The sequence below is a fragment of the Pseudomonas sp. 67(2021) genome, assembly GCF_017491835.1.
Lineage (GTDB): Bacteria > Pseudomonadota > Gammaproteobacteria > Pseudomonadales > Pseudomonadaceae > Aquipseudomonas > Aquipseudomonas atacamensis.
In genome coordinates this window covers 1-57,671 of record NZ_JAFGYL010000018.1, presented here as the reverse complement: position 1 = coordinate 57,671, position 57,671 = coordinate 1, and the positions used below count along the sequence as shown (strand labels likewise).

General features: G+C 59.9%; 48 protein-coding genes and 1 pseudogene (1 of these 49 running past the window's edge). 36 read left to right on the top strand and 13 right to left on the bottom strand.

Annotated features, from left to right (window positions below):
- The 5 genes from J5M66_RS20535 to J5M66_RS20515 all read left to right on the top strand — a co-directional run.
- On the top strand, positions 1–948 hold the 3' portion of the coding sequence (locus J5M66_RS20535; RefSeq protein ID WP_024013893.1) for a PLP-dependent aminotransferase family protein. The gene continues 492 nt to the left of window position 1, outside the view; the window shows 948 of its 1,440 coding nt (coding positions 493–1,440); its start codon lies off the left edge, out of view; it ends in the stop codon at positions 946–948.
- A 78-nt stretch (positions 949–1,026) separates the two neighbouring features.
- Positions 1,027–1,500: a translation initiation factor 2 gene (locus tag J5M66_RS20530; RefSeq protein ID WP_123443583.1), complete on the top strand. Its 474-nt coding sequence runs from the start codon at positions 1,027–1,029 to the stop codon at positions 1,498–1,500.
- Positions 1,501–1,663: 163 nt separating this feature from the next.
- Positions 1,664–1,918: a YkgJ family cysteine cluster protein gene (locus tag J5M66_RS20525; protein WP_016770949.1), complete on the top strand. Its 255-nt coding sequence runs from the start codon at positions 1,664–1,666 to the stop codon at positions 1,916–1,918.
- A gap of 40 nt (positions 1,919–1,958) precedes the next feature.
- On the top strand, positions 1,959–2,564 hold the full coding sequence (locus J5M66_RS20520) for an START domain-containing protein (protein ID WP_207807787.1): 606 nt from the start codon (positions 1,959–1,961) through the stop codon (positions 2,562–2,564).
- 314 nt (positions 2,565–2,878) lie between these two features.
- On the top strand, positions 2,879–4,972 hold the full coding sequence (locus J5M66_RS20515; protein ID WP_056788312.1) for an LTA synthase family protein: 2,094 nt from the start codon (positions 2,879–2,881) through the stop codon (positions 4,970–4,972).
- A gap of 72 nt (positions 4,973–5,044) precedes the next feature.
- Here the strand turns inward: J5M66_RS20515 and J5M66_RS20510 are convergent, their stop codons facing one another.
- Positions 5,045–5,197: a DUF3309 family protein gene (locus J5M66_RS20510; protein ID WP_003183939.1), complete on the bottom strand. Its 153-nt coding sequence runs from the start codon at positions 5,195–5,197 to the stop codon at positions 5,045–5,047.
- 331 nt (positions 5,198–5,528) lie between these two features.
- Between J5M66_RS20510 and J5M66_RS20505 the strand changes: the two genes are divergently transcribed.
- The 3 genes from J5M66_RS20505 to csrA all read left to right on the top strand — a co-directional run bounded on the left by J5M66_RS20505 (position 5,529) and on the right by csrA (position 7,059).
- Positions 5,529–6,344 (top strand): SDR family oxidoreductase, encoded by an 816-nt coding sequence (locus J5M66_RS20505; protein ID WP_125926386.1) that lies wholly within the window; start codon positions 5,529–5,531, stop codon positions 6,342–6,344.
- Positions 6,345–6,407: 63 nt separating this feature from the next.
- Positions 6,408–6,740: a YnfA family protein gene (locus J5M66_RS20500; protein ID WP_016770946.1), complete on the top strand. Its 333-nt coding sequence runs from the start codon at positions 6,408–6,410 to the stop codon at positions 6,738–6,740.
- A 133-nt stretch (positions 6,741–6,873) separates the two neighbouring features.
- A complete protein-coding gene (gene csrA / locus J5M66_RS20495) occupies positions 6,874–7,059 on the top strand; it encodes a carbon storage regulator CsrA (protein WP_024013891.1) in 186 nt (61 codons plus the stop codon).
- Positions 7,060–7,064: 5 nt separating this feature from the next.
- On the opposite strand, the gene J5M66_RS20490 is transcribed toward csrA, so the two are convergent.
- The 4 genes from J5M66_RS20490 to J5M66_RS20475 all read right to left on the bottom strand — a co-directional run bounded on the left by J5M66_RS20490 (position 7,065) and on the right by J5M66_RS20475 (position 12,340).
- Positions 7,065–7,292, bottom strand: coding sequence for a YheU family protein (locus J5M66_RS20490; protein WP_003172962.1), 228 nt, complete (start codon positions 7,290–7,292; stop codon positions 7,065–7,067).
- Positions 7,293–7,458: 166 nt separating this feature from the next.
- Positions 7,459–8,649, bottom strand: a complete 1,191-nt coding sequence (locus tag J5M66_RS20485) for an osmoprotectant NAGGN system M42 family peptidase (protein ID WP_024013890.1) — start codon at positions 8,647–8,649, stop codon at positions 7,459–7,461.
- A gap of 166 nt (positions 8,650–8,815) precedes the next feature.
- The gene (gene ngg, locus J5M66_RS20480) at positions 8,816–10,564 is read right to left on the bottom strand and encodes an N-acetylglutaminylglutamine synthetase (RefSeq protein ID WP_207807786.1); all 1,749 of its coding nucleotides are present in this window, start codon (positions 10,562–10,564) and stop codon (positions 8,816–8,818) included.
- A 3-nt stretch (positions 10,565–10,567) separates the two neighbouring features.
- Positions 10,568–12,340: an N-acetylglutaminylglutamine amidotransferase gene (locus J5M66_RS20475; RefSeq protein ID WP_207807785.1), complete on the bottom strand. Its 1,773-nt coding sequence runs from the start codon at positions 12,338–12,340 to the stop codon at positions 10,568–10,570.
- Positions 12,341–12,658: 318 nt separating this feature from the next.
- Here J5M66_RS20475 and J5M66_RS20470 point away from each other — a divergent pair, with 318 nt between their 5' ends.
- Positions 12,659–17,482 (top strand): NEL-type E3 ubiquitin ligase domain-containing protein, encoded by a 4,824-nt coding sequence (locus J5M66_RS20470; protein ID WP_207807784.1) that lies wholly within the window; start codon positions 12,659–12,661, stop codon positions 17,480–17,482.
- 3 nt (positions 17,483–17,485) lie between these two features.
- Here the strand turns inward: J5M66_RS20470 and mnmC are convergent, their stop codons facing one another.
- Positions 17,486–19,465, bottom strand: coding sequence for a bifunctional tRNA (5-methylaminomethyl-2-thiouridine)(34)-methyltransferase MnmD/FAD-dependent 5-carboxymethylaminomethyl-2-thiouridine(34) oxidoreductase MnmC (gene mnmC, locus J5M66_RS20465; protein ID WP_207807783.1), 1,980 nt, complete (start codon positions 19,463–19,465; stop codon positions 17,486–17,488).
- 227 nt (positions 19,466–19,692) lie between these two features.
- Here mnmC and pap point away from each other — a divergent pair, with 227 nt between their 5' ends.
- Both pap and J5M66_RS20455 read left to right on the top strand, forming a co-directional pair.
- Positions 19,693–21,207, top strand: a complete 1,515-nt coding sequence (pap, locus tag J5M66_RS20460; RefSeq protein ID WP_122611468.1) for a polyphosphate:AMP phosphotransferase — start codon at positions 19,693–19,695, stop codon at positions 21,205–21,207.
- Between the two features lie 103 nt (positions 21,208–21,310).
- Positions 21,311–22,495, top strand: coding sequence for a thiolase family protein (locus tag J5M66_RS20455; protein WP_207807782.1), 1,185 nt, complete (start codon positions 21,311–21,313; stop codon positions 22,493–22,495).
- A 103-nt stretch (positions 22,496–22,598) separates the two neighbouring features.
- Here the strand turns inward: J5M66_RS20455 and J5M66_RS20450 are convergent, their stop codons facing one another.
- Positions 22,599–22,790 carry a DUF6316 family protein gene (locus tag J5M66_RS20450; RefSeq protein WP_207807781.1) on the bottom strand — a complete coding sequence of 64 codons (192 nt, stop codon included), beginning with the start codon at positions 22,788–22,790 and terminating at the stop codon, positions 22,599–22,601.
- A 208-nt stretch (positions 22,791–22,998) separates the two neighbouring features.
- Between J5M66_RS20450 and J5M66_RS20445 the strand changes: the two genes are divergently transcribed.
- Positions 22,999–23,952 carry a DMT family transporter gene (locus J5M66_RS20445; protein ID WP_122880395.1) on the top strand — a complete coding sequence of 318 codons (954 nt, stop codon included), beginning with the start codon at positions 22,999–23,001 and terminating at the stop codon, positions 23,950–23,952.
- 85 nt (positions 23,953–24,037) lie between these two features.
- Here the strand turns inward: J5M66_RS20445 and J5M66_RS20440 are convergent, their stop codons facing one another.
- Complete coding sequence (locus tag J5M66_RS20440; RefSeq protein ID WP_016770937.1) at positions 24,038–25,432, bottom strand: class II fumarate hydratase; 1,395 nt, start codon at positions 25,430–25,432, stop codon at positions 24,038–24,040.
- A 191-nt stretch (positions 25,433–25,623) separates the two neighbouring features.
- Here J5M66_RS20440 and J5M66_RS20435 point away from each other — a divergent pair, with 191 nt between their 5' ends.
- From J5M66_RS20435 to J5M66_RS20405, 7 genes are all read left to right on the top strand, one after another.
- Complete coding sequence (locus tag J5M66_RS20435) at positions 25,624–26,139, top strand: DUF2059 domain-containing protein (RefSeq protein WP_016770936.1); 516 nt, start codon at positions 25,624–25,626, stop codon at positions 26,137–26,139.
- Between the two features lie 12 nt (positions 26,140–26,151).
- Positions 26,152–26,451: a BolA family protein gene (locus tag J5M66_RS20430; RefSeq protein WP_122880394.1), complete on the top strand. Its 300-nt coding sequence runs from the start codon at positions 26,152–26,154 to the stop codon at positions 26,449–26,451.
- Between the two features lie 177 nt (positions 26,452–26,628).
- Complete coding sequence (locus J5M66_RS20425) at positions 26,629–27,570, top strand: rhodanese-related sulfurtransferase (RefSeq protein WP_160767726.1); 942 nt, start codon at positions 26,629–26,631, stop codon at positions 27,568–27,570.
- Between the two features lie 35 nt (positions 27,571–27,605).
- Entirely contained in the window at positions 27,606–28,208 is a 603-nt protein-coding gene (locus J5M66_RS20420; RefSeq protein ID WP_177433361.1) for a DsbA family protein, read from the top strand.
- The gene (locus J5M66_RS20415; protein ID WP_076563770.1) at positions 28,201–30,018 is read left to right on the top strand and encodes an ABC transporter ATP-binding protein; all 1,818 of its coding nucleotides are present in this window, start codon (positions 28,201–28,203) and stop codon (positions 30,016–30,018) included. Before J5M66_RS20420 ends, J5M66_RS20415 begins: the two co-directional genes overlap by 8 nt.
- Before the next feature lie 137 nt (positions 30,019–30,155).
- A complete protein-coding gene (locus J5M66_RS20410) occupies positions 30,156–32,615 on the top strand; it encodes an EAL domain-containing protein (RefSeq protein WP_024013879.1) in 2,460 nt (819 codons plus the stop codon).
- A 46-nt stretch (positions 32,616–32,661) separates the two neighbouring features.
- Positions 32,662–33,456 (top strand): iron-containing redox enzyme family protein, encoded by a 795-nt coding sequence (locus J5M66_RS20405; RefSeq protein WP_024013878.1) that lies wholly within the window; start codon positions 32,662–32,664, stop codon positions 33,454–33,456.
- A gap of 103 nt (positions 33,457–33,559) precedes the next feature.
- Here the strand turns inward: J5M66_RS20405 and J5M66_RS20400 are convergent, their stop codons facing one another.
- The 5 genes from J5M66_RS20400 to J5M66_RS20380 all read right to left on the bottom strand — a co-directional run bounded on the left by J5M66_RS20400 (position 33,560) and on the right by J5M66_RS20380 (position 38,540).
- Complete coding sequence (locus tag J5M66_RS20400; protein ID WP_123443575.1) at positions 33,560–34,486, bottom strand: GGDEF domain-containing protein; 927 nt, start codon at positions 34,484–34,486, stop codon at positions 33,560–33,562.
- Between the two features lie 362 nt (positions 34,487–34,848).
- Positions 34,849–35,589 (bottom strand): YciK family oxidoreductase, encoded by a 741-nt coding sequence (locus J5M66_RS20395; protein WP_110601613.1) that lies wholly within the window; start codon positions 35,587–35,589, stop codon positions 34,849–34,851.
- A gap of 183 nt (positions 35,590–35,772) precedes the next feature.
- Positions 35,773–36,444, bottom strand: coding sequence for an N-acetylmuramic acid 6-phosphate phosphatase MupP (mupP, locus tag J5M66_RS20390; RefSeq protein ID WP_016770929.1), 672 nt, complete (start codon positions 36,442–36,444; stop codon positions 35,773–35,775).
- Positions 36,445–36,448: 4 nt separating this feature from the next.
- Positions 36,449–37,147: a bifunctional 2-polyprenyl-6-hydroxyphenol methylase/3-demethylubiquinol 3-O-methyltransferase UbiG gene (gene ubiG, locus J5M66_RS20385; RefSeq protein ID WP_007908399.1), complete on the bottom strand. Its 699-nt coding sequence runs from the start codon at positions 37,145–37,147 to the stop codon at positions 36,449–36,451.
- A 58-nt stretch (positions 37,148–37,205) separates the two neighbouring features.
- Positions 37,206–38,540: a TRZ/ATZ family hydrolase gene (locus J5M66_RS20380; RefSeq protein WP_123443572.1), complete on the bottom strand. Its 1,335-nt coding sequence runs from the start codon at positions 38,538–38,540 to the stop codon at positions 37,206–37,208.
- Between the two features lie 108 nt (positions 38,541–38,648).
- Here J5M66_RS20380 and mtnA point away from each other — a divergent pair, with 108 nt between their 5' ends.
- From mtnA to J5M66_RS27020, 17 genes and pseudogenes are all read left to right on the top strand, one after another.
- Complete coding sequence (mtnA, locus tag J5M66_RS20375; protein WP_207807780.1) at positions 38,649–39,725, top strand: S-methyl-5-thioribose-1-phosphate isomerase; 1,077 nt, start codon at positions 38,649–38,651, stop codon at positions 39,723–39,725.
- 423 nt (positions 39,726–40,148) lie between these two features.
- Complete coding sequence (gene gyrA, locus J5M66_RS20370; protein ID WP_016770926.1) at positions 40,149–42,803, top strand: DNA gyrase subunit A; 2,655 nt, start codon at positions 40,149–40,151, stop codon at positions 42,801–42,803.
- A 231-nt stretch (positions 42,804–43,034) separates the two neighbouring features.
- Positions 43,035–44,120, top strand: a complete 1,086-nt coding sequence (gene serC, locus J5M66_RS20365) for a 3-phosphoserine/phosphohydroxythreonine transaminase (RefSeq protein ID WP_207807779.1) — start codon at positions 43,035–43,037, stop codon at positions 44,118–44,120.
- The gene (gene pheA, locus J5M66_RS20360; RefSeq protein WP_016770924.1) at positions 44,120–45,214 is read left to right on the top strand and encodes a prephenate dehydratase; all 1,095 of its coding nucleotides are present in this window, start codon (positions 44,120–44,122) and stop codon (positions 45,212–45,214) included. Before serC ends, pheA begins: the two co-directional genes overlap by 1 nt.
- Positions 45,215–45,227: 13 nt before the next feature.
- Positions 45,228–46,340: a histidinol-phosphate transaminase gene (hisC, locus tag J5M66_RS20355; RefSeq protein WP_207807778.1), complete on the top strand. Its 1,113-nt coding sequence runs from the start codon at positions 45,228–45,230 to the stop codon at positions 46,338–46,340.
- A 28-nt stretch (positions 46,341–46,368) separates the two neighbouring features.
- Positions 46,369–48,576 carry a bifunctional prephenate dehydrogenase/3-phosphoshikimate 1-carboxyvinyltransferase gene (locus J5M66_RS20350; protein WP_243432951.1) on the top strand — a complete coding sequence of 736 codons (2,208 nt, stop codon included), beginning with the start codon at positions 46,369–46,371 and terminating at the stop codon, positions 48,574–48,576.
- Entirely contained in the window at positions 48,573–49,262 is a 690-nt protein-coding gene (cmk, locus tag J5M66_RS20345; RefSeq protein ID WP_024013869.1) for a (d)CMP kinase, read from the top strand. Before J5M66_RS20350 ends, cmk begins: the two co-directional genes overlap by 4 nt.
- A gap of 119 nt (positions 49,263–49,381) precedes the next feature.
- Positions 49,382–51,067: a 30S ribosomal protein S1 gene (rpsA, locus tag J5M66_RS20340; protein ID WP_207817499.1), complete on the top strand. Its 1,686-nt coding sequence runs from the start codon at positions 49,382–49,384 to the stop codon at positions 51,065–51,067.
- A 192-nt stretch (positions 51,068–51,259) separates the two neighbouring features.
- Complete coding sequence (locus J5M66_RS20335; protein WP_123443569.1) at positions 51,260–51,538, top strand: hypothetical protein; 279 nt, start codon at positions 51,260–51,262, stop codon at positions 51,536–51,538.
- Between the two features lie 153 nt (positions 51,539–51,691).
- Complete coding sequence (gene ihfB / locus J5M66_RS20330; protein WP_007950920.1) at positions 51,692–51,988, top strand: integration host factor subunit beta; 297 nt, start codon at positions 51,692–51,694, stop codon at positions 51,986–51,988.
- A gap of 30 nt (positions 51,989–52,018) precedes the next feature.
- A complete protein-coding gene (locus tag J5M66_RS20325) occupies positions 52,019–52,258 on the top strand; it encodes a LapA family protein (RefSeq protein WP_123443568.1) in 240 nt (79 codons plus the stop codon).
- Positions 52,259–52,481: 223 nt separating this feature from the next.
- Positions 52,482–53,552 (top strand): dTDP-glucose 4,6-dehydratase, encoded by a 1,071-nt coding sequence (gene rfbB, locus J5M66_RS20320; protein WP_207807776.1) that lies wholly within the window; start codon positions 52,482–52,484, stop codon positions 53,550–53,552.
- Between the two features lie 2 nt (positions 53,553–53,554).
- Positions 53,555–54,448, top strand: a complete 894-nt coding sequence (gene rfbD, locus J5M66_RS20315) for a dTDP-4-dehydrorhamnose reductase (RefSeq protein WP_207807775.1) — start codon at positions 53,555–53,557, stop codon at positions 54,446–54,448.
- The gene (gene rfbA / locus J5M66_RS20310) at positions 54,445–55,335 is read left to right on the top strand and encodes a glucose-1-phosphate thymidylyltransferase RfbA (RefSeq protein WP_207807774.1); all 891 of its coding nucleotides are present in this window, start codon (positions 54,445–54,447) and stop codon (positions 55,333–55,335) included. The genes rfbD and rfbA overlap by 4 nt, the downstream gene beginning before the upstream one ends.
- Positions 55,336–55,387: 52 nt before the next feature.
- Positions 55,388–56,308 (top strand): glycosyltransferase, encoded by a 921-nt coding sequence (locus tag J5M66_RS20305; protein WP_207807773.1) that lies wholly within the window; start codon positions 55,388–55,390, stop codon positions 56,306–56,308.
- Positions 56,230–57,474: a glycosyltransferase family 2 protein gene (locus J5M66_RS20300; protein ID WP_280074247.1), complete on the top strand. Its 1,245-nt coding sequence runs from the start codon at positions 56,230–56,232 to the stop codon at positions 57,472–57,474. The genes J5M66_RS20305 and J5M66_RS20300 overlap by 79 nt, the downstream gene beginning before the upstream one ends.
- 54 nt (positions 57,475–57,528) lie before the next feature.
- A pseudogene (locus tag J5M66_RS27020) lies at positions 57,529–57,671 on the top strand (ABC transporter permease); the annotation flags it as partial.

Genomic DNA, 57,671 nt, shown 5'->3' with positions numbered 1-57,671 from the left:
GCTGGCGTGGTGGTCGATCCGTCGGAAGTGGTGATCACCCACGGCTGTGTCGACGCCTTGCAGATGTCGTTGCGCGTGCTGACCCGGCCGGGCGATCTGATCGCTGCCGAATCGCCGACCTATTACGGCCTGCTGCAACTGGCCGATCTGCTCGGCCTGAAAGTCATCGAAATCCCCAGCGATCCCGCCACCGGCATGAGCCTGGAGGCCTTGCAACTGGCCGCCAACCAATGGTCGATCAAGGCGCTGGTGCTGACCACGCGCCTGAGCAACCCCCTCGGCGGAACCATGCCGGAAGAGCGGCAGAAACAGTTGTTGCGTCTGGCCTCGGATTTCGACATTCAGATTGTCGAAGACGATATCTACGGCGAACTAATGTTCGAGCAGGGCCGCACCAAAGCGCTGAAAGCCTACGACCGCCTGGATCGGGTGATCTACTGCTCGAGCTTCTCCAAAACCCTATCACCGGGTGTGCGCATCGGCTGGATGATCGCCGGCAAATACCAACAGGAAATCCAGCGCCTGCAAACCTTCAGCACCCATTCGGCGTGCAGCGTCACGCAGATGGCGATTGCCGCGTATCTGGAAAACGGCGGTTATGACCGGCATTTACGCTACATCCGTCAGGAATACCGGAAGAACCTCAGCGCGTTCCAGCTGGCGGTGCAGCAGCACTTCCCCGAGGGCACGCAAATGTCCCGGCCCACGGGCGGTTTCATCCTCTGGGTGAGCTTGCCGGGGCGGGTCAACACTCAGGAATTGCATGTCCGCGCGCTGCAACAAGGCATCAGCATCGCGCCGGGGCTGATCTTCAGTAATACCGAGCAGTTCAACCACTGTATCCGCCTCAACTGCGGCATTCCGTGGAACCGCGAAGCGGAGCGGGCGCTGATGACGCTGGGTCTGTTGGCCACCCAACTATGTCAGGAAACCGCTGGCGGATTCTGAACGGGGAGGGCGCTGAGGCTTGTCATGTGACGCACAACAGGCGAGCATGTGGCCCTCTGCCGTTAGTTCGTTGGGTCCATGAAAGCGATTGTTCCTGCCGCGTGGGTACTGCTGGGTTTGCTGATGATCGGCCAGGCGCCGGGTGTCCTGGCGGCCGCAGCCCAGGAAAAACCGGCAGCGACCAGTACCACGAACAAAGCCACCAAAACCGCGGCTCCGGCAAAAAAAGCCCAGGCGAAAAAAAACGTCACGGTGAAGAAGCGCCGCCCGGTTGCTTCGAAATCGAAACCCGCCAGCGAAGTGGCCAAGACCAAATTGCCGCCGGCAAAACTCGATCTCAGCCTGCCCAAGGATATGGTTGAAGAGTTGAAGCCCCAGGGCACCGTTGAGCTGCCCAAACGCGAGGCCATCCTGCCGCAGATGTTTGGCGAGAAAGATAACGGCTTCCAGCTCAACGGCCGTTTGCTCAGCAACGAAATGCAGTTGCAACTGCGCAACGAAGCGCGACGCGATGTGGAAGGCGCAGCGCTGGATTTCGAATTCAAGCAATAGATGCAGCCCTCTGCAACGCGCAGACCAGACGCTTCGTCGGAGACCGCCCGGTCACTTTTACTTATCGTTGAAAAGCCGCTCGTAGCAATTTGAAACAGTCGTTTTAGCGGTTACTCTGTTTCCCGTCTCTTTACACATCGCCCGTCGCGAGGATCTGTTCGTCATGAAATGCCGTGAAGGCTGTGGCGCTTGCTGCATTGCCCCCTCCATCAGTTCGCCGATCCCCGGCATGCCCGATGGCAAGCCCGCCGGCGAACGTTGCGTGCAACTGTCGGTCGATAACCTGTGCAGCATTTTCGGCCGTCCGGAACGTCCGGCTGTCTGCTCGGGCTTCGCTGCGGATGTCGAGGTGTGCGGCAGCAGTTCGGAAGAAGCGATCAGATTGATCGGCTGGTGGGAGCAGATGACGGCGGCGTGATGTGTTCACGAACGGAACTTCAACAATAAGGAATAACACTATGGGTTCGCTGCACCGTATCGCTGTGTTGTGTGGTCTGACTGCCGTACTTGCCACTTCGCTCGCCCACGCGGAAGACTGGAAAGTGGCGAAGAACGAAGACGGCATCAAGGTTTCCCTGAGCGAGATACCCGGTTCGGACTACAAGTCCTACCAAGGCGTCGCGCTGATGAAAACCACCGTTGCCAAACTGCGCGCCTTGCAGGAAGACGTCTCCGGCGCGTGCGCGTGGATTCACGAGTGCAAGAGCCAGAAACTGCTCAAGCACGAAGGCGATCTGAGCTGGACCTATTCGCAATTCAACACGCCGTGGCCGGTGACCCCGCGTGATTCGGTGCTGAAGATCACCACCGTTGAAGGTGCCGATGGCAGCCTGACCCGGAACCTTGAAGGTGTACCGACCTATCTGCCGGAAGAAAAAGGTTTCGTGCGGGTTCAGCAGGTCAAAGGCTTCTGGAAGTTCGTGCCTAAGGGCGATCAGGTTGAAGTGACTTATCAGGTGCACACCGAGCCGGGCGGTAGCGTGCCGGCCATGGTCGCCAACAAGTTTGTGGTGGATGCGCCATTCAATACCCTGAAAGCGCTGAAAGAACGCGCCGAGAAATAATCAATTCGCTGTAAGCAAAACGCCCCGACCGGTTCGGGGCGTTTTGTTTTGTCTCTAAATTGTATTTCCAGATATGCGTTGCACGAAATTTTCACAAAGTCTCCAAGACAATTCGCCCGCACTTGTTGCCTGCCATAGCGCTGCCAACCCTTCGAATGAAAGTCTCGAAGAGCAGGGCAGTAATCAATGGCAATGGTGTGAACGATCGTGCAACATTTGCGCACCGCGCACGCCCCGGGGTCTGGACTGACCAATAGAGGGCCTGGCGCCGCTGTATTTTTGCAACTTCAACTTCCAATGGGTCCTAAAACGACATGGCAAACCCGGACGCCCTGAATCAGCAGCGATCTTCTGCTCGCCTGCTGCAACCGACCGTCAAATCGCATCTGGCCTACACGCTGCTGTGCGCACTGGTCATGATGGTCATGTTTTCCGCGCTGCGCCTCGCGCTGCTGGTCTACAACCGCGAGATGATCCTCGACACCCCGGCCGCGACCTTCCTTGAAGCGTTCGTCAACGGTCTGCGTTTCGACCTGCGCCTGGTGGTGTACCTGTGCATTCCGCTGGTGCTGGCGCTGTTCAGTGCCCGGGCCATGGCCGCGCGCGGTTTCTTCCGTCTGTGGCTGACGGTCGCCTCGAGCATCGCGCTGTTTCTCGGCCTGATGGAAATGGACTTCTACCGCGAATTTCACCAGCGCCTCAATGGTCTGGTGTTCCAGTACGTGAAGGAAGACCCGAAAACCGTAATGAGCATGCTCTGGTACGGTTTCCCGGTGGTGCGCTACGTGCTGGCATGGGTAATCGGCACGGTCATTCTGACCCTGGCGTTCAAAGGCGCCGACCGCGCCACCCGCCCGCGCGGACCGTTCAGCGGCGGCAGCGTCAGCTCCCGTCAGGTTGCGCCGTGGTACACCCGCCTGGCGGTGTTCGTAGTCTGCCTGCTGATCTGCGTCGTCGCCGCTCGCGGCACCCTGCGTCAAGGCCCGCCGATGCGTTGGGGTGACGTCTACACCACCGATTCCAACTTCGCCAACCAGCTCGGCCTCAATGGCACGCTGTCGCTGGTCGCCGCAGCCAAGGCGCGCATGGGCGAAGACCGCGACAACATCTGGAAAGCCACGCTGCCGCAGGAGCAGGCGCAGCAAGTGGTGCGCGACATGCTGCTGATGCCGGACGACAAACTGGTCGATGCCGACATCGCCGCTGTTCGCCGCGACTACATGCCGCCGGCCGACAAGACCCTGCCGATCAAGAACGTCGTGGTGATCCTGATGGAAAGCATGGCCGGTCACTCGGTCGGTGCTTTGGGCGCGCCGGGCAATATCACCCCGTACCTGGACAAGCTGTCGAAGGAAGGTCTGCTGTTCGACCGTTTCTTCTCCAACGGCACCCACACCCATCAGGGCATGTTCGCGACCATGGCCTGCTTCCCCAACCTGCCAGGTTTCGAATACCTGATGCAGACCCCGGAAGGCAGCCACAAACTGTCCGGTCTGCCGCAGCTGCTCAGCGCCCGCGACTATGACGATGTCTACGTCTACAACGGCGACTTCGCCTGGGATAACCAGTCGGGCTTCTTCAGCAACCAGGGCATGACCAACTTCGTTGGCCGCAACGACTTCGTCAATCCGGTGTTCTCCGATCCGACCTGGGGCGTGTCCGACCAGGACATGTTCGATCGTGGCCTGCAGGAACTGAAGGCGCGGGAAAACGGCAAGCCGTTTTACGCGCTGCTGCAAACCCTGTCCAACCACACGCCGTACGCCTTGCCGACGCCATTGCCGGTCGAGCGCGTCACTGACCGTGGCAGCCTCAACGAACACCTGACCGCCATGCGCTATTCCGATTGGGCGCTCGGCCAGTTCTTCGAGAAGGCGCGCAAAGAGAAGTACTTCAACGAAACCCTGTTCGTCATCGTCGGCGACCACGGCTTCGGCAACGAGCGCCAGATCACCGAAATGGACCTGGGTCGCTTCAACGTGCCGATGCTGATGATTGCCCCGGGCATCCAGCAGAAGTTCGGTACCCGCGACCACACCGTGGGTACGCAGATCGACATCGTGCCGACCATCATGGGCCGCCTCGGTGGCGAAGTGCGTCACCAGTGCTGGGGCCGTGACCTGCTCAACCTGCCGCAGGGCGACACCGGTTTTGGCGTGATCAAGCCTTCGGGCAGCGAGCAGACCACCGCCATCGTCACCGCCGATGAGATTCTGGTGCTGCCGCGTGACAAGGACATGGGCCCGAAAATCTGGAAATATCAGCTGGGCGCCAACCCGCACGCCGAAGTTGTACCGGACGCGCCGCGCACTGCCGAACTCAAACTCAAACTTGAAGCGTTCCTGCAAACCGCAACCAAGAGCTTGCTCGATAACACCGCCGGTGTCATTCACGGCAAGCCGGACTGATCACTCCTTAAAGTCCACGCAATAAAAAAGAGGCCCTTGCAAAAGGGCCTCTTTTTTTACAGCTTCAAATCGTCATATCTTGCCGAGTAACAACAGCACCAGCAGCACGACCAACACCACGCCGATAATACCCGACGGGCCATAACCCCAACTTCTGGAGTGCGGGAAGACCGGCAGACCACCGATCAGCAACAGGATCAGGATGATGATTAGAATTGTGCCCATGGGTGATTTCCTTGTTCAGAGTCTGGAAGAGTCTTGATGCTCAGTGGGCAGCTGGAGAGCAACTAAATTCCAGCCGGCTTACATGTTCCGACTTGCGCCGATGAAAAAAAATTCAATGTTTTTTTAATGTATTTGGATTGCTCGGTTATTTCCTTTCCAGCAAAAAGATCGCAGCCTCGTTGCACTCGTCAGCTCCTACATCAGACCATCCCGAAAACAATGACGGCTGGAATCTTTTGATCCTCCATTCAGCAACTGGATGGAGCGTGGGTGAACGAAGTTCCTTCGCTACACTCGGCACATCTTTCCCGGAACAACAAGGCTGTCCGCTATGCAAAATCGCATGATGATCACTGGTGCAGGCTCAGGCCTGGGTCGCGAAATCGCCCTGCGCTGGGCCCGTGAAGGCTGGCGGCTGGCCTTGTCCGATGTCAGTGAACCCGGCCTGCAGGAAACCCTGAAACTGGTGCGCGAGGCGGGCGGTGACGGCTTCATTCAGCGCTGTGACGTGCGCGATTACAGCCAGCTCACCGCCTTCGCCCAGGCGTGCGAGGAGAAGCTCGGCGGCATCGACATCATCGTCAACAATGCCGGCGTCGCCTCGGGCGGATTCTTCAGCGAGTTGTCGCTGGAAGACTGGGACTGGCAGATCGCGATCAACCTGATGGGTGTGGTCAAGGGCTGCAAGGCGTTCCTGCCGCTGCTGGAACAGAGCAAGGGGAAGATCATCAACATCGCCTCCATGGCCGCGTTGATGCAAGGCCCGGCAATGAGTAACTACAACGTGGCCAAGGCCGGCGTGGTGGCGTTGTCGGAAAGTCTGCTGATCGAACTGGCACAGCAGGAAGTGGCGGTGCATGTGGTTTGCCCATCGTTCTTCCAGACCAACTTGCTCGATTCTTTCCGTGGCCCGACCCCGGCCATGAAAGCCCAGGTCGGCAAGTTGCTGGAAAGTTCGCCGATCAGTGCCGCCGACATCGCTGACTACATCTACCAGCAAGTCGCCGCCGGCGAATTCCTGATTCTGCCTCACGAACAAGGGCGCATGGCCTGGGCGCTCAAACAGAAGAATCCGCAACTGCTCTACAACGAAATGACTTCCATGGCCGAGAAAATGCGCGCCAAGGCCAAACAAAACAACGCTTGATCTTGTTCGATTCCTGCCGCGTCGTTAGGGTGGCCGCCACGGTCACCCTGTCGAGACGCCTCCATGCTCAATTACTTGTGGTTCTTCCTTGCGGCGCTGTTTGAAATCGCCGGCTGTTTTGCCTTCTACATGTGGCTGCGTCAGGGCAAGAGTGCGTTGTGGGTGATTCCCGCGTTGCTCAGCCTGACCCTGTTCGCGCTGTTGCTGACCCGTGTTGAAGCGGCCTACGCCGGGCGCGCCTATGCCGCGTATGGCGGGATCTACATCGTTGCTTCGATTGGCTGGCTGGCGGTGGTCGAGCGGGTGCGCCCGCTGGGCTCGGACTGGATCGGCATGGCGCTGTGCGTGGTCGGTGCCAGCATCATTCTGTTCGGGCCGCGCTTTTCTGCCGCCTGAGGCTTTTGTGCGAAGCGTCTGACAGCTGTGGGCGTGGGCTACTGTAGGGCAAGACTAATTTGCTCGTCGTGGATTGTGAAGACGCTGTAAGCCGCGCATCTTCAGGGTTTGCCAGTCCTGAAGGATGAATCCCATGCTTGTACTCAGCCGTGTGGTCGGTGAGTTGATTTCAATTGGAGACGACATCACCCTGCGTGTTCTGTCGGTCAACGGTTCCAGCGTGCGCTTCGGCGTCGAGGCGCCGAAAAAGGTCCATGTACACCGCGCCGAGGTCTATGACCGGATCAAGCGCAAGGAGGCCGCAGCGAAGGCTGGCTGACGGCTTCAGTCGAACAAATGCTTGGGTACGTCGTGCTTGAGCATCAGCTGGCACTGTTCGCTTTCCGGGTCGAACACGATCAGGGCCTGGCCTTTGGTCAATGCCTGGCGTACGCGCAGGACGCGGGTTTCCAGCGGGGTGTCATCGCCGTTGTCGGTACCGTCGCGGGTGACGAAATCCTCGATCAGGCGGGTGAGGGTGTCGACTTCAAGCGCGTCGTGGGGAATGAGCATGGGCACCTCGGTCAAATCGATGTCGGGATGCTACGGGGATTGGGTTTCGTCTGCCAGTTCTGTATCGGTCTTGCCGGCCTATTTGCGAGCAGGCTCGCTCCCACCTTTGAAATGCGATCCCTGTGGGAGCGAGCCTGCTCGCGAAAGCGGTTATCTCACCGAAGGCTCAACTGTCAGAACGCTGCCCCACCAGACTGTCCACCGGCGGCACGCGGGTTTCGCTTTCCATCTGCGTGTCATGCTCAATCTGATGGCTGAAGCGATCCAGTGAAGCATTGGCCGGTGCCGCGTCGCTGGCAAAGACCGGCGGGCTGAGGATGTACGCACCGAGCAAACGGCTGAGCGCCGCCAGGCTGTCGATGTGCGTGCGTTCGTAGCCATGGGTGGCATCGCAGCCGAAAGCGAGCAGGGCAGTGCGGATGTCGTGGCCGGCGGTGACCGCCGAGTGCGCATCGCTGAAGTAATAGCGGAACATGTCACGGCGCACCGGCAATTCGTGTTCATCGGCCAGACGCAACAGATGCCGCGACAGGTGATAGTCATACGGCCCGCCGGAGTCCTGCATCGCCACGCTCACCGCGTGTTCGCTGGAATGCTGGCCGGGGGCGACCGGTGCAATGTCGATGCCGACAAACTCGCTGACGTCCCACGGCAATGCCGCCGCTGCACCGCTGCCGGTTTCCTCGGTGATGGTGAACAGCGGATGGCAATCGATGTTCAGTTCCTGGCCGCTGTCGACAATCGCCTTCAGAGCAGCGAGCAATGCGGCAACACCGGCCTTGTCGTCGAGGTGGCGGGCGCTGATATGGCCGCTTTCGGTGAACTCGGGCAGCGGATCGAAGGCCACCACGTCGCCGACATGAATGCCCAGCGACTCGCAATCGGCCTTGGTCGTGCAGTAGGCGTCCAGACGCAGCTCGACATGGTCCCAACTGATCGGCATTTCATCGACCTGGGTGTTGAACGCATGCCCGGACGCCATCAGCGGCAACACGCTGCCGCGAATCACCCCGGTGTCGGTAAACAGGCTGACCCGGCTGCCTTCGGCAAAGCGGCTCGACCAGCAACCGACCGGCGCGAGGGTCAGGCGACCGTTGTCTTTCACCGCACGCACAGCGGCGCCGATGGTGTCCAGGTGCGCCGACACTGCGCGATCAGGGCTGCTCTTTTTGCCCTTCAACGTCGCGCGGATGGTGCCGCGCCGGGTCATTTCAAACGGAATACCCAGCTCTTCGAGACGCTCGGCGACATAGCGCACGATGGTGTCTGTGAACCCGGTAGGGCTGGGAATGGCGAGCATTTCCAGCAGGACTTTTTGCAGGTAAGCCAGATCCGGTTCAGGGATTTGTGTGGTCATGGTCATGGAAACTCCTGATGGGTTGTGCACACCGATGGTTTCGATGAGGAAAATTGGTGGTGACGTTCAGGGCCTCTTCGCGAGCAGGCTCGCTCCCACATTTGGAATGCATTCCCCCTGTGGGAGCGAGCCTGCTCGCGAAGGCGTCAGCCGGAACAACGATGGTTCAAGAGACAGCCGGCTGACTATGCGGAAACAACAGATCGACAAAGCGCTCCGCCGTCGGCTGCGGTTCATGGTTGGCGAGGCCGGCGCGCTCATTGGCTTCGATGAACACGTACTCGGGCTGATCTGCCGCCGGCACCATCAGATCGAGCCCGACCATCGGAATATCCAGCGCCCGCGCCGCGCGCACGGCCGCGTCGACCAGGGTCGGATGAAGAATGTCGGTCACGTCTTCCAGTGTCCCGCCGGTGTGCAGGTTGGCGGTGCGCCGCACGAACAGATGCTCGCCGGCCGGCAGGATACTGCTGTAGTCGTAACCGGCCGCATGCAGCGTGCGTTGGGTTTCGTGGTCCAGCGGAATCTTGCTTTCGCCACTGGTGGCCGCTTGCCGGCGGCGGCTCTGCGCTTCGATCAGCGCACCGATCGAATGCTGACCATCGCCGACCACTTCGGCGGGCTTGCGAATCGCCGCCGCAACCACTTCAAAGCCGATCACCACGATGCGCAGATCAAGGCCTTCGTGGAAGCTTTCCAGCAGCACGCGACTGTCGAACTGCTTGGCGGTTTCGATAGCCTTCTGCACTTCTTCGATGGTGCGCAGATCCACCGCGACGCCGTGGCCCTGTTCGCCATCGAGAGGCTTGACCACCACCCGTTGGTGCTCATCGAGGAAGGCCAGGTTGTCGTCGGCATTGCCCGCCAGTTGCTGCGCCGGCAGTTTCAGGCCTGCGGCCTTGAGCACCTTGTGGGTCAGACTTTTGTCCTGGCACAGGGTCATGCTGATCGCACTGGTCAGATCGCTCAGCGACTCGCGGCAGCGCACGCGACGGCCGCCATGGCTGAGGGTGAACAGCCCGGCGTCGGCGTCATCGACTTGCACGTCGATACCGCGTCGATGCGCTTCTTCGACGATGATCCGCGCGTAAGGATTGAAATTCGCCTCCGGGCCCGGGCCGAGAAACAGCGGCTGGTTGATGCCGTTCTTGCGCTTGATGGCGAAGGTCGGCAGGTTGCGGAAACCCAGTTTGGCGTAAAGGTTTTTCGCCTGGCGGTTGTCGTGCAGCACCGACAGATCCAGATAAGCCAGGCCGCGACTCATGAAGTGCTCGACCAAATGTCGCACCAACACTTCGCCGACGCCGGGGCGCGAGCAATGCGGGTCGACCGCCAGGCACCAGAGGCTGCTGCCATGTTCCGGATCGTTGAAGGCTTTTTCATGATTGAGGCCCATGACACTGCCGATCACCGCGCCGCTGTCTTCGTCTTCCGCCAGCCAGTAGACCGGGCCGCCCTGATGATGCGGGGTGAGCAACTCCTGATCGATCGGCAACATGCCGCGCGCCTGGTACAAACGGTTGATGCCCTGCCAGTCGGTTTCGCTCTGCGCACGACGAATGCGGAAGCCGCGAAACACCCGCGTGGCCTGCCGGTAATCGCTGAACCACAAACGCAGGGTGTCGGATGGATCGAGAAACAGCTGCGTCGGCTCGAGGCCGAGAATCTGCTGCGGTGCGGCAACATACAGGGCGATATCGCGCTCGCCGGGCTGCTCGTTGAGCAGCTCCTGCGCCAGCGACGCCGGGTCGGGAAAGGTGTGACCGATCAGCAGCCGGCCCCAACCGCAATGCACAGCAATCGGGGCGCTGGCAGGCTCGCTGCCGTCTTCGGCCAGGCGCGCCTGCAAACGTTCATACGAGGGGGCCTGACCACGCAACAGGCGTTGGTTGATGGACGTGGCATGGGGTTTCATCAATCAGATTCCTTGTTCACTGAGCCACAGGTTCAGGGCTGCCAGTTGCCACAGTTTCGAGCCGCGCAACGGGGTCAGTTGGCCTTGCGGATCAGTCAAAAGCTTGTCGAGCATGCTCGGGTTGAACAGGCCGCGATCCTGGCTCGGATCCAGCAGCAGCTCGCGCACCCAATTGAGTGTGTCGCCCTGCAAGTGCTTGAGACCCGGCACCGGGAAATAGCCTTTCTTGCGGTCGATCACTTCGCTTGGAATGACCCGGCGCGCAGCTTCTTTCAGTACTTGCTTGCCGCCATCGGGCAGCTTGAATTGACCTGGTACACGAGCAGACAGCTCGACCAGTCGATAGTCCAGAAAAGGCGTACGCGCTTCCAGGCCCCAGGCCATGGTCATGTTGTCGACGCGTTTGACCGGGTCATCGACCAGCATCACCATGCTGTCCAGGCGCAGCGCCTTGTCCACGGCAGCATCGGCGCCAGGCTGGGCAAAGTGCTGTTTGACGAAGTCGCCCGCCGCATCGTGGTCGACCAGCCATTTCGGCTGAACCGTCGCCGCGTAGTCGTCATAGCTGCGGTCGAAGAACGCATCGCGATAGGACGCATAAGGATCTGCTGCGCCGTCGACCTGCGGATACCAGTGGTAACCGGCAAACAGTTCGTCCGCGCCTTGGCCGCTCTGCACCACTTTGCAGTGCTTGGCCACTTCGCGGGACAACAGATAGAACGCGATGCAGTCATGGCTGACCATCGGTTCGCTCATTGCGCGGAAGGCGGCGGGCAGTTGCTCGATGATTTCTTTCTCGTCAATGCGCAACTGATGGTGGCGGGTGCCGTAGTGCTTGGCGATCAGGTCGGAATACTGGAATTCGTCGCCGCGCTCGCCGCCGGCATCCTGGAAACCAATGGAGAAGGTCGACAGATTCTCTACGCCGACTTCGCGCAACAGGCCGACGAGCATGCTCGAATCGACACCGCCGGAAAGCAACACACCGACGTCCACTGCCGCACGCTGACGAATCGCCACCGCTTCGCGGGTGCTGTCGAGGACGCGATCGACCCAGTCTTCCAGATTGAGGTTTTTCTCGTCTTCATTCGGGCCGTAGGGCAGGGTCCACCAGGTTTTCTGCTCGGTGCGGCCATCGGCTTCAACGCGCATCCAGGTGGCAGGCGGCAGTTTTTCGATACCGGCCAGCAAGGTGCGCGGCGCAGGCACCACCGCATGGAAATTCAGATAGTGATTGAGCGCCACCGGATCGAGGATCGGGTTGATGTCGCCGCCCTTGAGCAGCGCCGGCAGTGCCGAGGCGAAGCGCAGGCGTTGGCCAGTGCGCGACAGGTACAACGGCTTTACGCCGAGACGGTCACGAGCGATGAACAGGCGCTGGGCATCACGCTCCCAAATGGCGAAGGCGAACATGCCGTTGAGTTTCGGCAGCAGTGCCTCGCCCCAGGCGTGATAACCCTTGAGCAGCACTTCGGTGTCGCCACCCGAATAGAAGGCATAACCCAGTGCTTCAAGCTCTGCGCGCAATTCCGGGAAGTTGTAGATCGCGCCGTTGAACGCCAGGGACAGGCCCAGTTGGCTGTCGATCATCGGCTGCGCCGAGCCGTCCGACAGGTCCATGATTTTCAGGCGTCGATGGCCCAGGGCAATCGGCCCTTGGGCATGGAAGCCCCACGCGTCAGGGCCGCGAGGGGCCAGGTGATGGGTGATTCTCTCGATCGCTGCAAGGTCTGCAGGTTGTTGATCAAAACGTAACTCGCCAGCTAATCCGCACATAAAGTCCTTACCGGTTTTTCCGTTGGGGAAGGTCAAGCCGTACCACGCGAAAAGTGCGGGTACTCAGAAACTGACCTGTCACGGTAGGCGGAGTTTTAGATCGATAAGTTATAAGCGCGGCGTTACGGCCTCTGCAGGTCGGTGATAGAGGGCGCCCTGGCAGCGTTAGCCGGTTTTTTTTGCGGGGCGGTAGCGGGCTGTTTTATAGGCCGAAAAACTGCGTGTGTTTGCGGCATTTGCCAGCAGTTTTTTCCATTATCAATTCATTCACACCATCGCTAAGGTCGAAAGCCCCAACAGCAATGAAGGACTATTGCCATGTCAGTGCAGCAACAGAAACAAAACCTTGCTCCATCTTCAGTGCTCGGTACGCTGCTGGAAGCCACCGCAGACCTCGACACGGCCGAAGCCCTGGAGAAAAGTCTGCCGCCTTATTTGCTCAAGGCTTCGACCGACACGCTGGCGACGCTGGATCAGACCGCTCGCGAGCTGCATCGCCTGCAGCTCAAAGTGGCCAAGGATCTGGCCGGATTGCAATCGTTGCGCGGTTTCTGCAAAAAAGAACTCACCGCTGCGTTGAACGCCAAGTGGCCGGCGGTCTATGACGTCGAACAGGATGTGCTCAGTCTGCCGGGTGACGATTGCGGCTGCGACGCGACGGCGACCAACCAGGCGGGTATCGATGTCGTAAAACACGCCGCGCAAACCCTGCTGCAGGCGGCGATGCAGAACTTCACTGAAGACGAGGAGCAAGCCGATGGTTTCCCGTCCGGCAGTGCCGTGCGCATTGCCAGTGCGCCTGCGGGAGTGCAGGGCCTGACACCGCAGGCGTTCGCCGCGTTGTGCCGCACGCTCGACCTGGGCAAGAAATATCAGCAACATTTCCAGCAAGTCTTCGGCCTGCGCGATGCCGACGGCAAAGTCGTGACCAGCAGTGTCCTGACCCGCGACATTGGCGCAATGAAAAAAAGCCTGTTGCAGCTCGACGCCCATCTGGCCGCGCTCAAGGCTGATATCACTCCGCAGGGATTGCGCATGCTGCAGGATCTTATTGATGCCCAGGGCGTGGCGTCGGCAACCCTGCGCCACGGTAACGACCCGATGATCATGCAGGGCATCGAGATACTGGACAGCTGCGTGTGGGGCGTCGTGGTGTTCTGCGCGCGCTCGGTGCAGGAACATCCCGAGGATGGTTGCCTGGTCTACATGGCGGGCGAGCCCGAGAGGGCGTTGTACGAATATCCGAGCTTCAATGCCTTCAAAAACTATCTCACGCAACAACTGCGCAAACCGGACTACAAGGATTATTTCGGTCGATGCCTAGATGAGGATGACAAGGCCGATTTCTTCAAAACGTTCGAGGAAAAGGGCGAGTTGGGCCTCATCAAGCAACTGTCGATGAGTGTCCCGCTTTTTGATTTCATGGTGCAGAGTCACGTCGGCAAATTACAGATCGATGCGCGCAAACTGGCAGTGCCGACGGCAGATATCGATGAGGACGCACGCCAGAAACGTCTGCTGGATTTTCTCCAGTTGGGCGTGACCATTGCGTCAGTGGCGGGCATGTTTGTGCCGGTCCTTGGCCAACTGATGATGGGCGTTGCGGTCGGGCAATTGCTCGGCGAAGTGTATGAAGGGGTCGAAGACTGGCAGCGTGGCGATCATCAGCAAGCGCTTTCGCACCTGCTCAGCGTGGTGGAGAACATTGCGCTGATGGCGGCGTTTGCCGGCGGGCAGAAGGCGTTGGGCACGCTGGGCGGCAAACTGCTGCGCTCGCACCCGGAGTTCTTCGGGCAATTTCGGGCCATCCTCAATCACGCAGGCAAGGCACGTCTGTGGAAGCCCGATCTCGTTGCCTATGAGCATTCACTCCCGGCGGGATTCACCATTGATGCCAGCTCCAAGGAGTTTTATCAGGTGGGCCGCAAAACCCTTGGGCGTGTCGATCATCGATTCTTTGCCGGCAGTTACGATGCCGATGCCAGCCTGTGGCGTCTGGAGCATGCCAGTCGCGCTGACGCCTATGCCCCGGAGTTGGCCCGACACGTTGAGGGGGGCTGGCGCATTCCTGGCGAAGAGCCCGAGGAGTGGGGCAGTTCTGCGTACACACTCAAACGCATCGACCCGCACCTGAGCGAATTCACCGACAGCGACCTGGATAACATGCGTCGGCTCAGTGGCACCAGTCATGACCAATTGCTCCAGGCGTTCAACGATAACCTGGCGTTGCCGGAGCGTCTGCGCGACACGGTGGAACGCGTGCGCCTGTCCCGTCAACTGCGCCAGCTGACCCGCGAACTGCAGGCCGGCGAAGTACATTCCGGCCAGCCTGCCGAGGAGCAATTGCACGCATTGCCCAAGCTCAAGGGCTGGCCAACCGACCGCTACATCGAGGTGACCAACGCCGATGGCAGCGTCGAGGCAACATATCCATTGACCCGCGAGCCCGACGAAGCTCTGAGCGTGGCAGTCAGCCGTGAACAACTGGCGGCGGGGCAGTTGCTGCGAACGGTCATTGATGGTCTGTACCAGAACGAAGTCGATGCTCTGCTCGGCAGTAAAACCGCCGCCAGTCTGGAAGAGTCGGCGCTGGCGAAGAAGCTCGGCGCGGCGCTGAAGACGGATCATCGTGAGGTGCTTGAGCGTATGTATCAGCGTTATGACCGGAGCGAGGCGGACGATGTGCTGAAGTTGCGCAAGGTCTTTGCCGCCATTGCGACGCGCCATGGGCAGCAGGTGATCGAGCGCGCGCCGAGTATCGAACGATTGCATCTGCGCGAGACCGGGCAGGTGCCGTTACGGATGGGGCAGCGCGTCAGGCAAAACATCAACGCAGTGCGACTCGATCGTGCCCTGGCAGGTTTGCATTGGCCACGACTGGCCAATGCCGATACCGACAAACTGGCCATTCAGTTGCTGCCACGACTGAGCGGCTGGGATGCGCAATTGCGCTTGCAAGTGCGTGACAAGACACTCGCCGGGCCGATCCTGGAAGCCATCGGCGATGCTGCTGCGAAACCCGAAAATACCTGCTCGCTGGTGAAGTCTGCTGCCGGTTACGAGGCGTTCAGTGGCGACGGCAAGTCACTTGGCAAAGTGGCAGCAGCGCCGGGGGATCTGTACAGCGCGATTCTCAAAGCGCTGCCGTTGCGTCAGCGGACGGCCGCCGGGTTGGGCGAGTCTGCGCAGGCCGACACCGTGCGCTTGCGCAGCAAATTGCTCGATGCAGCGCTGGATGAACGCGAGGAGACGGCGCAGACATTGGTTCGCGGCACGTTTGAGCCTCGGCTTGTCGAGCCGGCCTGCATGCAGAGCGATCAGGCTGCCGGGACGGAGCATTCGCGGGCGCTGCTGCGCAAGGCGCGCAAACTGTATCCACGCTTGAATCAGCAGCAGCTCAGCCAATTGCTCGATGAGCTGGGCGATGATCCGTTGAGCCGTGCGACCCGCATCAAAGCCCTGCGTCAGGATCTGCAAACCCTGCGTGACGCGCTATTTGTCTGGAGCGAAGATGCCGCGGCCCTGAAAGCCATGGGTGGCGATCTGGCCGAAGCGCGCCACAGCCGGAAAATCGCCGCCGAGTTGATCGAAGAAGGATTTCGACGCTTTCATTGGGCCACCAACGAAGAGGGAAAAAGCCTCTGTACGCTCAACCTTGACGGCATGCGCATCGGTAAGGTGCCAACATTGCCGCCGTCGGTGAGCTTTGACCACATAGAGCAATTGTCGATGCGTAACATGGCGCTGGGTGATGATGTCGCGCACTTCCTCAAGTCCTTCAAACAGCTAGAGCTACTGGAACTGGGCAGCAACACGATCACCCGGCTGCCTGAAGTGTTGTCGCACATGCCGCGTCTGCAACGGCTGAGCCTGGCAAACAATCAGCTCAAGCTGACCGAACAGACCCTGGCGAAGCTGAACAGGCTGAGCACGTTGCGCTACCTGAATCTGGACAAGAATCCGTTGGGCGCCACCCCGGATTTCAGTCAAATGACGCAACTGCGCCGCTTGTCCCTGCAAGAAACCGGCATCACGGAACTGCCAGAAGGCCTGTCCAATTCCGTCCACATTGAATTGATGAACCTGACCGGGAATAAAATCAAAGAGCTGCCCGACTGGTTATTCCAGAAAACACGCCATTTCACCAGCGCACTCAAGCTGGGACTGAATCCTTTTTCCGAACGCAGCAAAACGCATCTGGAAAACTATCGCGATAATTTCGGCATCGGTATGGACTACCTCCCCGATGACATCGCCAGGATGAACGAGCAACACGCTCGCTCGCTCTGGTTGACCAAGAACAGTGGCGAGGAGTGGGCAGAACAGACGCGGATCTGGACGGCATTGCGAAACGAGCCGAAGGCCGATGGGTTGTTCACCGTGCTGGCGCAACTGGGCGATACCGCGGACGGGAAAAAGGCCAGCGCCGACTTGCAGCGACGCGTCTGGGCGGTACTGAAGGCGGCCGAAGCTGACGGGCCGCTGTGTGAGCAAGTGCTCGACACGGCTGCCGATCCGCTTCATTGCACCGACAACGCAACGCTGGTGTTCAGTCGCCTGGAAGTCGAGGTGGAAGTCGAGCGGGTAACCAGCGCGGCAAGCGGCCGCAAGGTCACTGCCAAAGCTCTGCTGGAACTGGGCCGCAGTCTGTTCAGGCTGGACAAGCTGGAAGAAATTGCCTTGGAGCATTCGCTCCGGGCGCCGAAGGTCGATGCACTGGAGATGAACCTTGCTTATCGCATCGGTCTGACCGATGAGCTGGGGCTGCGCGGTCAACCGAAAGGTATGCTGTTCGATGCCCAGAGTGGCGTGACAGCCGCTGATCTTGAGGTCGCCAGAAATCGCGTGATGACTGCCGAACTTTCCCCGCAATGGCTGAAATACATGCAGGAGCGAACGTTCTGGCGTGATTATCTGAAGCGTACGTTTGCGCGCAAATTTTCAATGATCGATGAATCGTTCGCGCCGCGCATGAGTGCCCTCGATGAGCAGGCGGACACCCTGCTCAGTGCCGACTATGTGAGTCAGGCGAATGCCCTCCAGCTTGAAAAGGAGCAGGCACAAGAGGCAGTGATCAAGCGCCTGACCGAAGAGTCCATACGCCTGATGGATCTCGGCCTCTGTGTGATGCCGGACATCTGATATTCACTTGCCGCGAATCAGTTTGCGCAAGGCAAACCGGTTGGGATGGCACGCTTCGGCCACGCTGCGCGGCAACGGCAGCGGCTCGTTGTCCAGCCACGCGGCGAGCAGTTCGCCGCACAGCGGCGCGGTGATCAGCCCGCGAGAACCGTGGCCGCTGTTGACGTACAGACCGTCGAGCCACGGGCAGGCGAGGTCCGGCACTTGTCGGGCGTCTTTGCTCAACGCAGCGTAGGTCTGATTGAAGGTTTGCAGATCAGCGAGCGGGCCGACAATCGGCAGGTAATCGGGGCTGGTGCAGCGATAGGCTGCGCGGCCCTCAAGGTTCTCAATTGGCTGCTCGCTGATGTTCAGACGGCTCAGCAGGTCGCTGGAAATCTCTTCGAGCATCGCCAGATTGCCTTGGTGCTCGGCAGTCGTGGGCGTCAGGTCGTCGCTGTTGAAGTCGAAACTCGCGCCCAGGGTGTGCTCGCCCAGACGCGCCGGGGCGACGTAGCCTTCGGCGCACACCACGGTGGTCAGCGCATGACTGTCTGCGGTTTCAGGCAGACGCGTAATCTGCCCGCGAATGCGCTTGAGCGGCAATTCGGCGCTTTGGGCAAAACGTTTGATTTCGGCAGCTCCGGCCAGGATCACCACCGGCGCACTGGCGAGCAAACGCTCGCCGTCGAACGCTTGCCACTGGTCAGCGACTTTGCGCAGTTCCAAAGCTTCGTGATGGCTGAGCAATTCAATGTTGGCGTGCATCGCCTGGGCCTGACACAGTGCCGGCGGATGCACCCAGCCGCCTTCGGGGTAGAACAAACCGCCGTGGGCCACGCCGACACCGGCGCGAGCCTGCGCTTCGGGTTGTTCCAGCCACTGCAAGAGATCTTCAGGAAACGCCGCCGCCAGTTGCGCGTGGCGCTCGGCTTCTTTGGCATTGAACGCCAATTGCAGCACGCCGCAGTCATCCCAGTCGCTGCCGCGTTGCAGGCTTTCCAGCAGGCGTCGGGTGTAACCGAAGCCACTGACAATCAACTGCGACAACGCCGTGCCATGGGCGGACAACTTGAGATAGAGCACGCCTTGCGGATTCCCCGAAGCTTCCTGCGCCACCGCCGCGTGACGCTCCAGCAGACTCACCTGCCAGCCGCGCGCCGCCAGACTCGACGCCGTCGCGCAGCCGGCCAGGCCCGCGCCGATCACCAGCGCCCGGCGCTCACCGCGCAACGGAGCAGGGCGGGCGAACCAGGGTTTCGCCGGTATTGGCGCCGCCACCTCGGCGGGCCAGCCGAGAAATTCGCCACGCAGGATTTCCCACTTGTGGCCGATGCCCGGTGTGCGCTTCATCTTGAACCCGGCAGCGTTGAGCAGACGCCGGACCCAACCGGTGCTGGTGAAGGTGCTGATAGTCGATCCCGGTGCGGCCAGGCGCGCCAGTTCGACGAACAGCTCCGCCGTCCACATGTCCGGGTTTTTCGCCGGAGCGAAACCGTCGAGAAACCACGCGTCGATCTGTGCATCGAGTTGCGGCAGTTGCTCCAGCGCATCGCCGATGAGCAAGGTCAGCGTCACGCGGCCGTTGGCCAGAGTGATGCGTTGAAAGCCTTGATGAATCGCCACGTAGTGCTTGAGCAACTGATCGGCCAATGGCTTGAGTTCCGGCCACAGTGCCAAGGCCCGGCGCAGATCCGCAGGCGCCAGCGGGTACTTTTCCACGCTGACAAAATGCAAACGCGCGCCGGCCACCGCGTGCTGTTCGAACAACTGCCAGGCGCAGAGAAAATTCAGCCCGGTGCCGAAGCCGGTTTCGCCAATGACCAGCCGACCATCCGCCGGCAGCGCAGCAAAGCGCTCGGCCAGACGGTTCTGCTCAAGAAACACGTAACGGGTTTCCTCCAGCCCCGACTGATCGGAAAAATACACGTCATCAAACACCCGCGAACGTGGGCGTCCCTGGTCGTCCCAGTCGAGTTGGGCGTGGGGCATTTCGGCTTTCATGGCAGGCTCGGCAAACACAAGGCGGCCATTCTAGCCGATCACGCGCGAGCTGCCTGATCCAGCGCAAGACGGGATTTGGGCGTGTCAGGGAAAATTTCAAAAGATCGCAGCCTTCGGCAGCTCCTACACGGAAACGCATTGCAAATGTAGGAGCTGCCGAAGGCTGCGATCTGTTCAGGTGCTGCAATCATCCGCTAGTCTTGCTGAACCCTGGAAGGAGCCGTCCAATGTTTGAATCCGCTGAAATCGGTCACGCCATCGACAAAGACACTTATGAGGCGGCGGTCCCTGCGCTGCGTGAAGCCTTGCTGGAAGCGCAGTTCGAGTTGCAGCAGCAGAAACGCTTTCCGGTGATCATCCTGATCAACGGCATCGAAGGGGCGGGCAAGGGCGAGACGGTCAAGCTGCTCAATGAATGGATGGATCCGCGCCTGATCGAAGTGCGCACCTTCGACCAACAAACCGATGAAGAACTGGCGCGGCCACCGGCGTGGCGCTACTGGCGGATGCTGCCGGCCAAAGGGCGAATGGGGGTTTTCTTCGGCAACTGGTACAGCCAGATGCTCCAGGGCCGGGTGCACGGACTGTTCAAGGATCCGCGTCTGGACCAGGCCATCGCCGGCGCCGAGCGTCTGGAAAAAATGCTCTGCGATGAAGGCGCGCTGATCTTCAAGTTCTGGTTTCACCTGTCCAAGAAGCAGATGAAAGCGCGGCTCAAATCGCTGGCCGACGACCCGCTGCACAGCTGGCGCATCAGCCCGCTGGACTGGCAGCAGTCGCAGACCTACGACAAGTTCGTCAAATACGGCGAGCGCGTGCTGCGCCGTACCAGCCGCGATTACGCGCCGTGGCATGTCATCGAAGGCGTCGATGCCAATTACCGCAGCCTGGCGGTGGGCAAGATTCTCCTCGAAGGCCTGCAAAGTGCGCTCAAGCGTGCCGACGTCAATCCACACGAAGTCAGTGCCGCGCCGCTGGGCACGCCGGTCGATCAGTTGAACCTGCTCGACAGCCTCGACCTGACCCAGCGTCTGGACAAGAAAGACTATGAAGAACAACTGATCACCGAACAGGCGCGTCTATCCGGGCTGATGCGCGACAAACGCATGCGTCGCCATGCGCTGGTCGCGGTGTTCGAGGGTAACGACGCGGCGGGCAAGGGCGGGGCGATTCGCCGCGTAGCAGCCGCGCTCGATCCGCGTCAGTACAGCATCGTGCCGATCGCTGCGCCGACCGAAGAAGAGCGCGCACAACCGTATCTGTGGCGGTTCTGGCGGCACATTCCAGCGCGGGGCAAATTCACCGTGTTTGACCGTTCGTGGTACGGGCGGGTGCTGGTCGAACGGATCGAGGGTTTCTGCACCCCGGCCGACTGGCTGCGTGCCTACGGCGAAATCAATGACTTCGAAGAGCAACTGGCCGATGCCGGCGTCATCGTCGTCAAGTTCTGGCTGGCCATCGACAAGGACACGCAGATGGAGCGCTTTCAGGAGCGCGAAGAGATTTCCTTCAAGCGTTTCAAGATTACCGAGGACGACTGGCGCAATCGGGAAAAGTGGGACGACTATCGCCGGGCGGTCGGCGACATGGTTGATCGCACCAGCACCGAGATCGCGCCGTGGACGCTGGTCGAGGCCAACGACAAACGCTGGGCACGGGTGAAAGTGTTGCGCACGATCAACCGCGCGCTGGAAGACGCGTTCGAGAAATCCGACAAGAAGGCCAAAAAGCACAAGGACTGAGGCGATGGCCGCGCATACGCCGGGTGAATGATCCTCGCGGTCGGCAAGAAGGTGGACTTATGCTCAGGTCCACTCTCAACCGACAACAACAATGAGGTATGCCATGCGTGAAGTGGTGATCGTCGACAGCGTGCGGACCGGCCTGGCCAAATCCTTTCGCGGCAAGTTCAACCAGACCCGCCCCGATGACATGGCGGCCCACTGCGTCAATGCGCTGCTGACCCGCAACGATATCGATCCGGCCAGCGTCGAGGACTGCATCGTCGGCGCCGGCTCCAACGAGGGCGCGCAGGGCTACAACATCGGCCGCAACGTCGCGGTGCTGTCGCGCCTGGGCACCGGCACCGCCGGCATGACCCTCAACCGTTTCTGCTCGTCGGGCTTGCAGGCCATTGCGATTGCCGCCAACCAGATCGCCTCCGGTTGCAGCGACATCATCGTTGCCGGCGGCGTCGAGTCGATCAGCCTGACCCTGAAAAGCGTCAACACCGATCACCTGATCAACCCGCTGCTCAAGCAACAGACTCCCGGCATCTACTACACCATGGGCCAGACCGCCGAAGTGGTGGCGCGCCGTTACGGTGTCAGCCGCGAAGCCCAGGATCGCTATGCGCTGCAAAGCCAGATCCGTACCGCGCAGGCGCAGGCTGCGGGTCTGTTCGATGATGAAATCGTGCCGATGGCGGTGAAATATCGCGTCGAGGACAAGAACAGCGGCGAAGTGCAGATTATCGACGGCGTTGTTGAGCGCGACGACTGCAACCGCCCGGACACCACCTACGAAAGCCTTGCCGGTTTGAAACCGGTGTTCGCCGACGACGGTTCGGTGACGGCGGGCAATTCCTCGCAGCTGTCCGACGGTGCCTCGATGACACTGGTGATGAGCCTGGATAGAGCGCTGGAGCTGGGGCTCAAGCCGAAAGCGTTTTTCCGTGGCTTCACCGTCGCCGGCTGCGAGCCGGACGAAATGGGCATCGGCCCGGTGTTCTCGGTGCCGAAACTGCTCAAGGCCAAGGGCCTGCAAGTGGCGGATATCGATCTGTGGGAGTTGAACGAGGCGTTCGCTTCGCAGTGCCTGTACAGCCGCGACCGGCTGGAGATCGACAACGACAAATACAACGTCAACGGCGGCTCGATTTCCATCGGCCACCCGTTCGGCATGACCGGCTCGCGTCAGGTCGGGCATCTGATCCGGGAATTGCAGCGACGCAATTTGCGCTACGGCATCGTCACCATGTGCGTGGGTGGCGGGATGGGGGCGAGTGGGTTGTTTGAGGCGGTGCGCTAAAGGATTGGTTGCCTGTTCAGGCCCCTTCGCGAGCAGGCTCGCTCCCACAGGTGAGGGTATTCCCCTGTGGGAGCGAGCCTGCTCGCGAAGGCAGCGCCGCGGCTCAGCGGCTGGAATCCTGCCGCCGCATCCGCGCTATATATGCCTGAATCTCCCGCTCGATCACCTGACCGTCAAACGGCCCTTCGAGGGTATTTTCCCGGGTGCTGAAATACAGCTCGCCATTGACCCGACACACGCGGTCGCTGCGAAAACGGGTGGCGGGGGCGCTGTCCTCGGCGCGCATGGCGTACATGTCGGTCTCCCTGATATGCATTGAAAAGTCTGCAATCAGCTTATGCCTGAAGCACTTGGCGCGCCTGCCCGGCCGATCAACGGCGGCGCGCCGGTTTACTGCTGCGACCTGCACAGTTTCATTCGCGGCCTGCCGGTAACTGTCCCTGTGTTGTGCGCAGCCGGACGCCTAGAATGAGTGCTCTTGTCAGCAGGCTTTTGGGGTTCGCATGCACATTTCATCGGGGCGCTGGGTGTACGGACTGTTCCTGGCGCTGCTGACCGCGTTTCTGTGGGGCATCCTGCCGATCAAGCTCAAACAGGTATTGCAGGTGATGGACCCGGTCACGGTGACCTGGTTTCGCCTGATGGTTTCCGGCGGCTGCCTGTTCATCTATCTGGCGTCGGTCAAACGCCTGCCGAGTCGCAAGGTGCTCGGGCCCAAGGGTGGCTGGCTGGTGCTGATGGCGGTGCTGGGGCTGGTCGGCAATTACGTGTTGTACCTGATGGGCCTCAACCTGCTCAGCCCCGGCACCGCGCAATTGGTGGTGCAAATGGGCCCGATCATGCTGCTGATCGCCAGCCTGTTCGTGTTCAAGGAGCGCTTCAGCATCGGCCAGGGCATCGGCCTGCTGGTGTTGCTGGTCGGCTTTGGTCTGTTCTTCAATCAGCGCCTGGCTGAGCTGCTGACCTCGCTGTCTGATTACACAGCCGGCGTGCTCTTGGTGCTGCTGGCGTCGACGGTCTGGACCTTCTATGCGCTGGGCCAGAAGCAATTGCTGACGGTGTGGAATTCGTTGCAGGTGATGATGGTCATCTATCTGTTCTGCGGGCTATTGCTGACGCCGTGGGTGCATCCGTTGGAAGCGCTGAACCTGAGCCCGTTGCAGGGCTGGCTGCTGTTGGCGTGCTGCATGAACACCTTGATCGCCTACGGCGCATTCGCCGAAGCGCTGGCGCACTGGGAAGCATCGCGGGTCAGCGCAACATTGGCAATCACGCCGCTGGTGACGTTTGTGGCGGTGGCGATTGCGGCGCGGATCTGGCCGGACTACGTGCATGCCGAGCAGATCAATGCGCTGGGCTATGGCGGGGCGGTGCTGGTGGTGCTGGGTTCGGCGCTGGTGGCGTTGGGGCCATCGTTGATTGCCGGGCTCAGGGCGCGGCGGATGCGCATGGCCTGAAGATCAAAAGATCGCAGCCTGCGGCAGCTCCTACAATTGGAATGCGTTTCCCTGTAGGAGCTGCCGAAGGCTGCGATCTTTTGCTTTAGCCCTTGGCGCCAGCCTCGATCATGTTCTCCGGCCGCACCCAGGCATCGAACTCTTCATCCGTCAGATAACCCAGCTGCAACGCCGCCTCACGCAAAGTCAGCCCTTCGCTGTAAGCCTTCTTGGCGATCTCCGCCGACTTGTCATAACCGATGTGCGGGTTCAGCGCGGTCACCAGCATAAGCCCACGTTCCAGATGCTTGGCCATGACCTCGGCATCCGGTTCGAGCCCGGCAATGCAGTGCTGCTGGAAGTTGCTGCAGCCATCACCAAGCAGACGGATCGATTGCAGCAGGTTATGGATGATCACCGGTTTGAACACGTTCAGCTGCAAGTGCCCCTGACTGGCGGCAAAACCGATCGCCACGTCATTGCCGAGCACCTGACAGGCGAGCATCGACAGCGCTTCGCACTGGGTCGGGTTGACCTTGCCGGGCATGATCGAGCTGCCCGGTTCGTTGGCCGGCAGCTTCACTTCAGCGAAACCTGCGCGGGGACCTGAGCCCAGCAGACGCAGGTCGTTGGCGATCTTCATCAAGGCCACGGCGAGGGTTTTCAGCGCACCCGACAGCGTTACCAGCGGTTCATGCCCGGCCAGCGCAGCGAACTTGTTCGGCGCGGTGACGAACGGCAAACCGGACAGTGCTGCGAGTTCAGCAGCAATCGCCTCACCGAAGCCGTGCGGTGAATTCAAACCCGTACCAACGGCAGTGCCGCCCTGAGCCAGTTCGCAAACCGCCGGCAGCGCGGCACGAATCGCGCGCTCGGCGTAATCCAGTTGCGCGATGAAGCCGGACAGTTCCTGGCCGAAGGTGATCGGCGTCGCGTCCATCATGTGCGTGCGCCCGGTCTTCACCAGTTTCATGTGCCGTGCCGCCAGTTCAGCAAGGCCGCCGGACAGCTCGGCAATCGCCGGCAGCAGTTGTTCCTGCACTGCTTTGGCGGTGGCAATGCTCATGGCGGTGGGGAAGCAGTCGTTGGAACTTTGCGAGCGATTGACGTGATCGTTCGGGTGCACCGGCGACTTGCCGCCACGCGGGTTACCGGCCAGTTCGTTGGCGCGACCGGCGATCACTTCGTTGACGTTCATGTTGCTCTGGGTGCCGCTGCCGGTCTGCCAGACCACCAGCGGGAACTGCTCGTCATGCTCGCCGGCGAGCACTTCATCGGCGGCCTGTTCGATCAGGCGGGCGATGTCGGCAGGCAGGTCGCCGTTGCGGTCGTTGACCCGTGCGGCGGCTTTCTTGATCAGCGCCAGGGCGTGCAGTACCGGTAGCGGCATGCGTTCCTGACCGATGGCGAAGTTGATCAGCGAGCGTTGCGTCTGAGCACCCCAGTAAGCGTCGTCCGGGACCTCGATCTGGCCCAGGCTGTCGGTTTCGATACGGCTCATCGTGCACACTCCTGTTGGTCTGTTGGCGCAATTTAGGCCGGCATCGGCCCGGGTGGTTCCATCGGCTCGATTGTTGACCGCAAAACCCCGCCAATCAAGCGCGGCAAGGGCCGGGGGTTGAGCCACAGCGATTGTTAGGCGCAGAATGGTCGCCCTTGGGGTTCGACCTCGCTTTGCTTAAAGGAAACTCGATGACTCGTCTTCGCGCCATCTGTACCGCGGTTGCACTGGTTTGCGCCAGCGGCCAGGTGCTTGCCGATACCGCCAGCCACAACGCCAGTGCCGAAGCTTTCCTGACGCTGGCTCACGCTGACAAGCTGGGTACCCCGGTGTACATGCAAGTGCAGCAAATGTTCGCCCAGCGCTTTGAACAGACCAAAGCCCCTGAGTCGAAGAAAGCCGTGCTCGAAACCTACCAGGCCAAGGCCAACGCTGCGCTGGACCAGGCCATCGGCTGGAACAAGCTCAAGCCCGACATGGTCAAGCTCTACACCAGCAACTTCAGCGAATCCGAGCTGAAAGATCTGGTTGCCTTCTACCAGTCGCCACTGGGCAAAAAGGTCCTGGAAAAAATGCCGCAGCTGACCCAGCAATCGGCACAGATGACCCAGGGCAAACTGGAAAGCGCGGTGCCAGTGGTCAACAAGCTGCTCGACGACATGACCAAAGAGCTGACCCCGGCCGCGGCGCCAGCCAAGAAGAAGTAAGCGGAGTTCGTGATGACCATGCAACAACGCATCGAATCGACGCTGGCCCTGTTGCAGCCTGAGCACCTGCAAGTGCTGGACGAAAGCCACATGCACAGTCGCGGGTCACAGACCCACTACAAGGCTGTGGTGGTCAGCGCGCAGTTCGAAGGCCTGAACCGGGTCAAGCGCCACCAGAAAGTCTACGGCACGCTCGGCGAGCTGATGGGCGAGTTCCATGCGTTGGCGCTGCACACCTACACACCGCAGGAATGGGCAGAGATCGACGGCGCCCCGGCGTCGCCGACCTGTGCGGGAGGAAGCAAGCTGTAAGCTGCAAGCTTCAAGCTGCAAGTTAAAAGCGGATCATCTTGCCGCTTGAAGCTTGAAGCTTGAAGCTTGAAGCTTGTAGCTGCTTTTTTGCTAAAATCCCGACGCGCCGCTTAGCCGGCGCGTTTTTTTTTGAATCCGGTTCACCCTTTGCGAGGGTAGCCACCTGGAGAAATACCCATGACACAACCGATTGTCGTGGCGGCACTGTACAAGTTCGTCACCCTCGAAGATTACGTTGACCTGCGCGAGCCTCTGCTGCAAGCGATGGTCGACAACGGCATCAAAGGCACTCTGCTGATCGCCGAAGAAGGCATCAACGGCACGGTTTCCGGCAGCCGCGAAGGCATCGACGGCCTGCTCGCCTGGCTCAAGAATGATCCACGCATGGTCGACATCGACCACAAGGAATCGTACTGCGACGAGCAGCCGTTCTATCGCACCAAGGTCAAGCTGAAGAAAGAGATCGTCACCCTCGGCGTTGAAGGCGTTGACCCGAACAAGAAGGTCGGCACCTACGTCGAACCGCAGGACTGGAACGCGCTGATCAGCGACCCGCAAGTGCTGCTGATCGACACGCGCAACGATTACGAAGTGTCGATCGGCACCTTCGAAGGCGCCATCGATCCGAAAACCACCAGTTTTCGCGAGTTTCCCGACTACATCAAAGAACACTTCGACCCGGCCGTGCACAAGAAGGTCGCGATGTTCTGCACCGGCGGCATCCGCTGCGAGAAAGCCTCGAGCTACATGCTCGGCGAAGGTTTCGAAGAGGTTTACCACCTCAAGGGCGGCATCCTGAAGTACCTCGAAGAGGTGCCGCAGGAAGAAACCAAGTGGCGCGGCGACTGCTTCGTCTTCGACAACCGCGTCACTGTGCGTCACGACCTGACGGAAGGCGACTACGATCAATGTCATGCCTGCCGCACGCCGGTCAGCGTTGAAGATCGCGCCTCCGAGCACTACGTCGCCGGCATCAGTTGCCCGCACTGCTGGGACAAGCTCAGCGAGAAAACCCGGCGCAGCGCCATCGATCGGCAAAAGCAGATCGAACTGGCCAAGGCACGCAATCAGCCGCACCCGATCGGCTACAACTATAAGCAAGCATCTTCCGAGGCTTAATCATGTCTGCGCGCCTGCTCTATGTGATGGATCCGATGTGTTCATGGTGCTGGGGGTTTGCTCCGGTGGCCAAGGCACTGGTCGAGCAGGCGCAGGCAGCCGGGGTCGAGCTGCATCTGGTGGTCGGCGGTCTGCGCACCGGCAGCGGTTCGGCGCTGGAGCCGACCACGCGTCGCTACATCCTTGAGCACTGGCAAGCGGTCACCGAGGCCACCGGCCAGCCGTTCAAGTTCGATGGCGCGCTACCCGACGGTTTCGTCTACGACACTGAGCCCGCCTGTCGCGCGATTGTCACCGCGCGCAGTCTGGCGCCGGATTGCGCGTGGACACTGGTCGGGATGATCCAGCAGGCGTTCTACGCCGAAGGTCGCGATGTCACTCAGGCCAGCGTGCTGGTCGAACTGGCAGAGCAGGCCGGTGTGCCGCGGATCGAATTCGCGGCGTTGTTCGATCATGCCGATCAGCACAAGGCCACCCAGGCCGATTTCACCTGGGTCCAGGATCTGGGCATCGCCGGTTTTCCGACCCTGCTGGCCGAGCGCAACGGGCAACTGGCGCTGCTGACCAACGGCTATCAACCGCTCAGCGAGCTGTCGCCGTTGCTCGGCCGCTGGCTGGAGCGCGCGGCCTGTGTCTGACCGCGCCGATGACACGCCAGCCGTAGAGCGTGTCGACCGGCTGAGCTGGGCTGAAGTCCGGCGTCTGGCACTGCATCACAAGAAATCCCTGTGGATCGCCAACGGCGTGGCCGTGCTGGCGACGCTGTGCAGCGTGCCGATTCCCTTGCTGCTGCCATTGCTGGTCGACGAAGTCCTGCTCGGCCACGGCGATGCCGCGCTGAAAGTCATGAACCATTTTCTGCCGAGCATGTGGCAGCAGGCGGCGGGTTATATCGGCCTGATGCTGGTGGTGACCCTGACCTTGCGTTGCAGCGCCCTGTGTTTTGGCGTGTTGCAGTCGCGGCTGTTCGCGCGCCTGGCCAAGGACATCGTCTACCGCATTCGCGTGCGCCTGATCGAGCGGCTCAAGCGCATTTCCCTCGGCGAATACGAAAGCCTCGGCAGCGGCACGGTGACCACGCATTTGGTCACCGATCTGGATACCCTCGACAAATTCGTCGGCGAAACCCTCAGCCGCTTCCTCGTCGCCATGCTGACCCTGGTCGGCACCGCCAGCATTCTGATGTGGATGCACTGGAAGCTGGCGCTGCTGATCCTGCTGTTCAACCCGTTGGTGATCTACGCCACGGTGCAGTTGGGCAAGCGCGTCAAACACCTGAAAAAACTCGAGAACGACAGCACCTCGCGCTTCACTCAGGCGCTGAGCGAAACCCTCGATGCGATTCAGGAAGTGCGCGCCGGCAACCGTCAGGGCTATTTCCTCGGGCGCCTCGGTTTGCGCGCGCAGGAGGTGCGCAACTACGCAGTCAACTCGCAGTGGAAAACCGACGCCTCGAACCGCGCCAGTGGTTTGTTGTTCCAGTTCGGCATCGACATCTTCCGCGCGGCGGCGATGCTCACCGTGCTGTTTTCCGACCTGTCGATCGGGCAGATGCTCGCGGTGTTCAGCTACCTGTGGTTCATGATCGGCCCGGTCGAACAGCTGCTCAATCTGCAATACGCCTATTACGCGGCGGGCGGTGCGCTGACGCGGATCAATGAACTGCTGGCGCGTGCCGACGAGCCGCAGTATCCCGGCGGCGTCGATCCGTTCAAGGGGCGCGACACCGTCGGCATCGAGGTGCAAGGCCTGAGCTTCGGTTACGGCGACGAGCTGGTGCTGGATCAGATGAACCTGTCGATCCTGCCCGGCGAAAAAGTCGCGATCGTCGGCGCCAGCGGCGGCGGCAAAAGCACCTTGGTGCAATTGCTGCTGGGCCTGTACACGCCAGCGGCCGGGACCATCCGCTTCGGCGGATCGACCCAGCAGGAGATCGGTCTGGAGACGGTGCGCGAGAACGTCGCGGTGGTGCTGCAGCATCCGGCGCTGTTCAACGACAGCGTGCGCGCCAACCTGACCATGGGCCGCATGCGCAGTGACGAAGCCTGCTGGCAGGCGCTGGAAATCGCGCAGATGGCCGCGACCATCCGTGCGCTGCCCGCTGGTCTCGACAGCATCGTCGGGCGTTCCGGCGTGCGTTTGTCCGGCGGTCAGCGCCAGCGTCTGGCGATTGCGCGGATGATTCTCGCCGAGCCGAAAGTGGTGATTCTCGACGAAGCCACCTCGGCCCTCGATGCCGCCACCGAGTACAACCTGCACCAGGCGATGGCGAAATTTCTCCATGGCCGCACCACGCTGATCATTGCCCATCGCCTGTCGGCGGTGAAACAGGCGGACCGCGTGCTGGTGTTCGACGGCGGGCAGATCGCCGAGGACGGCGACCATCGCCAACTGATCGCCGACGGCGGTCTGTACGCCAAGCTCTACGGCAACTTGCAACAGCACTGATCGAAACCCTCGCCGACCTGTCAGAGGTTCTGCGCGCGGTGTAACGCCGCGCCTTGCCTTGAACGAGAACCCCACCTAGTCTCGTCATAGCGAATTCGCCCGGAAGGCGAGCGGGCAGTGCTCATGCAAGGACTCTCATGAAGCAAAAGCAGACTCTGGGAACACCACGGTTGTTGGGTATCGTCTGGCCCTTTATTGCTGTTGTGGTGTTCCAGGCATTACTGGGTGGCGTGAGCCTTTACGTGCTTTCGGCCGTGCGTGGCTACGTCGCTGGCGAAAGCCTGTGGTCCAAGGGCCAGAAAGACGCCATCTATTATCTCAACCTCTACGCCGACAGTCGTGACGAGGCGATCTATCGCAAATACCTGACGGCGATCGCCGTGCCGCAGGGCGGGCACCAATTGCGCCTGGCGCTGGATCGTCAGCCGCCGGATCTGCAAGCGGCGCGCGAAGGCATTCTCAAGGGCGGTAATCATCCAGACGATGTCTCCAGCGTCATCTGGCTGTACCTCAATTTCCGCCACTACAGTTATCTGGAAACCGCGATCGATCGCTGGACGATTGGCGATGCCTATCTCGACCGACTGCACGAAGTCGCGCAGGAGATGCACCAAGGCATTGCGCAGAACCAGGCCAGCCCCGGCGATGTGCAGCGCTGGAAGTTACAGATCTTCGCCATCAACGATGCAGTCACCCCAGCGGCCAGGGCTTTCAGCGATGCCTTGGGCGAAGGCTCGCGGGTGATCATGCGCCTGCTGCTGTTCACCAACCTGGCCACCGCGCTGGGTCTGATCGCGCTGGCGCTGTGGCGCACGCACAAGCTGCTCAAGCAGCGCCATGAGTTTGCCCAGGCGCTGCAACTGGAAAAGGATCGCGCGCATATCACGCTGCAGTCGATTGGTGATGGCGTGATCACCACCGACGTCAACGGCGCGATCGATTACATGAACCCCGCCGCCGAGGCCATGACGCACTGGAAGGCCGAGCAGGCGGCGGGGCTGCCGTTGTCGGCGCTGTTCAACCTGCTCGACGATAACGCCCAGACCGAAGGCCTGACGTTGATCGAGCACATTCTCAGCGGCCAGCTCAGCGGCGGCAGCGAACATTCCAAGCTGATCCAGCGTCTGGACGGCAGCACCCTGTCGGTGACACTGGTCGGCGCGCCGATCCGCAATGCCGGGAATGTCAGCGGCACGGTGCTGGTGCTGCACGACATGACTCAGGAGCGGCAATACATCGCCAATCTGTCCTGGCAGGCGACTCACGATGCGCTGACCGGGCTGGCCAACCGCCGCGAATTCGAATATCGCCTCGAGCAGGCCTTGCACAAACTGACGCGCCAGCCCGGGCGGCACGCGCTGATGTTCCTCGATCTGGACCAGTTCAAACTGGTCAACGACACCTGCGGGCACGCGGCGGGCGATGAGTTGCTGCGGCACATCTGCACGCTGCTGCAATCAGACTTGCGCGAGGGCGATACCCTGGCGCGACTGGGCGGCGATGAATTCGGGATTTTGCTCGAGAACTGCCCGCCGGACATCGCCGAGAAGATTGCCGAAAGCCTGCGCCAGACCGTGCAGAACCTGCATTTTGTCTGGAAGGGGCGGCCGTTCCTGACCACCGTCAGTATCGGTCTGGTGCATATCGCGCAGAATCCCACCAGCCTTGAGGCCTCGTTGCGTGCGGCGGACATGGCTTGCTACATGGCCAAGGAAAAGGGCCGCAACCGCGTGCAGGTCTACCATGCCGATGATTCCGAACTCTCCATGCGCTTCGGTGAAATGGCTTGGGTGCAACGGCTGCACATGGCGCTGGAAGAAAACCGCTTTTGCCTTTACGCCCAACAGATCGCGCCGCTCAAGCCGCAACCCGGCCAGGCCGGGCACATCGAAATACTCCTGCGTTTGCATGATGAATCCGGGCGGATGATTTTGCCTGACAGCTTTATTCCGGCAGCGGAGCGATATGGTTTGATGACCCAGTTAGATCGCTGGGTAGTTGAAAATGTTTTCAAGGTTATTGCCCAGTGTATTGAACAGGAACATGAACTTCCTTTGGCGATGTGTGCGATTAATCTGTCAGGCATTACTATAGGAGATGACGCGTTTTTGCACTTCCTGCGGGAACAGTTTGTTAACTACGCTATACCGCCTGAAATGATTTGTTTTGAAATTACTGAAACCAGTGCAATCGCCAATCTTGGCAGTGCAATTCGTTTTATCAATGAACTCAAAGGCTTAGGTTGTCACTTTTCTCTGGATGATTTTTGTGCCGGAATGTCTTCATTCGCTTACTTGAAACATTTGCCTGTAGACTTCCTGAAGATCGACGGGAGTTTCGTCAAGGATATGCTGGACGACCCGATTAATCGGGCAATGGTCGAAGTGATCAATCACATCGGCCATGTTATGGGTAAGCAGACAATTGCCGAGTTTGTTGAAACTAACCAGATCGAACAGGCATTGCTTGAAATAGGTGTGGATTACGCTCAGGGGTATGTCATCGAGCGCCCGCAGTTATTTACCTGTGACAGTTTGCAAAGTCGCCCTGCCAGACCGCAGCCGTTGTTGTTCAAAGCGCCTGGCACGTTCCGTTGAAGTCTCTCGCCGATCCTTGCCATCACAACTCAAAAGGAGCCGAACAGTGATCGACACATTCAACCGAACCGGACCCCTCATGGAAGCTGCAAGTTATCCTGCCTGGGCGCAACAGCTCATCAAGGATTGCAGCGAGAGCAAGCGCCGGGTTGTCGAACATGAACTTTATCAGCGCATGCGCGACAACAGACTCAGCGCGAAAACCATGCGCCAGTACCTCATCGGTGGCTGGCCGGTGGTCGAGCAGTTTGCCTTGTACATGGCGCAGAACCTCACCAAGACCCGCTTCGCCCGCCACCCCGGCGAGGACATGGCGCGGCGCTGGCTGATGCGCAACATTCGCGTCGAACTCAACCATGCCGACTACTGGATGCACTGGAGCCGCGCCCATGGCGTCAGCCTCGAAGATCTCCAGGCCCAGCAAGTGCCGCCGGAGCTGCACGCTCTGAGTCACTGGTGCTGGCACACCAGCTCGGCGGATTCGCTGATCGTGGCGATTGCCGCGACCAACTATGCGATCGAGGGGGCGACCGGGGAGTGGTCAGCGGTGGTCTGCTCGACCGGGGTCTACGCCGCGGCGTTCCCGGAAGAAGATCGCAAACGCGCGATGAAGTGGTTGAAGATGCATGCCCAGTACGACGATGCCCATCCGTGGGAAGCGCTGGAAATCATCTGCACCCTGGCCGGCATGAACCCGAGCAAGGCCTTGCAGGCGGAATTGCGACAGGCGATCTGCAAGAGTTATGACTACATGTACCTGTTTCTGGAGCGGTGCATGCAGTTGGAGACTTCGGAGCGCTTGCTGGTCAACCGCGAGCGCCGGACCGTAACCGAAAGCTGATCGAACTGTGGGAGCGAGCCTGCTCGCGAAAGCGGTGGGTCATGCAACGAATCGTTGTCTGACCCTCCCTCTTCGCGAGCAGGCTCGCTCCCACAATTGTTTTTCAGCCGGCCATCGCCAGCCGGTTCCGCCCCTCGCGCTTTGCGACATATAACGCACTGTCGGCCCGGCGCAGCAAGCTGTCCGCCGACTCGCCCGGCAGTAACGTCGAGCATCCCAGGCTCACGGTGATCTCGATCAACTGGCCATCGGCAAAGTATTCCTCCGACTGCGTCGCCTGGCGCAAACGCTCGCCGACCATCGCCGCCGCCTCGCGACCGGTGTTGGACAGCAGGATCAGAAACTCTTCGCCGCCATAACGGAACACCATGTCGACGTTGCGCAGTTGCGCCTTGATCGACGCGGCAATGGCTCTGAGCACTTCATCGCCGGCACCATGACCGTGGTCATCGTTAACCCGTTTGAAGTGGTCGATGTCGAGCATCAGTACCGACAGCGGTTGCGCATGACGGCGCGACATGTCGATCTCACGCTGCAAGGTCTGCTCCATGGCCACCCGATTACCGGCACCGGTCAACGGGTCGCGCAAGGCACTTTGCGTCGCGGCGCGATAGAGCAGGGCGTTGCGCATCGGGTACAGCAGGCAGGACAGCAGCGACTCGAGGTCGCCCTGTTCCTTGTCGTTGAAGCGCTGATTACGGCGGAAGACCAACTCGCCCATGTGCTCGCCTTCGTGGCTGAGGGTGTAGCTGAGCGAGTGGTGGCCGCGCGCGCCGAACTCCAGGCGCAAGTCGCTGGCCTGATGCACATAGCTCAGGGCGTCCAGTGGCACCAGGCGTTGGATTTCGCGGAAGAACAGGCCAAGGATGCGCTGAGGCTCCAGGCTGGTTTGCAGTTGCAGGCTCATTTGCTGACGCAGTTGCGCCAGGCTGGTCGGGCGCTCGATCAGCGCCGGTAGTTGACCGAAGCCCAGGCGCTGCAATTTGGCACTGTCAAAGTCAATTGCATGGGTCTGGGAAGGAGATTTCATATGGCGTGAGCCCCTAAGCAGTAAGTCTGTCTTACAGGCTGGGTGAGAGCGGCTATGGGCTGCGCGTCGTACTGATCCATCAGTCCCGTAGGACGTTTGGCGTAAGTTTAGTCTGCCGCAAGACGATCAGTCAGCTATCGAAATCGGCGTCTGCCCCATGGCCATCACACGGCATGTTTTGAGGGAATTTAGAGCGAAACCCGTGCCATTCGGTTCGATTTAAATTAAAGCTTTTCGAATCAATGACTTGCTGACAGATGCCGGGCCGCCGCGCTGGGTTATTGGCGGCTTTGTGATGGTTATGAGCGGCAATGGCTTGCCGCGACAGCATTCTGCCGCGGCAACAAATGCGACGTATGGCGTTATTGGGCGTTGAAAGCCTGGCCATTGACGCCCGCGCTGTCCGGGCCCATCAGGTACAGATACACCGGCATGATCTCTTCCGGTGTCGGGTTGTTCAGCGGATTTTCCCCCGGATAAGCCTGCGCGCGCATGCTGGTGCGCGTACCGCCCGGGTTGATGCTGTTGGAGCGTACCGGCGCAACGCCTTCCACTTCATCGGCCAGGGTTTGCATCAGGCCCTCGGTGGCAAATTTCGACACACCGTAAGCGCCCCAATACGCGCGCGCCTTGCGCCCGACGCTGCTCGAGGTGAACACCACCGAAGCATCCTGGGACAGCTTGAGCAACGGCAGCAGGGTGCTGGTCAGCATGAACATCGCGTTGACGTTGACCTGCATGACGCGCATGAAGTTTTCGCCGGAGAGTTGCTCGATCGGCGTGCGCGGGCCGATGATCGAAGCGTTGTGCAGCAGGCCATCGAGGTGGCCGAACTCGGTTTCGATCATCGCCGCCAGCTCATCATATTGATGGGGCAGGGCGGTCTCGAGGTTGAACGGGATAACCGCCGGTTGCGGGTGGCCGGCAGCCTCGATTTCGTCGTAGACCTCGGTCAGATTGGCTTCGGTCTTGCCCAGCAGCAACACGGTGGCACCGTGGGCGGCATAGGTTTTCGCCGCAGCCGCGCCGATGCCGCGCCCGGCACCGGTGACCAGAATGACCCGATCCTTGAGCAATTCAGGGCGAGCGGTGTAATCAAACATAAAAACCTCACAATCCATTTCATGAAGACCTGCTTCGCGCCTGTGGCGAGGGGATTTATCCCCGTTCGGCGGCGAAGCCGTCGCAAAACCTGTGTGTCACATCGCCTGGATAAAAGCGGGGGCCGCTTCGCAACCCAGCGGGGATAAATCCCCTCGCCACACAGGGAGCTTGCAACAGTCAGGTCAGCAGCTGCACAGCGCGCTGTCGAGCACCTTGCGCAATTCCAGCGGATGGTCCACCACCACGTCTGCGCCCCAGTGCCGCGGGTTGTCGTCCGGGTGGATGTAGCCGTAAGTCACCGCAGCGGTCTTGGTGCCGGCATCGCGGCCCGATTCGATATCGCGCAGATCATCGCCGATAAAGAGGACCGTCGACGGATCCAGATCAAGCATCTTGCAGGCGAGGATCAGCGGCTCCGGATCCGGCTTGCTGTTCTTCACATGATCCGGGCAGATCAGCAGCGCCGAACGCTCGGCCAGCCCCAGGCGCTGCATGATCGGCTCGGCGAAGCGCACCGGTTTGTTGGTGACCACGCCCCAGATCAGGTTGGCTTTCTCGATATCGGCGAGCAGTTCGCCCATGCCGTCGAACAGTTTGCTATGCACTGCGCATCCGACCAGATAGCGCTCGAGAAACTCCAGACGCAGCTCCTCAAAGCCCGGCGATTCCGGATCCATCGAAAATGTCACCGCAACCATGGCCTTGGCCCCGCCGGAAATCTCGTCGCGGATGTGCTTGTCGTTGATCGGCGGCAGACCGCGATCGGCGCGCATCGCCTGACAGATGGCGATGAAGTCCGGCGCGGTGTCGAGCAGGGTGCCGTCCATGTCGAAAAGTACCGCTCTGATGGCCATCGGCTTATTCCTCGCGCAGGGTCTGGATCATGTAATTGACGTCAACGTCGTTGGCCAGCTTGTAGTGCTTGGTCAGCGGGTTGTAGGTCAGGCCGATGATGTCCTTGACGGTCAGGCCAGCCATGCGGCTCCACGCGCCGAGCTCGGATGGGCGGATGAATTTCTTGAAGTCGTGGGTGCCGCGCGGCAGCAGCTTCATGATGTATTCGGCGCCGATGATCGCGAACAGATACGCCTTCGGGTTGCGGTTGATGGTCGAGAAGAATACCTGGCCGCCCGGCTTGACCATGCGGAAGCAGGCACGGATTACCGAGGATGGATCCGGCACGTGCTCGAGCATTTCCAGGCAGGTGACCACGTCGAACTGCTCGGGCATTTCCTCGGCGAGGGCTTCGGCGGTGATCTGCCGGTACTCGACGCTGACCCCGGATTCCAGCTGATGCAGTTGTGCGACCGCCAGCGGCGCTTCGCCCATGTCGATGCCCATCACCGTGGCGCCACGCTGAGCCATGGCTTCGCTGAGGATGCCGCCGCCGCAACCGACGTCGAGGACTTTCTTGCCGGCCAGATTGACTCGCTCGTCGATCCAGTTGACCCGCAGCGGGTTGATGTCGTGCAGCGGCTTGAATTCGCTTTCGCGGTCCCACCAGCGATGGGCCAGGGCCTCGAATTTGGCGATTTCGGCGTGGTCGACGTTGCTCATGTTCAATTCCTCGAAAAACCTGAAAAGGGCTGTAGCCGCGGATATTGCGCCGCGGTGTTTACGATTCGGTGTGGCCGCTGATGCGCCGGCCCCATTGGCGGGCGGTCGCGCCCAGCTGTTGTTCGTCCATGCGGGTCAGGCGCCGGTCGTCGAGCAGTTGCTTGCCGGCAACCCACAGGTGTTTCACGCAATCACGCCCGGTGGCATAAATCAGCTGCGACACTGGGTCATACACTGGTTGCTGCGCCAGACCGGACAGGTCGAAAGCGACGATGTCTGCGGCTTTGCCGATCTCCAGCGAGCCGACCTGCGCCTCGATCCCCAGTGCACGCGCACCATTGAGGGTGGCCATGCGCAAGGCGCGATGGGCGTCCAGCGCCGTGGCAGAACCGGCCACGGCTTTGGCCAGCAGGGCGGCGGTGCGGGTTTCGCCGAGCAGGTCGAGATCATTGTTGCTCGCCGCGCCATCGGTACCGACAGCGACGTTCACCCCAGCCTGCCACAAACGTTCGACCGGGCAGAAGCCGCTGGCCAGTTTCAGATTGGATTCCGGGCAGTGGATCACGCTGCTGTTGCTTTCTACCAGCAGCGCGAGGTCGTCATCGCTGATCTGGGTCATGTGCACCGCCTGGAAGCGCGGGCCGAGCAGGCCAAGGCGGCCCAGGCGCGCCAGTGGCCGTTCGCCGGTTTGCTCGACGGCCTGCTGCACTTCGAATGCGGTTTCATGCACATGCATGTGGATCGAGGCGTCCAGCTCTTCGGCGATGACCCTGATTTTTTCCAGGTTCTCATCACCGACGGTGTAGGGTGCATGCGGGCCGAAGGTGATCTTGATGCGCTCGTGATGCTTGAGATCGCCGAACAATTCGACGCCCTGACGAATGGCTTCGTCGGCACTGCTGGCGCCGGGGATCGGGAAATCGAGGATCGGAATGGCGATCTGCGCACGGATGCCGCTGTTGTGTACGCGCTCGCTGGCGACTTTCGGGAAAAAGTACATGTCAGAGAAGCAGGTGATGCCGCCCTTGATCTGCTCGGCGATGGCCAGATCGGTGCCGTCGCGGACGAAATCCTCATCGACCCATTTGCCTTCGGCCGGCCAGATGTGGTTTTCCAGCCAGGTCATCAGCGGCAGATCGTCAGCCAGGCCACGGAACAGCGTCATCGCCGCGTGGCCGTGGGCATTGATCAGTCCCGGCGCCAACAGAACATCCGGCAGTTCACGGATTTCTGTCGCGTTACACTTCAACGCTTCGGCGCGCGGGCCGATAAATACGATGCAACCGTCACGGATGCCCAGGCCGTGCTCCTTGAGCACCACGCCTGCGGGTTCGACGGGGACCAGCCAGGTCGGCAGCAATAACAGGTCGAGCGCAATGGCAGGTTTCGGCATCGAGGGTCGGTTCCAGTGCTTTTGTAAAGGATGGCGAAGTATACCCGAGCGTCTTCGCGGGGGGATCGCTATAATCGGCGGCTTTTGTTCATGAGTGCGGGGTGTGGGATGCGCGATCGACTGTTGGCTGCGGAGAAAGTAAAGGCCATCGATTGGCGTGATGGCGCGCTGCACCTGCTGGATCAGCGTATTTTGCCGTTCGAGGAAACCTGGATCGCCTACACCAGCGCCGCCGGCGTGGCCGAGGCGATTCGCTCGATGGTCGTGCGGGGCGCGCCGGCCATCGGCATCAGCGCGGCCTATGGCATCGTCCTTGCGGCGCGGGCGCGGATTGCCGAGGGCGGCGACTGGTACGCGGCGCTGGAAGAGGATTTCGCCCTGTTGGCCGATTCGCGTCCGACCGCGGTCAATCTGTTCTGGGCGCTGGGGCGCATGCACGATCGCCTGGATCGCCTGAAAAGCAACGCCGATCCGCTGGCGGCGCTGGAAGCCGAAGCTATCGCCATTCATGAAAGCGATCGCGAGGCCAACCTGACCATGGCGCAGCTTGGCGTCGATCTGATTCGCAAACATCAAGGCAACGCTCAGGCGATTCTCACGCACTGCAACACCGGCGCGCTGGCCACCGGTGGGTTCGGAACTGCGCTGGGGGTGATCCGCGCTGCTTATATAGAAGGCATGGTCGAGCGTGTTTACGCCGACGAAACCCGGCCGTGGCTGCAAGGCTCGCGCCTGACCGCGTGGGAACTGGCCAACGAAGGCATCCCGGTGACCCTGAACGCCGACTCCGCCGCCGCGCACATCATGAAAACCAAAGGCGTGACCTGGGTGATCGTCGGCGCCGACCGCATCACCGCCAATGGCGACGTGGCGAACAAGATCGGCACCTATCAACTGGCGGTCAACGCCATGCACCACGGCGTGCGCTTCATGGTGGTGGCGCCGAGTTCGACCATCGACATGAACCTCGCCAGCGGCGATGACATCCCGATCGAAGAGCGTGATGGCGCGGAGTTGCTGGAAGTCGGCGGTAAACGCGTCGGTGCCAATGTTGAAGCGTTCAACCCGGTGTTTGATGTCACCCCGGCGGATCTGATTGATGCGATCGTCACCGAAAAAGGCATCGTCGAACGCCCGGATACCGCGAAAATGGCCCAGCTGATGTGTCGCAAGCGCCTGCATTGAAGGTCTTTAGCGTGTGAGCGGGCCCCATCGCTGGCAAGCCAGCTCCCACAGGTTTTGTGCCCGGCATTGAACCTGTGGGAGCTGGCTTGCCAGCTATGAGGGTCTGAATGTCAATAAACAACTGTAAATCTGCCCCAGATTTCACATTCAAAGAAGCTCAGAGCTTCTGTCGTCCCCCTCAAGCCTGTCATCGGTCAACTAACTATGCTCCATGCGCATCTGGGGGATAGGTGCGTGGCGGCCTTTGTGATAACATCCGGCGTTTTCCGAGGCGGCTTCACGGAGCTGTCTTTACTGCGCAAATCCGCGATCCAATGTTGATTTGTCGTAAGTCGGCGCATGGCACTCGGCCGGCCCCGACGAGCTTCGTTGCTCCCACATGGATATGACGAAGTTTCACCAGAAAAAGGAATCAGGCTTCTCATGGGCGAACTGGCCAAAGAAATCCTCCCGGTCAATATCGAAGACGAGCTGAAACAGTCCTACCTCGACTACGCAATGAGCGTGATCGTCGGCCGTGCACTGCCGGATGCGCGCGATGGCCTCAAGCCCGTGCACCGTCGCGTACTGTTCGCGATGAGCGAGCTGGGCAACGACTACAACAAGCCGTACAAGAAATCTGCCCGTGTCGTCGGCGACGTGATCGGTAAGTATCACCCGCACGGTGACACTGCCGTGTACGACACCATCGTTCGTATGGCCCAGCCTTTCTCCCTGCGCTACCTGCTGGTCGACGGCCAGGGCAACTTCGGTTCGGTCGACGGCGACAACGCTGCGGCCATGCGATACACCGAAGTGCGCATGACCAAGCTGGCGCACGAGCTGCTGGCTGACCTGCACAAGGAAACCGTGGACTGGGTGCCGAACTACGACGGCACCGAACTGATCCCGGCGGTCATGCCGACCCGCGTACCGAACCTGCTGGTCAACGGTTCCAGCGGTATCGCCGTAGGCATGGCGACCAACATTCCGCCGCACAACCTCGGTGAAGTCATCGACGGTTGCCTGGCCCTCATCGACAACCCCGAGCTGACCGTCGATGAGCTGATGCAATACATTCCCGGTCCGGACTTCCCGACGGCTGCGATCATCAACGGTCGCGCCGGCATCATCGAAGCCTACCGCACCGGTCGCGGGCGCATTTACATGCGTGCCCGCTCGATCATCGAAGACATCGACAAGGTGGGTGGCCGTCAGCAGATCGTCATCACCGAACTGCCTTACCAGCTGAACAAGGCGCGTCTGATCGAGAAGATCGCCGAGCTGGTCAAAGAGAAGAAGCTCGAAGGCATCACCGAGCTGCGCGACGAGTCCGACAAGGACGGTATGCGCGTCGTGATCGAGCTGCGTCGCGGCGAAGTGCCTGAGGTGATCCTCAACAACCTCTACGCCCAGACCCAGCTGCAATCGGTATTCGGCATCAACATCGTCGCGCTGATCGACGGCCGCCCACGTATCCTCAACCTCAAGGATCTGCTGGAAGCCTTCGTCCGTCACCGTCGCGAAGTGGTTACCCGCCGTACCGTGTTCGAATTGCGCAAGGCGCGCGAGCGTGGGCACATTCTCGAAGGCCAGGCCGTTGCCCTGTCGAACATCGACCCGGTGATCGCCCTGATCAAGGCTTCGCCAACGCCGTCGGAAGCCAAGGAAGCGCTGATCAGCACGCCTTGGGAATCCTCGGCTGTGGTGGCGATGGTTGAGCGTGCCGGTGCCGATTCGTGCCGTCCGGAAAACCTCGATCCGCAATACGGTCTGCGTGAAGGCAAGTACTTCCTCTCGCCAGAACAGGCGCAAGCCATTCTCGAACTGCGCCTGCACCGTCTGACCGGTCTGGAGCACGAGAAGCTGCTGGCCGAGTATCAAGAGATCCTCAACCAGATCGGCGAGCTGATCCGCATCCTCAACAGCGCCGTGCGTCTGATGGAAGTGATCCGCGAAGAGCTGGAAGTGATCCGCGCCGAATACGGCGACGTGCGCCGCACCGAAATTCTCGATGCCCGTCTCGACCTGACCCTGGGTGACATGATCCCGGAAGAAGAGCGCGTCGTGACCATCTCTCACGGTGGCTACGCCAAGACCCAGCCGCTGGCTGCGTACCAGGCCCAGCGTCGCGGCGGCAAAGGCAAATCGGCTACTGGCGTCAAGGACGAGGACTACATCGCTCACCTGCTGGTTGCCAACAGCCACACCACGCTGCTGCTGTTCTCCAGCAAGGGCAAGGTGTACTGGCTCAAGACCTACGAAATTCCGGAAGCATCCCGCGCTGCCCGTGGTCGTCCGCTGGTCAACCTGCTGCCGCTGGATGACGGTGAATACATCACCACCATGCTGCCGGTCGAGGAATACACCGAAGGTCACTACATCTTCATGGCTACCGCAAACGGCACCGTGAAGAAGACCCCGCTGGAATCCTTCAGCCGTCAGCGCAGCGTCGGTCTGATCGCGCTGGAACTGGACGAAGGCGACGTGCTGATCTCTGCGGCCATCACCGATGGCGAGCGCGAAGTGATGCTGTTCTCCGACGGCGGCAAGGTCACCCGCTTCAAAGAGTCCGACGTGCGTGCCATGGGCCGTACCGCTCGCGGCGTGCGCGGCATGCGTCTGCCGGAAGGGCAGAAGCTGATTTCCATGCTGATCCCGGAAGAAGGCAGCCAGATCCTCACCGCTTCCGAGCGTGGTTATGGCAAGCGCACCGCGATCACCGAGTTCCCTGAGTACAAGCGTGGCGGTCAGGGCGTGATCGCCATGGTCAGCAACGAGCGTAACGGCCGTCTGGTCGGCGCGGTACAGGTGCTCGACGGCGAAGAAATCATGCTGATCTCCGATCAGGGCACTCTGGTGCGTACCCGTGTCGACGAAGTGTCGAGCCTGGGTCGTAACACTCAGGGCGTGACGCTGATCAAGCTGGCCAAGGATGAAACCCTGGTCGGCCTGGAGCGGGTTCAGGAGCCTTCGGAAATCGAAGGCGAAGAGCTCGAAGGTGAAGAGGGCGAGGAAATCGCAGGCAGCGTCGGTATCGACGAAGCGGGTGAAGACCAGCAACTCGACGCCGCAGCAGACGAAGAACCGCAGGAATAAGCGGACAAACGAGGGGGCGGATGAGAATTCGCCCCCTTGTTATTTGTCCGGTATGAATTTTCGACATCATGGAGATCCCCTGTGGGAGCGAGCCTGCTCGCGAAAGCAGGCGCTGCGGTACCTCTGAGGCACCGCGGTGATGCATTCGCGAGCAGGCTCGCTCCCACAGGGCCATGTTGATCGGTAGTGTGATTTATTGCGTGATACCACCAAATCAGAGCGAGATTGGATGTGAGCAAGCGAGCCTATAACTTCTGCGCCGGTCCGGCGGCGCTGCCTGAAGCTGTCCTGCAGCGCGCCCAGGGTGAACTCCTTGATTGGCACGGCAAGGGTCTGTCGGTCATGGAAATGAGCCATCGCAGCGATGAGTTCGTGTCCATTGCCACCCAGGCCGAGCAGGATCTGCGTGACCTGCTGAATATCCCGTCGAACTACAAAGTGCTGTTTCTGCAGGGCGGCGCCAGCCAGCAGTTCGCACAGATCCCGCTGAACCTGTTGCCTGAAGGCGGCTCGGCCGACTACATCGACACCGGTATCTGGTCGCAGAAAGCCATCGAAGAAGCCTCGCGCTATGGCCACGTTAACGTTGCTGCCACTGCCAAGCCTTACGACTATTTCGCCATCCCAGGCCAGAACGAGTGGAACCTGTCGAAAGACGCCGCTTACGTTCACTACGCGCCGAACGAAACCATCGGCGGCCTGGAATTCCAGTGGATCCCGCAAACCGGTGACGTGCCGCTGGTCGCCGACATGTCTTCGGACATCCTCTCGCGCCCAGTCGATATTTCGCGTTTCGGCATGATCTACGCTGGCGCGCAGAAGAACATTGGCCCGAGCGGCATCGTCGTCAACATCATCCGCGAAGACCTGTTGGGCAACGCCCGCTCGCTGTGCCCGACCATGCTTAATTACAAGGTCGCAGCTGATAACGGTTCGATGTACAACACTCCGCCAACGCTGGCCTGGTACCTGTCCGGTCTGGTGTTCCAATGGCTGAAAGAGCAGGGCGGCGTCGAAGCGATCGCCAAGCTCAACGACGTCAAGCAGCGCACGCTGTACGACTTCATCGACGCCAGCGGTCTCTACAGCAACCCGATCAACAAGTCGGATCGCTCGTGGATGAACGTGCCGTTCCGTCTCGCTGACGATCGTCTGGACAAGCCGTTCCTCGCCGGTGCCGACGAGCGCGGTCTGCTCAACCTCAAGGGTCACCGTTCGGTGGGCGGCATGCGCGCCTCCATCTACAACGCCGTCGACATCACTGCGGTCAACGCGCTGGTGGCGTACATGGCGGAATTCGAGAAGGAACACGGCTGATGTCCGAGCAAGAACTCAAGGCACTGCGCGTTCGCATCGACGCTCTGGACACCAAAGTCCTGGAGTTGATCAGTGAGCGTGCGCGTTGCGCCCAGGAAGTCGCCCGCGTGAAGATGGCCTCGCTGGCCGAAGGCGAAGTGCCGGTGTTCTATCGTCCCGAGCGCGAAGCTCAGGTGCTCAAACGGGTGATGGAGCGCAACCAGGGGCCGCTGGGCAACGAAGAGATGGCGCGGTTGTTCCGCGAAATCATGTCGTCGTGCCTCGCGCTGGAGCAGCCGCTGAAAGTGGCCTACCTCGGCCCTGAAGGCACCTTCACCCAAGCGGCAGCGATGAAGCACTTCGGCCACGCAGTGATCAGCAAGCCGATGGCGGCAATCGATGAAGTGTTCCGTGAAGTCGCCGCCGGTGCGGTGAATTTCGGCGTGGTGCCGGTGGAAAACTCCACCGAAGGCGCGGTCAATCACACGCTGGACAGCTTCCTCGAACACGACATGGTGATCTGTGGCGAAGTCGAGCTGCGCATCCACCATCATTTGCTGGTCGGCGAAAATACCAAGACCGACAGCATCAGCCGCATCTATTCCCACGCGCAGTCGCTGGCCCAGTGCCGCAAGTGGCTGGACGCGCATTACCCGAATGTCGAACGCGTCGCGGTATCGAGCAACGCCGAAGCGGCCAAGCGGGTCAAGGGTGAGTGGAATTCGGCGGCGATCGCTGGCGACATGGCGGCAGGGCTGTACGGCCTGACGCGTCTGGCCGAGAAGATCGAAGATCGCCCGGATAACTCGACGCGCTTCCTGATGATCGGTAACCAGGAAGTGCCGCCTACCGGCGACGACAAGACCTCGATCATCGTGTCGATGAGCAACAAGCCCGGCGCGCTCCACGAGCTGCTGGTGCCGTTCCACGACAATGGCATCGACCTGACCCGCATCGAAACCCGTCCGTCGCGCAGCGGTAAATGGACTTACGTGTTCTTCATCGACTTCGTCGGCCACCACCGCGATCCGTTGATCAAAGGTGTGCTGGAAAAGATCAGTCAGGAAGCAGTAGCACTCAAAGTGCTGGGTTCCTACCCGAAAGCAGTTCTCTAAGGGGCGGTAGCAAATGAGTGGCAACTTCCTCGCTCTGGCACAGCCGGGCGTGCAACAACTTTCGCCGTACGTTCCGGGCAAGCCTGTGGACGAACTGGCGCGCGAGCTGGATCTGGATCCGGCAAAAATCGTCAAACTGGCGAGCAACGAAAACCCGTTGGGCGCCAGCCCGAAGGCTTTGGCGGCGATCCGCGATGAGCTGGCCGAGTTGACCCGCTACCCGGACGGCAATGGTTTCGCCCTGAAATCGCTGCTCGCCGAGCAGTGCCGTGTCGAGCTGAATCAGGTCACGCTGGGCAATGGCTCCAACGACATTCTTGAGCTGGTTGCGCGTGCCTATCTGGCGCCGGGCCTGAATGCGGTGTTCAGTGAGCACGCCTTCGCGGTGTATCCGATCGCGACTCAAGCAGTCGGCGCACAAGCCAAAGTCGTTCCAGCCAAAGACTGGGGCCATGACTTGCCGGCGATGCTTGCGGCCATCGATGCCAACACTCGCGTGGTGTTTATCGCCAACCCGAACAACCCGACCGGCACCTGGTTCGGCGCAGAAGCGCTGGACGAGTTCCTGCAGGACGTTCCCGAGCATGTGCTGGTAGTCCTCGATGAGGCTTACATCGAGTACGCCGAAGGCAGCGACTTGCCGGACGGTCTCGACTTCCTCGCGGCGTACCCGAACCTGCTGGTGTCGCGCACCTTCTCCAAGGCCTATGGTCTGGCCGCGCTGCGCGTCGGTTATGGCTTGTCGACACCTGTGGTGGCGGACGTGCTGAACCGCGTTCGTCAGCCGTTCAACGTCAACAGCCTCGCGCTGGCGGCGGCGTGTGCGGCGCTGAAGGACGAGGAATATCTGGCGCAAAGCCGTCAGCTCAACGAATCCGGCATGCAGCAGTTGCAGGCGGGTTTCCGCGAGCTGGGTCTTGGCTGGATCGAGTCCAAAGGCAACTTCATCTGCGTCGATCTCGGCCAGGTCGCGGCGCCGATTTTCCAGGGCTTGCTGCGCGAAGGCGTGATCGTGCGTCCGGTGGCCAATTACGGCATGCCGAACCACCTGCGGGTGACCATCGGTCTGCCGGCAGAAAACAGCCGTTTCCTCGAGGCGCTGCGCAAGGTTCTGGCTCGTGGTTGATGTCACTGCGCTGCAACCTGCTGCACCTATGATCGGTCGCCTCGTGGTGGTCGGTCTGGGGTTGATCGGTGGTTCGTTTGCCAAGGGTTTGCGTGAAAGCGGCCTGTGCCGTGAAGTGGTCGGCGTTGATCTCGACCCGCAATCGCGCAAGCTCGCGGTCGAATTGGGTGTGGTCGATCGCTGTGAAGACGACTTGGCGGCGGCTTGCGTCGGTGCCGATGTGGTTCAGCTGGCGGTGCCGATTCTGGCCATGGAAAAACTGCTCGCGCGTCTGGCTGTTATGGACTTGGGTGGGGCGATCCTCACAGATGTCGGCAGTGCCAAAGGCAACGTGGTGCGCGCGGCGACTGAAGCTTTCGGCGGCATGCCGGCGCGTTTCGTGCCGGGGCACCCGATTGCCGGTTCCGAGCAGAGCGGAGTGGAAGCCTCGAATGCTGAGCTGTTCCGCCGGCACAAGGTGATCCTGACGCCGCTTGAGCAAACCGATCCTGCCGCGCTGGCGGTGGTCGATCGGCTCTGGCGTGAACTGGGCGCCGATGTCGAGCACATGCAGGTCGAGCGTCACGATGAAGTGCTTGCCGCGACCAGCCATCTGCCGCACCTGCTGGCCTTCGGTCTGGTCGATTCATTGGCCAAGCGCAATGAAAATCTGGAGATCTTCCGTTACGCTGCCGGTGGTTTTCGCGATTTCACAAGAATCGCCGGAAGCGACCCGGTGATGTGGCACGACATCTTCCTCGCCAACCGCGAGGCTGTCCTGCGCACACTCGATACATTTCGCAGCGACCTCGACGCCTTGCGCGACGCGGTCGATGCAGGGGATGGGCACCAATTGTTGGGCGTTTTCACGCGCGCCCGGGTTGCCCGCGAGCATTTCAGTAAAATCCTGGCCCGCAGGGCCTATGTGGACGCTATGAATTCCAACGATCTGATCTTCCTGGCTCAACCTGGTGGCCGCCTGTCCGGTCGGATTCGCGTACCGGGTGACAAATCGATTTCCCACCGTTCGATCATGCTCGGCTCGCTGGCCGAAGGCGTCACCGAAGTCGAAGGCTTCCTTGAGGGCGAAGATGCCTTGGCGACCTTGCAGGCATTCCGCGACATGGGCGTGGTCATCGAAGGCCCGCACCACGGCCGCGTGACTATCCACGGTGTTGGTCTGCACGGCCTGAAGCCTGCGCCGGGCCCGATCTATCTGGGCAACTCCGGCACCTCGATGCGTCTGCTCTCCGGCCTGCTGGCGGCGCAGAACTTCGACAGCACCTTGACCGGCGACGCTTCGCTGTCCAAGCGTCCGATGAATCGCGTGGCTAATCCTCTGCGAGAAATGGGCGCCGTGATCGAAACCGCTGCCGAAGGTCGTCCACCGATGACCATTCGCGGTGGCCACAAGCTCAAGGGTCTGACCTACACCATGCCGATGGCCAGTGCCCAGGTGAAATCCTGCCTGCTGCTTGCCGGTCTCTATGCTGAAGGCAAGACCACGGTGACCGAGCCGGCACCGACCCGCGATCACACCGAACGCATGCTGCGTGGCTTCGGCTACCCGGTCAGCGTCGACGGCGCCACTGCTTCGGTCGAGTCCGGCGGCAAGCTCACCGCGACTCACATCGAAGTGCCGGGCGATATCTCGTCGTCGGCGTTCTTCCTGGTCGCGGCCTCGATCGCCGAGGGTTCCGAGCTGGTGCTTGAGCACGTCGGCATCAACCCGACCCGTACTGGCGTGATCGATATCCTGCGACTGATGGGCGCCGATATCACTCTGGAAAACCAGCGTGAAGTCGGCGGCGAGCCGGTTGCCGACTTGCGCGTGCGGGCAGCTAAACTCAAGGGTATCGAGATTCCGCAAGAGCTGGTGCCGCTGGCCATCGACGAATTCCCGGTCCTGTTTGTTGCGGCTGCGTGCGCCGAAGGGCGTACCGTGCTGACCGGCGCCGAAGAGCTGCGGGTCAAGGAATCCGACCGGATTCAGGTCATGGCGGACGGTTTGCTGGCGCTGGGCGTCAAGTGCGAACCGACCCCGGACGGCATCATCATCGACGGCGGCCAGATCGGCGGCGGTGAAGTGCACGGTCACGGCGACCACCGTATCGCCATGGCCTTCAGCGTTGCCTCGTTGCGCGCTACCGCACCGATCCGCATCCATGATTGCGCCAACGTCGCGACCTCGTTCCCCAACTTCCTCGCGTTGTGCGGGCAAGTCGGCATTCGTGTGGCACAAGAGGCTCAGTCGTGAAAAACATTGCACCGGTCATCACCATCGATGGGCCAAGCGGCTCCGGCAAAGGCACGGTCGCCGGGATTCTGGCCAAGCGTCTGGGCTGGAACCTGTTGGATTCCGGTGCGCTTTATCGCTTGCTCGCGTTTGCTGCGCATAACCACGGCGTCGACCTGACCAATGAAGAGCTGCTGAAGACATTGGCCGCTCATCTGGATGTGCAGTTCATCGCCGCGACCGAAGGTCAGCTGCAGCGGATCATTCTGGAAGGCGATGAGGTCAGCGATGTCATCCGCACCGAAAGCGTCGGTTCCGGCGCCTCGCAAGTGGCTGCGCTGCCCGCTGTGCGCGAGGCGCTGCTGCAGCGCCAGCGTGCTTTCCAGGAAGCGCCGGGCCTGGTGGCCGACGGTCGCGACATGGGCACGGTGGTTTTTCCGGATGCACCACTGAAGATTTTCCTCACCGCCAGTGCCGAGGAGCGGGCGCGCCGTCGATATTTGCAGTTGAAGGGCAAAGTCGAGGGTGTTAGTCTGTCGAGTCTGCTAGATGAGATCCGTGCACGCGATGAGCGTGACACCCAGCGCGCAGTAGCCCCGCTCAAGCCGGCGGCCGACGCGATTCAGCTGGATTCAACGGAGCTTTCCATCGATCAGGTGCTTGAACGCATCATGAGCGAGATCGCCATTCGCGATATCGCCGGGTGACCAAGAAGGCCGCAGGGGACCAGTCATAGTCCTGCGGTGCTTCTTTTAAATGAAACTAACCCACACCGTCTGGGGTGTGGAGATGGGCGTTTACTTCGCCCTCATCTACAGGAATTAAAATGAGCGAAAGCTTTGCGGAACTCTTTGAAGAAAGCCTGAAAACCCTGAACCTTCAGGCAGGCTCCATCATCACCGGTGTTATCGTTGATATCGATTACCAGGCTCGCTGGGTAACCGTTCACGCTGGTCTGAAGTCTGAAGCACTCATCCCGCTTGAGCAGTTCTACAACGATGCTGGCGAACTGAACATCAACGTTGGTGATGAAGTTCACGTTGCTCTGGATTCGGTTGAAGACGGCTTTGGCGAAACCAAGCTGTCCCGTGAAAAAGCCAAGCGCGCTGAATGCTGGATCGTTCTGGAAGCAGCCTTCGCAGCCGAGGAAGTGGTCAAGGGCGTTATCAACGGTAAGGTTAAAGGCGGCTTCACTGTCGACGTTAACGGCATCCGTGCGTTCCTGCCAGGTTCCCTGGTTGACGTCCGTCCAGTGCGCGACACCACGCACCTGGAAGGCAAAGAGCTGGAATTCAAGGTCATCAAGCTGGACCAGAAGCGCAACAACGTTGTCGTTTCCCGTCGCAGCGTCCTCGAAGCCGAGAACTCCGCCGAGCGTGAAGCTCTGCTGGAATCCCTGCAGGAAGGCCAGCAAGTCAAAGGTATCGTCAAAAACCTCACCGATTACGGCGCATTCGTCGATCTGGGTGGCGTGGACGGCCTGCTGCACATCACCGACATGGCCTGGAAGCGCATCAAGCATCCTTCCGAGATCGTCAACGTTGGTGACGAAATCGACGTCAAGGTTCTGAAATACGATCGCGAACGCAACCGTGTTTCCCTGGGCCTGAAGCAACTGGGCGAAGATCCATGGGTTGCTATCAAAGCCCGTTACCCAGAAGGCACTCGCGTTACCGCTCGTGTAACCAACCTGACCGACTACGGCTGCTTCGCTGAGCTGGAAGAAGGCGTTGAAGGTCTGGTACACGTTTCGGAAATGGACTGGACCAACAAGAACATCCACCCTTCGAAAGTCGTACAAGTCGGCGACGAAGTGGAATTCATGGTTCTGGACATCGACGAAGAGCGTCGTCGTATCTCCCTGGGCATCAAACAGTGCAAGTCGAACCCATGGGAAGACTTCTCTGGCCAGTTCAACAAGGGCGACAAGATCTCCGGCACCATCAAGTCGATCACCGATTTCGGTATCTTCATTGGTCTGGACGGCGGCATCGACGGTCTGGTTCACTTGTCCGACATCTCCTGGAACGAAGTGGGCGAAGAAGCCGTACGTCGTTTCAAGAAGGGCGACGAGCTGGACACCGTCATCCTGTCGGTTGACCCAGAGCGCGAGCGCATCTCCCTGGGCATCAAGCAACTGGAAAGCGATCCGTTCTCCGAGTACGTCTCGGTTAACGACAAGGGCGCTATCGTGACCGGTACCGTGAAAGAAGTTGACGCCAAAGGCGCCATCATCGTTCTGGCCGACGACATCGAAGCTACCCTGAAAGCCTCCGAAATCAGCCGTGACCGCGTTGAAGACGCGCGCAACGTTCTGAAAGAAGGCCAGGAAGTTGAAGCCAAGATCATCAGCGTTGATCGCAAGAGCCGCGTAATCCAGCTCTCGATCAAGTCGAAAGACGATGCTGAAGAGAAAGAAGCCATCCAGAGCCTGAAAGCAGCTCCGGAAGGCGAAGCAGCTGACACCACTATGGCGGCACTGCTGCGTCAAGCAATGGCCAAACAGAACTGAGTTCTGCTTGATCATTAAAAAGGGCGACTTCGGTCGCCCTTTTTTGTGCCTGCAATTTGGTCTTTGTACGTCCGTGCATGAAACCAATGGCTTCGCCTGCGGGTCTGTTTCTTTAATCGGATCAATCGCCTATTCGCGACTAAGCTTGATCTTGAGCATTAGTCGTCAGGCTTGCCTGGCATAAGGAAGTGGATGAACAAGTTACTTGTTGTTGCAGTGGTCTTGGCACTGGCAGGGTGCACCACCAGTGCGAAGACTCATGCGGTGCGCGGCGTCAGCGGTATCGAGGTCGATTGCTCCGGGTTGGGTTCCGGTTGGGAAAAGTGCCAGAAGCGTGCAGCGAAGGAGTGCAAAGGCAAGGGCTACAAGGTCATCACCCGTTCTGACGATGCCAAAGATGAAGATGAATATCCGTTCGGTTTCAATCCGGCAGGCCTCGTAACTCGAACCATGCTGGTGATGTGTCGCTAGGTGTGCAGCGATCCGACTCGCCAATGCGATGCCCTGAAAATGGGCGTTTTGACGCCGGGAAAGATATGTCAATCCCTGGGCTGTTCAAAATCTTCCGGGCGTGCTAAAACCTTTCAAGCGCTGATCTAGCTGCTTGAAAAAGAAGGGAAAAATATGACGAAGTCGGAGTTGATCGAACGAATTGTCACCCATCAAGGGCTACTCTCATCCAAGGATGTGGAGCTGGCCATCAAGACCATGCTTGAACAAATGTCTCAGTGCCTCGCCACCGGTGATCGTATCGAGATTCGTGGATTTGGCAGCTTCTCCCTGCACTACCGTGCGCCGCGCGTCGGCCGCAATCCAAAGACTGGTCAGTCTGTCAGCCTGGACGGTAAATTCGTTCCGCATTTCAAACCGGGCAAGGAATTGCGTGACCGCGTGAACGAAGAAGAGGAGGAGGGCGCTTGATCTTCGCTATTCAAATTCAAGGGGGCGTAAATGCGTAACCTCAAACGCATACTGCTTGGCATTTTTCTTCTGCTGATGGTTCTGGTAGTTCTGGCGTTTGTGCTGGAGAATCAGCAATCTGTTTCGCTTTTGTTTTTGGGTTTTTCCGGCCCGCATTTGCCAGTGTCGGTTGTTGCGGTGTTGGCTTTGCTGATTGGTATGTTGATTGGTCCTGTGTTGGGCTGGTTTCTTGGACGTTCGTCCAGAGCGGCTCGTAAACGACTGGTCTAAAAGCGACAGGCGCACGGCATCTGTCGAAATTGCGCCTCAGCCTGTCTTTATCCATTAGTAAAAGCATCATTAAGCTGTAAAATGCGTCCCTTGTTCGATCGTGCCTTAATGCATGTCGATTCAGACTGACTCTGACGGATGCCAACTGAAAGTGGCCTCTGCATTCATGGATTAGACGGCGCTCGCTGGCAGCGCTGTCCGCAGCTCAAGGGTATCGTTTCGCGTGAAAATTCTAGTTACCGGCGGTGCCGGCTTCATTGGCTCGGCAGTCATCCGTCACATCATCTCCAACACTTCCGACGCAGTGGTCAACGTCGATAAGCTTACGTACGCCGGTAATCTGGAGTCCCTGGCAGAAGTCAGCCAGAACTCGCGTTACGCCTTCGAGCGCGTCGATATCTGCGATCGTGATCAGATCGACCGCGTCCTGCGTGAACACCAACCCGATGCAATCATGCACCTGGCCGCAGAATCCCACGTTGACCGCTCGATCTCCGGCCCGTCCGAATTCATCCAGACCAACATCATTGGCACCTACACGCTGCTCGAAGCTGCACGCCACTACTGGGCTTCGATGGATGATGCGCGTAAAGCCAACTTCCGTTTTCACCACATTTCGACCGACGAAGTTTACGGAGACCTCGAAGGTCCGGAAGACCTCTTCACCGAAACCACACCTTACCAGCCAAGCTCGCCATACTCGGCGAGCAAGGCCAGTTCCGACCACCTGGTTCGTGCCTGGGCTCGCACCTATGGTTTGCCAACACTGGTCACCAATTGCTCAAACAACTACGGCCCTTGCCACTTCCCCGAGAAGCTGATCCCGCTGATCATTCTCAATGCGCTGGAAGGCAAGCCGCTGCCGGTGTACGGCAAAGGCAATCAGGTCCGCGACTGGCTGTATGTCGAAGATCACGCGCGCGCGCTGTACAAAGTCGTTACCGAAGGCGTGATCGGCGAGACCTACAACATCGGCGGTCATAACGAAAAACAAAATATCGAAGTAGTGCATACCCTGTGTGCGTTGCTCGATGAATTGCGTCCTGATTCGGCCCATCGTCCACACGCCAGTCTGATTACTTATGTCCAGGATCGTCCGGGTCACGACGTTCGTTATGCAATCGACGCAAGCAAGATCCAGCGTGAACTGGGCTGGACGCCGGAAGAGACTTTTGAAACCGGTATTCGCAAGACTGTGGAATGGTATCTGAATAATACTGAGTGGGTTGAGCACGTGAAGAGCGGTAGCTACCAACAGTGGATTGATCAGAACTATGCGGATCGCTCGAACTGAGCATGAAAATCCTTCTGTTAGGTAAAGATGGTCAGGTTGGGTGGGAGCTTCAACGCTCTCTCGGGACTCTTGGCGAACTGATTGCACTGGGTCGTCATGAGTTTGACGGCCTCTGTGGCGATCTGGCCGACCTCTCGGCTTTGCGCGAGACAATCAGGAAGGTCAAGCCTGACGTGATCGTCAATGCAGCGGCCTACAATTCTGTTGATCGTGCCGAGACCGAGCCTGGGTTGGCTCATCGGGTGAATTCGCAGGCTACCGGGGTTCTGGCTGAAGAAGCTGAAGCGTCCGGTGCATGGCTGGTTCATTACTCGACAGACTATGTTTTTGACGGTCAGGGGACTGCGCCTTGGTCGGAAGATGATCGTGCGCAGCCGTTGAATCGCTACGGCGAAAGCAAGCTATCGGGAGAGCAGGCGGTGCAGGCCTCGGGATGCAAACATCTGCTCTTTCGTACCAGTTGGGTTTACGGCGCTCGGGGAAGCAATTTCGCCTTGACCATGCTCCGTCTGGCGAAGGAGCGCCAAAAGCTTAGTGTTATCAATGATCAGGTAGGCGCGCCTACAGGTGCCGATCTCATAGCGGATGTGACTGCGATGGCATTGCACCAAGCGCTCAAGCAGCCGCGACTTTCGGGTCTGTATCATCTCGCGGCTGCCGGTGAAGTGTCCTGGTACGGCTATGCTTGTCATGTGCTGGATGTTGCCAAATCCAGTGGAGAGTTGCTGATGGTCCAGGAAATCGAGCCTATCGAGGCGAAGTCTTACCCGGCAGCGGCACGTCGACCTTTGAATTCGCGTCTGAATACGCAAAAGCTGCGCGACAATTTTTCTCTACACTTGCCGGGTTGGCAAAGTGGTGTAACTCGAATGCTTAGGGAAGTTCTCAACAAATGACCACCATTAATCGTAAAGGCATCATTCTCGCAGGCGGCTCGGGTACTCGGCTTCATCCGCTGACCCTTGGCGTATCCAAGCAAATGCTGCCGATCTACGACAAGCCGATGATTTTCTATCCGTTGTCGGTTCTGATGCTTGCAGGCATGCGCGAAATCCTGATTATCTCTACGCCGGAAGATCTGCCTTGCTTCAAAAAACTGCTGGGTGACGGCAGCGTCTACGGTATCAAATTGAGCTACGCGGAGCAGCCTAGTCCGGATGGTCTCGCACAAGCGTTCATCATCGGTGAAGAGTTCATCGGCAAGGACCCTTGCTGTCTGATCCTTGGCGACAATATCTTCTATGGACAGCACTTCTCCGACAACCTGCGTTCTGCCAGTTCGCAGGAGCATGGTGCTACCGTGTTTGGCTACCATGTATCCGATCCGGAGCGTTTCGGTGTGGTCGAGTTCGACGCGACGGGCCGTGCCCTGAGTATCGAAGAAAAACCATTGAAGCCGAAATCCAACTATGCGGTGACGGGGCTGTATTTCTATGACAACCAGGTTGTAGAGATCGCCAGGAATATCAAGCCTTCAGAGCGGGGCGAGCTGGAAATCACTGATGTGAACAGCGCCTATCTCGATCAGAAGTCGCTGAATGTCGAAATGCTTGGTCGTGGCTTCGCCTGGTTGGACACCGGTACGCATGACTCCCTGCTTGAGGCCAGTCATTTTGTTCACACCATCGAGCAGCGTCAGGGCTTGAAAGTCGCTTGCCTCGAAGAAATTGCCTACAGCAATGGCTGGATTACCAAAGAACAACTGGCATCTCAGGCGAACGCGCTGAAGAAAACCGGTTACGGGCAGTATCTGCAGAAATTGCTGGACTCGCCTTCTCGTTGATCGAAAGCGTTGCGTTTTCGATCCGAAAGCAATCGGTGTTAGCAGGAACGGCATGCCAGTAAAACATCCCCGGATTGCGGTTTTGCTGGCTGCCTATAATGGTATGCAGTGGATCGAGGAGCAAGTAGCCTCGATCCTCGGCCAGCGGGGCGTAGATGTCACCATTCATATCAGCGTAGATTTGTCTGATGACGGCACCGAGGCTTGGTGCAAAGCGCTTGAAGCGGTCGACAGTCGCGTAGTACTCCTGCCTCCCGCCGGGCGTTTTGGCGGTGCGGCACGCAACTTTTTTCGTTTGATTCGAGATGTCGATTTGCATGATTACGACGCTGTGTCGTTTGCGGATCAGGATGATATCTGGGAATCCGACAAGCTGCTGCGCGCTACACAAGTCATGGCCGCGCGCGATGTCGACGCCTACTCAAGCAATGTTACGGCCTTTTGGCCGGATGGAATGACGGTCCTGCTCGACAAGAGTCAGCCACAGGTTGGCTGGGATTTTCTCTTTGAAGCTGCGGGGCCAGGCTGTACGTATGTGTTATGCCCCGCTCTAGCTACGTCACTTCGCCGGCAGGTCATTCAGGATTGGGAGCAACTGCAGCAAGTCAGTCTGCATGACTGGTATTGCTATGCGTTTGCTCGCAGTCATGGGTTCCTATGGTTCATCGATTCGCGGCCGAGCATGCTTTATCGGCAGCACGAGAGTAATCAGGTAGGTGCCAATACCGGGTTGGCCTCACTGTTTCAACGCTATGTCACGATCCATGAGGGCTGGTGGTTCAAGCAGGTACGGACTATTACACTGCTTGTCGGAGCGGATAGCGATCCGTTCGTCAAGAGCTGGTTGAAGCTGCGGCGGCGCGATTTGCTGCGGTTATCCGTCAGTGGTGGCCAGTGTCGTCGTCGACGGCGCGACAAGGTGCTGTTCTTTTTCGTCTGCTGTCTGACGGCGGTCGTTGGAAGGAAGTCCTGAGCGGTGCAGCGAAGGGCTTTGTGTTTGCGCCTCGCCTGTTTGAAGCCCAACAACCGGCGATGAAATTCTCTATAATCGCCCGCTTCATGAATGGAACGAATGGAGCCGGTACTGGCGAAGCTCTGGAGATGATTCTTCGGGCTTGCAACCGGCGTTTAACTGCAGTGGAGCGTACAGTGTCAAGCCCCTTATCAGCGGATTCCGCTAACTTCGGCCAAAGTGTCGATGCTGACGACGTGTCGAAGCGGGATGAGTCTGTCGCGATATTGATGTGCTCCTATAATGGTGAGCGTTTTCTCTCCGAACAATTGATCTCCATTGAACAGCAGACGCATGCGCAGTGGCGTCTTTTCGTTTCCGATGACGGGTCTACCGATTCGACACTGGATATTCTCGAGTCGTTTCGGGCGCGTATGGGGGAGCAAAAGGTTACGTTGCTTTCCGGCCCCCGAACGGGGTTCGCCGATAACTTCATGTCGGTCACCTGTCTGGAGAGCGTCAGCGCTGATTTTTGCGCCTGGTCGGACCAAGATGATGTCTGGGCGGCCGATAAGCTGAGCGCAGCGTTGACGTGGCTGCGTCAGGTGCCTGTTGGTGTTCCGGCGCTATATGCCTCGCGGACGACGGTGATCAATGAGTCCGGTATCGAAGTGGGAATGACGCCCGGCTATTGTCACTCCTTCAGCTTCGCCAATGCGCTGGTACAAAATGTCGCCGCCGGCAACACGATGGTGTTCAATCGCGCGGCGCTTGAGCTATTGAGGGCTGGGCCGGCTCAGGGCATTGTCGCGCATGACTGGTGGGCCTATTTGCTGGTGACAGGTGCGGGTGGTCAGTTCTATTTCGACCAAGTGCCGCATCTTTTTTATCGTCAGCACGAATCGAACTCGATAGGCGCCAATGCTGGGCTCATGGCCGCACTGACGCGTATCCGAAAGATGTTCGAGGGGCGCTTGAGGCGCTGGATCGATCAGAACATTAGGCATTTGGACGCGGTGGAGCATCTTCTGACCGAAAGCAATCGCGAGATTTTACGCCAGTTCAAAGACGCTCGTAGTCAGGGACTGGCGGGACGTATCAAGGGTTTATGGCGCTCAGGTATTTACCGTCAGACGCTTTTCGGAAATCTGGGACTTGCAATAGCGATCGTTTTCAAAGGAATTTGATAATGAGCGTTTTGAAAATGGGTGGAAGATGAGTTTTTTTGAGGTTGCGAGTTAATGCAGAAATTTTCAGCGGCGCCTCGCGTCATGTTCACCAGCGTTTGGCACAATCGCGCGCTTATCGTTGCCTTGATCAAGCGCGAGGTCATCGGTCGCTACCGCGGCTCGTTCATGGGCATTCTCTGGTCGTTCTTCAATCC

Coding starts and splice junctions, on each gene's coding strand:
- pap (WP_122611468.1), top strand. CDS start 19,693: ATGTTTGAATCCGCTGAAATCGGTCACGCCATCGACAAAGACACTTAT.
- J5M66_RS20530 (WP_123443583.1), top strand. CDS start 1,027: ATGAAAGCGATTGTTCCTGCCGCGTGGGTACTGCTGGGTTTGCTGATG.
- mupP (WP_016770929.1), bottom strand. CDS start 36,444: ATGGCCATCAGAGCGGTACTTTTCGACATGGACGGCACCCTGCTCGAC.
- gyrA (WP_016770926.1), top strand. CDS start 40,149: ATGGGCGAACTGGCCAAAGAAATCCTCCCGGTCAATATCGAAGACGAG.
- J5M66_RS20430 (WP_122880394.1), top strand. CDS start 26,152: ATGACCATGCAACAACGCATCGAATCGACGCTGGCCCTGTTGCAGCCT.
- rpsA (WP_207817499.1), top strand. CDS start 49,382: ATGAGCGAAAGCTTTGCGGAACTCTTTGAAGAAAGCCTGAAAACCCTG.
- J5M66_RS20440 (WP_016770937.1), bottom strand. CDS start 25,432: ATGAGCCGTATCGAAACCGACAGCCTGGGCCAGATCGAGGTCCCGGAC.
- J5M66_RS20410 (WP_024013879.1), top strand. CDS start 30,156: ATGAAGCAAAAGCAGACTCTGGGAACACCACGGTTGTTGGGTATCGTC.
- J5M66_RS20470 (WP_207807784.1), top strand. CDS start 12,659: ATGTCAGTGCAGCAACAGAAACAAAACCTTGCTCCATCTTCAGTGCTC.
- J5M66_RS20305 (WP_207807773.1), top strand. CDS start 55,388: ATGCCAGTAAAACATCCCCGGATTGCGGTTTTGCTGGCTGCCTATAAT.
- J5M66_RS20380 (WP_123443572.1), bottom strand. CDS start 38,540: ATGCCGAAACCTGCCATTGCGCTCGACCTGTTATTGCTGCCGACCTGG.
- J5M66_RS20505 (WP_125926386.1), top strand. CDS start 5,529: ATGCAAAATCGCATGATGATCACTGGTGCAGGCTCAGGCCTGGGTCGC.
- J5M66_RS20335 (WP_123443569.1), top strand. CDS start 51,260: ATGAACAAGTTACTTGTTGTTGCAGTGGTCTTGGCACTGGCAGGGTGC.
- J5M66_RS20400 (WP_123443575.1), bottom strand. CDS start 34,486: ATGAAATCTCCTTCCCAGACCCATGCAATTGACTTTGACAGTGCCAAA.
- J5M66_RS20475 (WP_207807785.1), bottom strand. CDS start 12,340: ATGTGCGGATTAGCTGGCGAGTTACGTTTTGATCAACAACCTGCAGAC.
- J5M66_RS20520 (WP_207807787.1), top strand. CDS start 1,959: ATGGGTTCGCTGCACCGTATCGCTGTGTTGTGTGGTCTGACTGCCGTA.
- J5M66_RS20395 (WP_110601613.1), bottom strand. CDS start 35,589: ATGTTTGATTACACCGCTCGCCCTGAATTGCTCAAGGATCGGGTCATT.
- ngg (WP_207807786.1), bottom strand. CDS start 10,564: ATGAAACCCCATGCCACGTCCATCAACCAACGCCTGTTGCGTGGTCAG.
- mtnA (WP_207807780.1), top strand. CDS start 38,649: ATGCGCGATCGACTGTTGGCTGCGGAGAAAGTAAAGGCCATCGATTGG.
- J5M66_RS20485 (WP_024013890.1), bottom strand. CDS start 8,649: ATGACCACACAAATCCCTGAACCGGATCTGGCTTACCTGCAAAAAGTC.
- ihfB (WP_007950920.1), top strand. CDS start 51,692: ATGACGAAGTCGGAGTTGATCGAACGAATTGTCACCCATCAAGGGCTA.
- J5M66_RS20350 (WP_243432951.1), top strand. CDS start 46,369: ATGATCGGTCGCCTCGTGGTGGTCGGTCTGGGGTTGATCGGTGGTTCG.
- rfbD (WP_207807775.1), top strand. CDS start 53,555: ATGAAAATCCTTCTGTTAGGTAAAGATGGTCAGGTTGGGTGGGAGCTT.
- J5M66_RS20525 (WP_016770949.1), top strand. CDS start 1,664: ATGAAATGCCGTGAAGGCTGTGGCGCTTGCTGCATTGCCCCCTCCATC.
- J5M66_RS20325 (WP_123443568.1), top strand. CDS start 52,019: ATGCGTAACCTCAAACGCATACTGCTTGGCATTTTTCTTCTGCTGATG.
- ubiG (WP_007908399.1), bottom strand. CDS start 37,147: ATGAGCAACGTCGACCACGCCGAAATCGCCAAATTCGAGGCCCTGGCC.
- J5M66_RS20455 (WP_207807782.1), top strand. CDS start 21,311: ATGCGTGAAGTGGTGATCGTCGACAGCGTGCGGACCGGCCTGGCCAAA.
- pheA (WP_016770924.1), top strand. CDS start 44,120: ATGTCCGAGCAAGAACTCAAGGCACTGCGCGTTCGCATCGACGCTCTG.
- J5M66_RS20435 (WP_016770936.1), top strand. CDS start 25,624: ATGACTCGTCTTCGCGCCATCTGTACCGCGGTTGCACTGGTTTGCGCC.
- csrA (WP_024013891.1), top strand. CDS start 6,874: ATGCTTGTACTCAGCCGTGTGGTCGGTGAGTTGATTTCAATTGGAGAC.
- J5M66_RS20450 (WP_207807781.1), bottom strand. CDS start 22,790: ATGTACGCCATGCGCGCCGAGGACAGCGCCCCCGCCACCCGTTTTCGC.
- hisC (WP_207807778.1), top strand. CDS start 45,228: ATGAGTGGCAACTTCCTCGCTCTGGCACAGCCGGGCGTGCAACAACTT.
- J5M66_RS20425 (WP_160767726.1), top strand. CDS start 26,629: ATGACACAACCGATTGTCGTGGCGGCACTGTACAAGTTCGTCACCCTC.
- J5M66_RS20515 (WP_056788312.1), top strand. CDS start 2,879: ATGGCAAACCCGGACGCCCTGAATCAGCAGCGATCTTCTGCTCGCCTG.
- mnmC (WP_207807783.1), bottom strand. CDS start 19,465: ATGAAAGCCGAAATGCCCCACGCCCAACTCGACTGGGACGACCAGGGA.
- J5M66_RS20490 (WP_003172962.1), bottom strand. CDS start 7,292: ATGCTCATTCCCCACGACGCGCTTGAAGTCGACACCCTCACCCGCCTG.
- J5M66_RS20445 (WP_122880395.1), top strand. CDS start 22,999: ATGCACATTTCATCGGGGCGCTGGGTGTACGGACTGTTCCTGGCGCTG.
- J5M66_RS20500 (WP_016770946.1), top strand. CDS start 6,408: ATGCTCAATTACTTGTGGTTCTTCCTTGCGGCGCTGTTTGAAATCGCC.
- rfbA (WP_207807774.1), top strand. CDS start 54,445: ATGACCACCATTAATCGTAAAGGCATCATTCTCGCAGGCGGCTCGGGT.
- J5M66_RS20510 (WP_003183939.1), bottom strand. CDS start 5,197: ATGGGCACAATTCTAATCATCATCCTGATCCTGTTGCTGATCGGTGGT.
- J5M66_RS20420 (WP_177433361.1), top strand. CDS start 27,606: ATGTGTTCATGGTGCTGGGGGTTTGCTCCGGTGGCCAAGGCACTGGTC.